At 69.2% G+C, this 57,671-nt stretch carries 42 protein-coding genes and 1 tRNA gene (2 of these 43 running past the window's edge); 15 read left to right on the top strand and 28 right to left on the bottom strand.

What is annotated here, in order from left to right:
• The 20 genes from AC3A6G_RS00485 to AC3A6G_RS00390 all read right to left on the bottom strand — a co-directional run.
• On the bottom strand, positions 1–297 hold the beginning of the coding sequence (locus AC3A6G_RS00485) for a SulP family inorganic anion transporter (protein ID WP_487861558.1). Its footprint begins 1,182 nt before the window's first position; only the first 297 of its 1,479 coding nucleotides appear in the window; it begins with the start codon at positions 295–297; its stop codon lies beyond the left edge, outside the window.
• Between the two features lie 246 nt (positions 298–543).
• Positions 544–1,437 carry a DMT family transporter gene (locus tag AC3A6G_RS00480; protein WP_487861557.1) on the bottom strand — a complete coding sequence of 298 codons (894 nt, stop codon included), beginning with the start codon at positions 1,435–1,437 and terminating at the stop codon, positions 544–546.
• A 111-nt stretch (positions 1,438–1,548) separates the two neighbouring features.
• Positions 1,549–2,244, bottom strand: coding sequence for a glutathione S-transferase family protein (locus AC3A6G_RS00475; protein WP_487872817.1), 696 nt, complete (start codon positions 2,242–2,244; stop codon positions 1,549–1,551).
• Between the two features lie 83 nt (positions 2,245–2,327).
• Entirely contained in the window at positions 2,328–3,884 is a 1,557-nt protein-coding gene (locus tag AC3A6G_RS00470) for a mannose-1-phosphate guanylyltransferase/mannose-6-phosphate isomerase (protein ID WP_487861555.1), read from the bottom strand.
• A gap of 29 nt (positions 3,885–3,913) precedes the next feature.
• Positions 3,914–4,705 (bottom strand): LuxR C-terminal-related transcriptional regulator, encoded by a 792-nt coding sequence (locus AC3A6G_RS00465; RefSeq protein ID WP_487861554.1) that lies wholly within the window; start codon positions 4,703–4,705, stop codon positions 3,914–3,916.
• 45 nt (positions 4,706–4,750) lie between these two features.
• Positions 4,751–6,001: a WcaI family glycosyltransferase gene (locus tag AC3A6G_RS00460; protein ID WP_487861553.1), complete on the bottom strand. Its 1,251-nt coding sequence runs from the start codon at positions 5,999–6,001 to the stop codon at positions 4,751–4,753.
• On the bottom strand, positions 5,998–7,281 hold the full coding sequence (locus tag AC3A6G_RS00455) for a lipopolysaccharide biosynthesis protein (protein ID WP_487861552.1): 1,284 nt from the start codon (positions 7,279–7,281) through the stop codon (positions 5,998–6,000). Before AC3A6G_RS00455 ends, AC3A6G_RS00460 begins: the two co-directional genes overlap by 4 nt.
• Complete coding sequence (locus AC3A6G_RS00450) at positions 7,278–8,213, bottom strand: hypothetical protein (RefSeq protein WP_487861551.1); 936 nt, start codon at positions 8,211–8,213, stop codon at positions 7,278–7,280. The genes AC3A6G_RS00455 and AC3A6G_RS00450 overlap by 4 nt, the downstream gene beginning before the upstream one ends.
• Positions 8,214–8,247: 34 nt before the next feature.
• Entirely contained in the window at positions 8,248–9,231 is a 984-nt protein-coding gene (locus AC3A6G_RS00445) for a hypothetical protein (protein ID WP_487861550.1), read from the bottom strand.
• On the bottom strand, positions 9,228–10,316 hold the full coding sequence (locus tag AC3A6G_RS00440) for a glycosyltransferase (RefSeq protein WP_487861549.1): 1,089 nt from the start codon (positions 10,314–10,316) through the stop codon (positions 9,228–9,230). Before AC3A6G_RS00440 ends, AC3A6G_RS00445 begins: the two co-directional genes overlap by 4 nt.
• 7 nt (positions 10,317–10,323) lie before the next feature.
• Positions 10,324–11,655 carry a hypothetical protein gene (locus tag AC3A6G_RS00435; RefSeq protein WP_487861548.1) on the bottom strand — a complete coding sequence of 444 codons (1,332 nt, stop codon included), beginning with the start codon at positions 11,653–11,655 and terminating at the stop codon, positions 10,324–10,326.
• 37 nt (positions 11,656–11,692) lie between these two features.
• Complete coding sequence (locus AC3A6G_RS00430) at positions 11,693–12,670, bottom strand: GDP-L-fucose synthase family protein (RefSeq protein ID WP_487861547.1); 978 nt, start codon at positions 12,668–12,670, stop codon at positions 11,693–11,695.
• A gap of 66 nt (positions 12,671–12,736) precedes the next feature.
• Positions 12,737–13,399 carry a sugar transferase gene (locus AC3A6G_RS00425; RefSeq protein WP_487861546.1) on the bottom strand — a complete coding sequence of 221 codons (663 nt, stop codon included), beginning with the start codon at positions 13,397–13,399 and terminating at the stop codon, positions 12,737–12,739.
• A complete protein-coding gene (locus tag AC3A6G_RS00420) occupies positions 13,396–15,705 on the bottom strand; it encodes a polysaccharide biosynthesis tyrosine autokinase (RefSeq protein ID WP_487861545.1) in 2,310 nt (769 codons plus the stop codon). Before AC3A6G_RS00420 ends, AC3A6G_RS00425 begins: the two co-directional genes overlap by 4 nt.
• A 53-nt stretch (positions 15,706–15,758) precedes the next feature.
• The gene (locus AC3A6G_RS00415) at positions 15,759–16,964 is read right to left on the bottom strand and encodes a polysaccharide biosynthesis/export family protein (RefSeq protein ID WP_487861544.1); all 1,206 of its coding nucleotides are present in this window, start codon (positions 16,962–16,964) and stop codon (positions 15,759–15,761) included.
• A 28-nt stretch (positions 16,965–16,992) separates the two neighbouring features.
• Positions 16,993–17,931: an alpha/beta hydrolase family protein gene (locus tag AC3A6G_RS00410; protein ID WP_487861543.1), complete on the bottom strand. Its 939-nt coding sequence runs from the start codon at positions 17,929–17,931 to the stop codon at positions 16,993–16,995.
• A complete protein-coding gene (locus tag AC3A6G_RS00405) occupies positions 17,924–18,763 on the bottom strand; it encodes a serine aminopeptidase domain-containing protein (RefSeq protein WP_487861542.1) in 840 nt (279 codons plus the stop codon). Before AC3A6G_RS00405 ends, AC3A6G_RS00410 begins: the two co-directional genes overlap by 8 nt.
• Positions 18,760–19,527, bottom strand: a complete 768-nt coding sequence (locus AC3A6G_RS00400; protein ID WP_487861541.1) for a 4'-phosphopantetheinyl transferase family protein — start codon at positions 19,525–19,527, stop codon at positions 18,760–18,762. The genes AC3A6G_RS00405 and AC3A6G_RS00400 overlap by 4 nt, the downstream gene beginning before the upstream one ends.
• Positions 19,528–19,530: 3 nt before the next feature.
• Positions 19,531–24,519, bottom strand: a complete 4,989-nt coding sequence (locus tag AC3A6G_RS00395; RefSeq protein ID WP_487861540.1) for an amino acid adenylation domain-containing protein — start codon at positions 24,517–24,519, stop codon at positions 19,531–19,533.
• Positions 24,516–31,871 (bottom strand): hybrid non-ribosomal peptide synthetase/type I polyketide synthase, encoded by a 7,356-nt coding sequence (locus AC3A6G_RS00390; protein WP_487864388.1) that lies wholly within the window; start codon positions 31,869–31,871, stop codon positions 24,516–24,518. Before AC3A6G_RS00390 ends, AC3A6G_RS00395 begins: the two co-directional genes overlap by 4 nt.
• Before the next feature lie 650 nt (positions 31,872–32,521).
• Here AC3A6G_RS00390 and AC3A6G_RS00385 point away from each other — a divergent pair.
• Together AC3A6G_RS00385 and AC3A6G_RS00380 are read left to right on the top strand one after the other, a co-directional pair.
• On the top strand, positions 32,522–33,409 hold the full coding sequence (locus AC3A6G_RS00385) for a class I SAM-dependent methyltransferase (RefSeq protein WP_487861538.1): 888 nt from the start codon (positions 32,522–32,524) through the stop codon (positions 33,407–33,409).
• A 51-nt stretch (positions 33,410–33,460) separates the two neighbouring features.
• Positions 33,461–34,228, top strand: coding sequence for a TIGR04325 family methyltransferase (locus AC3A6G_RS00380; RefSeq protein ID WP_487861537.1), 768 nt, complete (start codon positions 33,461–33,463; stop codon positions 34,226–34,228).
• A 27-nt stretch (positions 34,229–34,255) separates the two neighbouring features.
• Here AC3A6G_RS00380 and AC3A6G_RS00375 read toward each other — a convergent pair whose 3' ends face one another.
• Both AC3A6G_RS00375 and AC3A6G_RS00370 read right to left on the bottom strand, forming a co-directional pair.
• The gene (locus tag AC3A6G_RS00375) at positions 34,256–34,675 is read right to left on the bottom strand and encodes a GFA family protein (protein ID WP_487861536.1); all 420 of its coding nucleotides are present in this window, start codon (positions 34,673–34,675) and stop codon (positions 34,256–34,258) included.
• A 211-nt stretch (positions 34,676–34,886) separates the two neighbouring features.
• A tRNA-Gly gene (locus AC3A6G_RS00370) sits at positions 34,887–34,960 on the bottom strand.
• 172 nt (positions 34,961–35,132) lie between these two features.
• Between AC3A6G_RS00370 and AC3A6G_RS00365 the strand changes: the two genes are divergently transcribed.
• Complete coding sequence (locus tag AC3A6G_RS00365) at positions 35,133–35,372, top strand: hypothetical protein (RefSeq protein WP_487861535.1); 240 nt, start codon at positions 35,133–35,135, stop codon at positions 35,370–35,372.
• 11 nt (positions 35,373–35,383) lie between these two features.
• On the opposite strand, the gene AC3A6G_RS00360 is transcribed toward AC3A6G_RS00365, so the two are convergent.
• The 3 genes from AC3A6G_RS00360 to AC3A6G_RS00350 form a co-directional block, all read right to left on the bottom strand.
• On the bottom strand, positions 35,384–35,782 hold the full coding sequence (locus AC3A6G_RS00360) for a hypothetical protein (protein ID WP_487861534.1): 399 nt from the start codon (positions 35,780–35,782) through the stop codon (positions 35,384–35,386).
• A gap of 103 nt (positions 35,783–35,885) precedes the next feature.
• Complete coding sequence (locus AC3A6G_RS00355; protein ID WP_487861533.1) at positions 35,886–36,161, bottom strand: hypothetical protein; 276 nt, start codon at positions 36,159–36,161, stop codon at positions 35,886–35,888.
• 238 nt (positions 36,162–36,399) lie between these two features.
• The gene (locus AC3A6G_RS00350) at positions 36,400–37,293 is read right to left on the bottom strand and encodes an arginase family protein (RefSeq protein WP_487861658.1); all 894 of its coding nucleotides are present in this window, start codon (positions 37,291–37,293) and stop codon (positions 36,400–36,402) included.
• A 245-nt stretch (positions 37,294–37,538) separates the two neighbouring features.
• Between AC3A6G_RS00350 and alaS the strand changes: the two genes are divergently transcribed.
• The 6 genes from alaS (at position 37,539) to AC3A6G_RS00320 (ending at position 46,932) form a co-directional block, all read left to right on the top strand.
• Complete coding sequence (gene alaS, locus AC3A6G_RS00345; protein ID WP_487872816.1) at positions 37,539–40,163, top strand: alanine--tRNA ligase; 2,625 nt, start codon at positions 37,539–37,541, stop codon at positions 40,161–40,163.
• Between the two features lie 30 nt (positions 40,164–40,193).
• Entirely contained in the window at positions 40,194–41,216 is a 1,023-nt protein-coding gene (locus AC3A6G_RS00340) for a 2-dehydropantoate 2-reductase (protein ID WP_487872815.1), read from the top strand.
• 106 nt (positions 41,217–41,322) lie between these two features.
• Complete coding sequence (locus AC3A6G_RS00335) at positions 41,323–41,922, top strand: biliverdin-producing heme oxygenase (protein WP_487861530.1); 600 nt, start codon at positions 41,323–41,325, stop codon at positions 41,920–41,922.
• 145 nt (positions 41,923–42,067) lie between these two features.
• Entirely contained in the window at positions 42,068–44,296 is a 2,229-nt protein-coding gene (locus AC3A6G_RS00330; protein ID WP_487872814.1) for an ATP-binding protein, read from the top strand.
• On the top strand, positions 44,289–44,747 hold the full coding sequence (locus AC3A6G_RS00325) for a response regulator (protein ID WP_487861528.1): 459 nt from the start codon (positions 44,289–44,291) through the stop codon (positions 44,745–44,747). The genes AC3A6G_RS00330 and AC3A6G_RS00325 overlap by 8 nt, the downstream gene beginning before the upstream one ends.
• The gene (locus AC3A6G_RS00320) at positions 44,740–46,932 is read left to right on the top strand and encodes a response regulator (protein WP_487861527.1); all 2,193 of its coding nucleotides are present in this window, start codon (positions 44,740–44,742) and stop codon (positions 46,930–46,932) included. Before AC3A6G_RS00325 ends, AC3A6G_RS00320 begins: the two co-directional genes overlap by 8 nt.
• A 3-nt stretch (positions 46,933–46,935) precedes the next feature.
• On the opposite strand, the gene AC3A6G_RS00315 is transcribed toward AC3A6G_RS00320, so the two are convergent.
• From AC3A6G_RS00315 to AC3A6G_RS00305, 3 genes are all read right to left on the bottom strand, one after another.
• On the bottom strand, positions 46,936–47,781 hold the full coding sequence (locus AC3A6G_RS00315) for a substrate-binding domain-containing protein (protein ID WP_487861526.1): 846 nt from the start codon (positions 47,779–47,781) through the stop codon (positions 46,936–46,938).
• Positions 47,782–47,884: 103 nt separating this feature from the next.
• Complete coding sequence (locus tag AC3A6G_RS00310) at positions 47,885–48,787, bottom strand: response regulator (RefSeq protein WP_487864389.1); 903 nt, start codon at positions 48,785–48,787, stop codon at positions 47,885–47,887.
• Positions 48,762–52,154 (bottom strand): hybrid sensor histidine kinase/response regulator, encoded by a 3,393-nt coding sequence (locus tag AC3A6G_RS00305; protein WP_487861524.1) that lies wholly within the window; start codon positions 52,152–52,154, stop codon positions 48,762–48,764. The genes AC3A6G_RS00310 and AC3A6G_RS00305 overlap by 26 nt, the downstream gene beginning before the upstream one ends.
• Before the next feature lie 245 nt (positions 52,155–52,399).
• Between AC3A6G_RS00305 and urtA the strand changes: the two genes are divergently transcribed.
• The 6 genes from urtA to fmdA all read left to right on the top strand — a co-directional run.
• On the top strand, positions 52,400–53,668 hold the full coding sequence (gene urtA, locus AC3A6G_RS00300; protein WP_487861523.1) for an urea ABC transporter substrate-binding protein: 1,269 nt from the start codon (positions 52,400–52,402) through the stop codon (positions 53,666–53,668).
• Between the two features lie 144 nt (positions 53,669–53,812).
• On the top strand, positions 53,813–54,727 hold the full coding sequence (gene urtB / locus AC3A6G_RS00295; RefSeq protein WP_487861522.1) for an urea ABC transporter permease subunit UrtB: 915 nt from the start codon (positions 53,813–53,815) through the stop codon (positions 54,725–54,727).
• Between the two features lie 28 nt (positions 54,728–54,755).
• A complete protein-coding gene (gene urtC, locus AC3A6G_RS00290; protein WP_487861521.1) occupies positions 54,756–55,946 on the top strand; it encodes an urea ABC transporter permease subunit UrtC in 1,191 nt (396 codons plus the stop codon).
• An 18-nt stretch (positions 55,947–55,964) separates the two neighbouring features.
• Complete coding sequence (gene urtD, locus AC3A6G_RS00285; RefSeq protein ID WP_487861520.1) at positions 55,965–56,708, top strand: urea ABC transporter ATP-binding protein UrtD; 744 nt, start codon at positions 55,965–55,967, stop codon at positions 56,706–56,708.
• Positions 56,709–56,723: 15 nt separating this feature from the next.
• Positions 56,724–57,413, top strand: coding sequence for an urea ABC transporter ATP-binding subunit UrtE (gene urtE / locus AC3A6G_RS00280; RefSeq protein ID WP_487861657.1), 690 nt, complete (start codon positions 56,724–56,726; stop codon positions 57,411–57,413).
• A 26-nt stretch (positions 57,414–57,439) separates the two neighbouring features.
• On the top strand, positions 57,440–57,671 hold the beginning of the coding sequence (gene fmdA, locus AC3A6G_RS00275; protein WP_487861519.1) for a formamidase. 1,001 nt of this gene lie beyond the right edge of the window; 232 of the gene's 1,233 nt are visible here — the first part of the coding sequence; it begins with the start codon at positions 57,440–57,442; its stop codon lies off the right edge, out of view.

Here is a 57,671-nt window from a genome sequence, read left to right as displayed (position 1 = left end):
CAGGCCCGTCAACACGGTGGCCGCAAGGAGGTACTGCAGCCCGTGCTCCTTGACGAGGAGCACCATCACCAGCGCCATGGCGCCGGTGGCGGCGGAGATCATGCCCGGCCGCCCGCCGGCGATGGCGATGACGACGGCCATGCTGAACGAGGCGTACAGACCGACCTGGGGATCGACGCCGGCAATGATCGAGAAGGCGATGGCTTCCGGGATGAGGGCAAGTGCCACGACGAGGCCGGCCAGGAGATCGCCGCGCACGTTGGACAGCCAATCTTTGCGAATGGATGAAAGGAGCATGAAAAAAGAAGGGCCGCGCCGGGCAAGAAGCCGGCGGCCACAGGTATTCAGAAGAGATCAAGCGCAAGCCGAGGCTTGCGAAGAGGCGTGCGCGAATCAGCGCAGCGGAATCGGCGGGACCTCAGGGCGGGGTCACCGTGCAGAAGTAGCCGCGCGGAAGCCCGCTGCCAGGAAAGCCTGGGCGGTGCGTCATGGCGGTGCGGCACTTGTGCATCGCATCATTTTAGACCGCGCCGCAGTCCACCATCAAGCAGCCTGCCGCTCCGGCTTTGCCGACCGCGGCGCTTCGCTTCGCGCGAGCCACAGCCCGCTTGCGACGATCAGCGCCGCGCCGCCCAGCGTCCATGCGTCGGGCGTGGCCCGCCAGAACAGCCAGTCGAGCACCAGCGCCCAGGCCAGGGCGCTGTATTCGAAGGGCGCGATGGCCGCGGCCTGGCCGTGGCGAAACGCCTCGGCAATGCACATCTGGCCCAGGAAGCCGCTGACGGCCAGGCCCCCGAGCACCCACAGCTGCGCGGACTGGATCGGCACCCATTGCGGCGCCGCCAACAGGCTGCCGCCCACGGCCATGCCCGCCGTGGTCCAGAAGACCAGCGCGGCGCTCGATTCGGTGCGGCTGATGAGCCGGCCCAGCATGTTCGACAGCGCATAGCAGACCGCGGCCGCGAGCACTGCGATCGCGCCCATCGACAGGAACGAACTCCGCTCGGGGCGCAGCGCGATCACCACGCCGACGAACCCCAGGCCGATCGCGACCCAGTGCCGCGGCTGGACCGACTCACCGAGCAGCGGCACCGCGATGAGCACCATCAAGAGCGGCGCGATGAAGCTCAGCGTGTAGGCCTGGGCCAGGCCGAGGGTCTTCAAGCCATAGACGAACAGCACCAGCATCGTCATGTTCAACGTGGCGCGCAGCAGGTGCAGGCGCCAGCGCAGCCGCCGGTTGAACACGCCCGCAGCCTCGCGCCGCCAGGCGATGTAGACGCACACCAGCGGCAACGCGGTCAGACCGCGCAGCGCCATCACCTGCACCGGCGGGTAGTGCCCCGAAAGGTTCTTGAGCAGTGCGTCCATGCAGGCGAAGAAGGCGCAGGCCAGCAGCATTGCGGCGATGCCGCGCAGGGTTCCGGTGGGGTGCAAGGTGGGGGGTGTCTCGCGGCAATGGGCCGGGGGAGGGGCCTCGTTCTGGAGAGCGAAGCATAGCTTTTGCGGGGAGATTTCGCCCGCTGACGGAAACCTGGACCCAGCTTCTCAACGCCTCGGTCGCCTGTCCGTGAAGACCGCACGTTGGGCATCGAACGCGCGCCGGTACGCCGGACGCGCCTCGGCGCGAGCGACGTAGGCCTCGAGGCTCGGGTATTCGGCGAGGATGCCGGTTCCTTCCAGCCGGCGCAGCACCAGCACCATCGTCAGGTCTCCGGCGCTGAACGCGCCGTCGAGCCACTCGGCGTCGCCGAGCCGGCGTGAAAGCTGATCCAGCCGGACCCGGACCCGGTCCTCGATGAGCGGCAGGCGCTCCGCGTACCAGTGCTTGTCGGCTTCGGCATAGGGCACCTGCTCACGTTCCACGATCGGCGGTTCGACGGTGTTGAGCGCTGCGAACATCCAGGCAATGGCGCGTGCACGGGCATCGACATTGTCCGGCAGCAGGCCGGCGTGCCGCTGCGCGATGTGGAGGATGATCGCGCCCGACTCGAACAGCACGAGATCGCCTTCTTCGTACGTCGGGATCTGCCCGAACGGATGCAGCGCGAGGTGCGGCGCCTGCTTCATCGCCTCGAACGAAACCAGGCGCACGGCGTAGGGCTGGCCCACTTCCTCGAAGGCCCAGCGCACGCGCATGTCGCGCGCCAGCCCCTGGCCCTCGTCGGGCGACGCTTCGAAGGCGGTGATGACGGGGATGGCCGGAGGGCGTCCGGCTGTCGGAGTGGTGGCGGGTTGGCTCATGCGCGGCTCCATGGCGAAGAGGGGGACAGGCATTCTCCCCCTCAGCGATGCCCGCAACGCTCATGACCTGCCTGATTCGCCACTCAGTGCCGCTCCGCCCCCGCCAGTGGATGCGCAGCCAGTTGCTGCGCCGCCAACTGCAGCAGCACCGGATCGATCACCGGTTCGCTCTTCGCCACCGCCCCCGGCGCACAGCGCCCGTAGGTGTCGTCGAAGCGCACGATGTCGTCCTCGCCGAGGTAGCCGCCGGTCTGTACCTCGATCACCTCGAGCATGGTCATGCCGGGGTTCTCCAGGCGGTGGATGGCGCCGAGCGGCAGGTAGATCGATTCGTTCTCGCGCACCAGGCTGACCTGGCCGTCGCAGGTGGCCTTGGCGGTGCCCTGCACCACGATCCAGTGCTCGGCGCGGTGGTGGTGCATCTGCAACGAGAGCTTGCAGCCCGGCTTCACGGTGATGCGCTTGACCTGGAAGCGCTCGCCCATGTCGAGCCGGTCGTAGGCGCCCCACGGTCGGACGACGCGGCGGTGTTCGGTGGCCTCGGCCTGGCCGTCGAGCGCGAGCATCTTCACCACTTCGCCCACGCGCTCGGCGCAATCGGCACTGGCCACGAGCACGGCGTCGGGGGTGTCGACGATGATGAGGTTCTCGGTGCCGAGCGCCACCACGGGGCGGTGCGGCGCATGGATGAAGGTGTCGCGCGAACCGATAGCGGTGGCCCGGCCGCTCAGGCGGTTGCCGGTGGCGCTGTCGGCCTCGTGCAGCTTGGCCACGGCGTTCCAACTGCCGACGTCGCTCCAGTTGCCGTTGAACTTGACGACGGCGATGTCGCGGTGCTTCTCCATCACGGCGTAGTCGATGCTCTCGCTGCGGCAGGCGGCGAAGGCCTGCGGGTCGAGCCGCTGGAAGCTGCCGTCGACCGAAACGGCGGCGGTCGCGCGCTCGCAGGCCTCGACGATGTCGGGCGCATGCGTGCGCAGTGCACCGAGCAGCGTGCCGGCGCGCGCCAGGAAGATGCCGGCGTTCCACCAATAGCCGCCATGCAGGATGAGCGACTCGGCCACGTCGGCCGAAGGCTTCTCCATGAAGCGCATCACGGCGCGGCCACAGCCATCGGGCAGTTCGGGGCCGGCCTCGATGTAGCCGTAGGCCGTGCTCGCAAAGCTCGGCGCAATGCCGAAGGTGACGATGCGGCCCGCGAGCGCGGCGCCGATGCCGCTGCGCACGGTGTCGGCGAAGAGCGCGCTGTCGGGAATGTGGTGGTCCGACGGCGCGAACAGCAGCAGGTCGTCGTCGTGCTCGGCGAGCAGCGCGGCAGCGGCGATGGCGGCCGCGGTGTTGCGCGCCACGGGCTCGAGGATCTGGCGGCCGGTGATGCCGGCGTTCTCGACGGCCTCGCGCACCAGGTAGCGGTGCTCCTCCGACGCGATGCAGGTGATGTTGCGATTGAGCCGGCCGAGCCGCTCGAGCGTGAGCTGCAACAGGCTCTTGCTGCCGATGAGCGGCGCAAACTGCTTGGGCAGCGCCTTGCGCGACAGCGGCCACAGGCGCGTGCCGTTGCCGCCGCACAGCACGACGGGGTGGATGACGGGATCCCCCGCGTTGTCGCTGAAGTGGAGGATGTCGGTGTTCATGTTCATGGAAATGTTCCTTGGAATGGCGCTCGTTCTCAGAGCTGGCCGGTGTGGGTGGCAAGGCTCACGGCCTGGGCGCGCGAATGCACGTGCAGCTTCTTGTAGATGTTCTTGATGTGGGCGTTGACGGTCTGCCCCGAGATGCCGAGTCGCAGGCTGATCTCCTTCGACACGCAGCCGCGCGCCACGCAGCGCAGCACCTCGCGTTCGCGCGCGGTCAGGGTGACTTCGCGCGTCGGCGTCTCGGGCGCGGGCGGCTCCTCGGTGCCTTGCAGGTTCATGCGCGACAGCAGGCGGCGCGTGAGCTTGGGCGTGATGACGGCGCCGCCGTTCACCACGTGCAGCACAGCCTGCGCGAAGCTCTGGAGCCAGGCGTGCTTGAGCAGGTAGCCGGTGGCGCCGAGCTCGAACGAATGGATCACGTGGGCATCGTCCTCGAGCGCCGAGATAACGATGATCTCGCAGTGCCGGTTGAGCTTGCGCGCTTCGCGGATCAGGTCGAAGCCAGAGCCGTCGCCGAGCCGCAGGTCGACCATGAGCACGTCGAACTGGTGGGTGGCGAGCAGCCGCCGCCCGTCGCGCACGCTGCCGGCCTGGGCTTCGAGCTGGATGCGCAGGTCCGAGAGCAGCTCCTGGGCGATCACGCGGCGCATGAATTCGTCGTCGTCGACCAGCAGCACGCGCACGGGCGCATCTTCCTGGCCCGTGAGGAAGTGCGGCCACAGCGGCTCGGGTGGTGGCACGACGCCACCCGGGTACATGGGCCGGCGCTCCTGCGCTCGGCTACCGTCGGGGCTGTCGGAAGAAAGAGGCACGGTATCGGGCATGTGATTTCCCTGTGGGATGGCGGTTGTACGGGTCGATCAGTCGGATCAGTCGGCGACGCAGCGCAGCAGCTCCTGCTCGAGCCGCAGCAGGATGGCGTTTCGGTCCAGCTCGGTTTCCGCGAACGCGCGCGCGGCGGCGCCCATGGCCTCGCGTTGCGGGCGCGACACCGCGAGCCGTGCAATGGCGTCGGCCAGCGCGTCGGCGTCGCCGGGCGGCACCACGAGGCCGCGGCCCGCGACCACGCGGCTCAGTTCGGTGCCTTCATGCGCGGTGACGATCACGGGCTTGCCGCTCGCGAGCATGCCCGCGAGCTTCGAGGGCATCACGAGGTCGGCGGCATCGGCGCGCTGCGGCAGCACGTGGATGTCGGCCATGCCGAGCAGTTCGTTGAGCCGATCGGCGGGCTGGAGATCGAGAAAATGAACGCGCGCCAGGTCGGCGCAGGCGGCCTTGAGCGGCTCACGGCTCGGCCCGTTGCCGCACAGCACGAAGTGGATGTGTGCCGCCGCCACCAGCCGGTGCGCCGCGTCGGCCAGCAGCTCGATGCCCTGCTTGTTGCCGAGGCTGCCCGCATAGAGCACGACGACGTCGTCGGCTGCGATGCCGAGCGCGGCGCGGTAGCCGTTCGGCGCCGGGACGCCATCGGCCGCCGAAGCGGCGGGCTGCGGAAAGATCGTGCGCACGTCCACCCAGTTGGGCAACAGCACGAGGCGGGTCTCGTCGATGCCCTTGCCGCGCGCCTTGTCGAGCATGGCGGCCGAGATGGTCGACACGCGATGGAAGCGCCCGAGCAGCCAGCGCTCGGCCGACAGCGCCAGGCGCCGCACGCGCGCGCCGCGCACCAGGCCCAGGTCGAAAGCGGCATCGACCTCGTAGTCCTGGATGTGCAGCCACGACTTGATGCCGAGCATGCGCGAGAAGAAAAGCACCGCCGGCGCGCACATGAGCGGCGGCTCCACGACGAAGACGATGTCGGGCTTCCAGCGGATCTGCCCGAACAGCAGCGGCACGCTCGACACCATGAACGACAGCAGATGCGCCAGCCTGGCCAGTGCGCGCGGCCGTGCGGGCACCCAGGTGGGCGCGCGCCACACGGTGATGCCGCCGCACTCGGTCTTGCTGTAGGCCCAGGCCCGATGCCCTTCGAATGGCACCCAGTGCGGAAAGAAGGGCGGCGACGCGATCACGCGCACCTCATGGCCCTTGGCGTGCAGCCACTGGGCCATCTCGCCCGAGTACTTGCCGATGCCGACGAGCTCGGGCGTGAAGTTCATCGAATACAGAAGGATTTTCACGGGGTCGATCTTTCGGGGGAGCCGCGGACCAGCCGCACGAACGGATAGAAGCCGAACTGCCGGCGCATGCGCACTTCATAGAGAACGAAGTCGGTCAGGCAGGCAATGAAGAACACGTAGTGCGGCTTGGTGGGGTAGAGCGGCACCACCACCGCGTACGACGCCAGCCGCAGCAGCACCTCGAGCAAGGCCCAGCGCCCGAGCGCGCCCATCGGCGTCTTCAGCGCGAGCTGCATCTCGTGGTGGATGGTGTAGGTGCGCAGCAGGAAGTAGGGCGCAATGCAGAGGAAGATCTCGAGCGCCTCGCCACCCATCTTCAGGAGCGGCGCGGCCAGCGTGATGACCACGGCGAGCCCGGCAAAGAGCACCGCACCGAGCAGCAGCGACTGCTTCGCGAGCTGCAGCGTCGAAGCCTCGTGGCTGCCACCCTCGACGCCCAGCATGGCGCGCGTGCGGGTGTACAGAAAGGCCTGTACGAACTGCGAGGGCGCCTCGGCCAGCAGGAACGCGATTTTGAACGCGCCCACATAGCCGAGCGGCATGAAGAACGCGACCACCAGCAGGTCGGACTTGCGCAGCAGGAACATCAGCAGCGAATAGCCGGTGGCGCGCGCCTGCGCAGGCAGCGCAAGCGCCGCGGGCCCGGCGGGCGGCCCCTCGGCCCAACCGGTGCGCAGGCTGGCCGCGCCCACGAGCAGCAGCGCCACCAGGTTGACGAGCAGTAGGTGCGATGCGCTGATGCCCACGCCCAGTGCCGCGAGCGCGGCGACGCCGATCAGCAGCACGGTCGCGCGGATGCCGGCTTCGAGGTTCAGCAACCCCGCATAGCCCATGCCCCGGCTGAACGACAGCCGCAGGCTGATGACCGAGAACAGCGCGAGCGTGACGGCCAGCAATGCGAAGGGCGCGCCCATCACCGGCAGGTGCTGCAGCGCGAGGATGCCCGCGACCAGCAGGATGCCCGCCGGCAGCCCGATCGCGAGCGTGCGCCCGATGTCGCCGCTCTGCACACCGGGCGGCACGTGTGCGGCTTCGCGCGAGAACAGCAGCGAGCTGCCGAGCGTGGCCATGACCATCGCCACCTCGAGCACCGACTGGTAGATCGAGTAGGCGCCGAACTCCGCCGGCGGCACATAGGCCGCCATGGCGAACAGCGCGACGAAGCCCGCGAGGTACACGTACAGCCGCGAAGCCAGCGCGCCCAGCCCGCGAAGCCCGGCACCGGGCGCGGCACCGAAGCCGGCCAGTCCGATCGCGCGGTGCAGGAGCGGGCTCGTCATTTCGACACGCGGGCGTCGGCCAGGAGGCCGGCGTCCACAGCGCGCCGCGAGCGCAGACCGAAGACGAAGGCGAAGTTCTTGGCGCGGCGCGCGAAATGCAGCGCATAGGTCAGCAGCGCCACCATGCCGGTGCGGCCTTCGAGCGCATGCGCCATCGCCATCTTGGCGCTGCCCTGAAAGTGCAGCGCCAGCACGTCGATCATTTCGCCAGTGGGCTTGACCACGCGCGGCAGCCCGTCGATGTGCACGATGCGCTTGGCCCCGCCGCGCACCTCGAATTCGTTCGGATGCAGGTTGTGGCCGCCATTGATGTTGTGATCGATCACGCGCCCACCGAACACGCGATTGATGGGCTCGAAGTTTCCGCTTGCCTGCGCCCACAGATGCAGCAGCGTCATGTCCGAGACGCCGCCGCGCACACCGCGCGCGCCGAAGCGCGCCGCGATCGCGCGCAGCTTGCGGCGCCCCGAGGGCGTGGCGTAGGTGTTGAGCACGAAGGCCAGAAAGCGGCGCAGGCCGATGGCCGTCCAGTAGCTCACATGCGGCGAGACCTGGCAGGGGTCCCAGCCGGCCGGTGGGCGCATGTACGAGCCCGAGAAATCGGCCTTGCCAGCCACGCGGCGGATGTGCGCACCGATGCCGCGGAACAGCAGCACGTCGCTGTCGATCAGCACGAACTCGCGGCAGTCGGGGTTGGCGTCGAGAAAATTGGCCAGCAGGAAATAGCGCCGAAAGCAGATCTTCTCGAACTCTGGCGGGTTGCTCGACAAGTGGACGTAGCTGCTGCACAGGCGCTCGTAGGCGGGCCCGGCGTCGGTGCCCGAAAGCACCACAAGCGGCTCTTGCGCCCGCGCGGCGGATTCGCGGCACAGTTGCAGCGTCTTGTTCTGGCGGTCTTCCACCACGACGAAGACCAGGGGCGTGTTGTTCATGTTCATGGAATGGGTCGATCGGAGTTGGCTGGTTTCAGGGCCGGGTGGGTGCGGTCGCGCTGCGCACCAGGGCGACGTGCGCGGGCAACAGGCGCAGTCCGTTGTCGAGCGGCAGGTCGAGCGTGAAGAGGCCACCGCGCGCCCGAGCGTCGGCGATCCAGCCGCGCAGCTGGTCGGCCGAGAAGCGCGGCGCGGTGGTCTGGCCCCACGAGGCGCCCAGCGGCGTGAGCAGGTGGAAGACCAGGTTCGAGGGCCGTTCGGCCAGGGTTGCCGACAGCGACGTCGGCGGGGGCGGCTGCATGAACTCGCCCGCCATCAGGTTCTGGCACGGTGCGGCGCGTGCGCTGAAGCGCGCCGGGCCCTCGCCCGCATTGAAAGCCAGCCAACGGTTCGCGCCGCCGCCGCTCTTTGCCGCGGCGCAGAGCGCGTTCCAGCTTTCGGGCGACATGCCCTGCGTGTTGTAGGTGCCGTCGAACCACCAGCCGCGGGCAAGCGGCCCGTAGTGTTCCGACCAGTAGCGGATCACCGCACTCCAGGCGGCCGTGAAGCGCGCGGGCGGCGGCTGCTGCTCCGACACGTCGCCCAGGCACGCCATCAGGTACGGGTCGGCTTGCGGCGCGCGGAACGGCAAGTAAAGCACCAGCCCGATGCCGCGGCGTTCGAGCGCGCGGCCGATCTCGAGCGGCAGGTCGCGCGGCGGGCGGTGCCGCGCGCTCTCGGGGCAGAGCGCCTCGAGTGCGGCATTGGGGGCGATGAACTGGCCGTTGTTCTGGCCGAGCGTGAGCACCAGGTACGAGGCGCGCATGCCCGCAAGCGCGGCGGCCAGCGCCTCGACGTCGAAGCGCGCGACGTCGGCCACGGTCTGCTTGTCGGGCAGGTAGTGAATCATCACGCCGAAGCCGGGCACGGGTGCCTCCTGCGGCTGGGCGATGGCGAGTGCCGGCGCGGCGCCGAGCAGCGCCGTCGCCGCGAGCCGCCGGACCGCGCGCAGGGCTTGTTTCTTCTTCATCATCTTCATGGCAGCGCTCCCGCGAGCACAGCCGGCTCGCGTTGCTTGAGCGTGAGGTAGCGCCCCGCCACCGCGCCCGGCGTGCAGGCCTCGGCCAGCGACCAGGGCCGCTTCGTCGCCCGGTGTGTGGCCAGGTAGTGGCCGAGCGCATTGAGGTCGCAGGCTTCGTCGTCGACGAGGAACGCGTAGCCGCCGAACAGCTCGCGGTGCACCGGTATGTTCGACAGAACCAACGGCACGCCAAGCGTCGCGGCCTCGGCAGCTGACAGGTTGAAGCCCTCGAAGGTCGACAGCGAGATGAACGCCGCCGCCCCGCCATACAGGCGGATCAGTTCGTCGCGCGAGACCAGGCCGCGGTGCCGGATGCAGGCGCGGAGGGCCGGATCGAGGCCCGCCACCATGCGCTTCACCTCGGCCGCGCCGTTGCCGGTGATGTCGAGGAAATCGACCATGCCTTCGCGCTTCATGCGCGTGAACAACGCCAGCGTGCCGCTGAAGTTCTTGTGCGGGTAGTAGTGATAGGCGGCGATCAGGTAACGCTCGCCGGGCGCGGCCCCGGCCGCGGCATCCGGTGCGGGTGCCTGCACCGCGTCCACGGGATTGAAGATCACCGTGGCATGCCGGCAGCGCGGAAAGTGGCGCTCGAAATCCTCCTGGCTGCTCTGGCTGATGAAGACCACGTGGGCCTGGCTGCGCGCCGCGCGGCGCAGGCTCCAGTCGAGCCACAGCCGCTTGGCGGCGCTGAAATACTGCGGGTACGACTTGTACTGCAGGTCGTGCACGATCACGATCGAATCGCGGTGCCGCCCGAACGGCGAAAACGGAAGGAAGTAGTTCGGGAACAGCGAGAGCATCCGCTCGCCCGTGGCCAGCATGCGCAGGCGGTGGTAGTTGTAGATCAGCGTCTCGAGCAGGAAGCGGCTGAACCCGACGCGCCGCGCCGCGGCAAAGAGCCGCGGATGCCGCTCGCTGACGGGCACGATGCGGTCGCCTTCGGAAAGCTGCATGCCGCGCAGCAGCAGGTCCGACACGTTCAGCACGCCGCCCGCGCCACGGTTCAGGCGGATGGTGTCGTAGAAGAGGTAGCTCGCCATGGCGGTATCAGGCCGTGCCGGCCGGCGCCAGCGTTGCGATGCGGCGATGCCGCCCGGCAGCGGCGCGCGCGCTCAGCACGCCCGCGAGCACCGCGGCGATCACGCCCGAGGCAGCGAACGGACCCCAGCCGAGGATCGGCCCACGCAAGAACGGCACGTACGCCGCGATCAGCACCAGCGCCACCAGGTAGCTGCCCGTCACCGCGACCGGCCGGTCGACGAGCCTGTCGGCCACGCGAGCAGCGGCCGAGATAGCAAGCCCGAGCAGCACCGGCCCCAGCAAACCGAAGTCGAAGTACGCCGTCGTGAAGGGCGGCAGCGAGAGATTGGCCTGCGAGAAGTTGTTCAGGATCGACGGCCAGCCCAGCGGATCGAAGTCGGGGAACATCTTCAGGTCGCGCGGCAGGAAGAACGAGAACGCCGACAGCAGGTAGCGTCCCATGCCGAGGTCGGGCGAGGGCGCGCGCTCGATGATGCCGGCCACGATGAACATCGCGTCGAAGTCGGGGCTGAACGGAAAGGCCGTGAGCGCCTCGTCCCAATAGCTGCCGCGCGAGATGAAATTCAGCACCGGGCCCAGGCCCGCGATGGTGCCGAAGACGAGCACCGGCAGCACCCAGCGCCGCCGCTGGCTGAAGACATGGATGGCGAGCGGCAGCAGCCCGATGAGCAAAATCTGCCGCGGCGTGTTGACGGGGTTGGCCGCCAGCGCCGCCAGCGCGAAGGCCACGCCTGCGGTGCTCCAGGCCCAGACCGTGCGGCGTTGCAGGGCATGCATCGCGAGTGCCACGAAGCACATCGCCACCATGAGCTTCGGCACCGTCGAAAAGACGATGTAGTCGACCGGCTGGTTGATCTCTACGGGGATGATGCCGCGCGCGACGAAGTTGAGGTCGGGCCGGACGAACAGCGCCGCGAACGCCGCGAGCGCGCCGCCCAGCAGCAGCACGATGGGCGTTGCCGAGCGCAGCGGCTGCAGCCCCGCCGCGGGCACCGGTCGCGCCGGTCGTGCGGGCGGGGCCGGCATGCCGAGGCGCGCCGCCTCGATGCCTGCCATGTAGAGCAACAGCAGCAGCAGCGCCTGGCGGTGCGCTTCGGTGCCGAGGAGCCCGGTGTCCCAGAATGCCACGTCGGCGGCGATCTGCAGCGCCGGCGCGAGCGAGAAGTAGGTGAGCACCGTGGTGTAGTGGATCAGCAGGAACATGCTCGCGCCGGGCGCGGCAAGCATCGCGATCTGCACCAGCGCCAGTGCGCAGATGGCCGCATAGCCCCAGGCCGGGTCTGCCCAGCCGCAGACGAAGGCCGCGGCAATGCCGAACCAGAAGCAGAGTGTTCTCATATGAGCCTCTTCGAAACGTGTCGGTGGTGTCCGCGGATCAGGCGTGCGCCACTTCCTCGATGGGGCGCAGCGCGCGCTGGTAGTCGATGTAGGTGCGGCGCAGGCCCTCGGCCAGCGGCACCGTGGCGCGCCAGCCGAGCGAGGCGGCGCACGCCACGTCGAGCAGCTTGCGCGGGGCGCCGTCGGGCTGCGACGTGTCGAAGCGGATGCGGCCGCGGTAGCCCACCACCTCGCCGATCAGCGCCGCGAGATCGGCGATGGTCAGGTCCTCGCCGGTGCCGAGGTTGATGTGCGCGCACGTCGGGGTCGTGTGCTGCGCATAGGTCTCGCGCGAAAGCCCCATCACCGTGATGCAACCCTCGGCCATGTCGTCGACGAAGAGGAACTCGCGTCGTGCCCGGCCCGTGCCCCAGATCAGCACCTCGGGCGCGTTGGTGGTCTTGGCCAGGTGGAAGCGACGGATCAGCGCGGGCACCACATGGCTGTTCTCGATGTGGTAGTTGTCGCCCGGGCCGTAGAGATTGGTGGGCATCACGCTGCGGTAGTCGATGCCGTGCGAGGCGCCGTACTGCCGGTTGTAGCTTTCACACAGCTTGATGCCCGCGATCTTGGCGATCGCATAGGGCTCGTTCGTCGGCTCGAGCTTTCCGCCTAGCAGCGCGTTCTCGTGGATGGGCTGGTCGGCAAGCCTCGGGTAGATGCAGCTCGAGCCGAGGAACAGGAGACGCCTGACGTTCGCAAGGAACGCCTGGTGCGTGACATTGGCGGCGATCAGCAGGTTCTGGTAGATGAACTCCGCCGGGTAGGTCATGTTGGCGTGGATGCCGCCGACCTTCGCCGCCGCGAGGTAGACCTGGTCGATGCGTTCCGTGGCGAAAAACCGCCGCACGGCGTCCTGGTCGAGGAGATCGAGCTCCTCGTGGCTGCGCGTGACGAGCTCATGCCCGAGATCCAGCAGGCGCTTCACGAGCGCCTGTCCCACCATGCCGCGATGACCAGCAACGTAGATACGCATATGCACTTTCGGTTGAGGTTGGTTGAAAGAGGAGACGAATAAAACAAGAAAGGGCGGGATGGCGCGTCAGCGCGACCCCTGCGCGCCGGCCACCACCGCGAAGGTCTTCAGCAGGATCGCGATGTCCTGGCGCACCGACAGCGTCGCGACGTAGTCGGCGTCCATGGCCGCGCGGCGCCGGTAGCTGACCTCGTTGCGCCCGCTGACCTGCCAGAGCCCCGTGATGCCGGGCCGCACCGCGCAGTAGCTGCTCCAGTAGCTGCCGTAGAGCACCTTCTGCGCGAACATGCAGGGCCTGGGGCCGACCATGCTCATGTCGCCCTTGAGCACGTTCCAGAACTGCGGCAGCTCGTCGAGGCTGTACTTGCGCAGGAAGGCGCCGAAGCGCGTGATGCGCGGATCGGGATCGAGCTTCTGGTACTTGTCCCATTGCCGGCGCGCCTCTTGGTTCTCGCGCAGGTGCCGCGCCAGCACCGCGTCGGCATCCGGCGCCATCGAGCGGAACTTGTAGAAGCTGAAGATCCGGCCGTCGCGGCCGTAGCGCGGCTGCTTGTAGATCCCGGGCCGGCCCGAGGTCAGCAGCACGCCGAGCCAGATCAGCGCATAGGCCCACCCGAGCACGAGGAAGAAGGTGCTGGCCAGCACGATGTCCATGCCGCGCTTGGTGGCCAGGAGCAGCCGCGAGCTGCCCGCGGGACGCGCCCGCGCGGTCGAGCGCAGGGTGTTCACGCGGCACCTCCCGAGGTGGCGGGAGGCGGCAGCTCGGGGGCGACGCCCGGATAGGTGTGTGTGCGCTGCCGGTAGGCGCCGTAGCGGTAGGCCAGGCTGCCGTAGTAGCGCCGGCGCGTGTCGAGCGCGTTCAGCACCACGCCCTGGAAGTGTGCGCCGGCGTGGCGCAGCTGCTTGGCAGTTTCGGTCAGGTCGCCGATCTCGTTGTCGCCGGCGCGCGCCACCAGCAGGAGCGTGCCCATGCAGGTGGCCATCTCGGCCGACTCCGACGCGAGCAGCGCAGGCGGCGTGTCGACGATCACCACGTCGTAGTTCGCCGACGCCTTCTCGAGCACGCGCGAGAAGGCATCGCTCGTGAGCAGGCCCGTCGGGTCGGCGGGCAGCGCGCCGGTGGTCATCACGTCCAGGTGCGGCAGGACGCCCTTGTGGACCGCATGGTCGAGATCGAGGCTGCCCTGGATCAGCTCCGACAGGCCGCCCTTGCGCTTGAGCCCGAAGCGTGGTGCGAGGCTGCTGCGCCGCAGGTCGGCGTCGATCAGCAGCACGCGTCGGCCGGTCGACGCTAGCAGCGCCGCGAGGTTGGCCGACACGAAGGTCTTGCCCGCGCCCGGCGTGGGGCTCGAGATCATGATGCGGTTGTTGGGTGCGCGCGGCACCGCGAACTTGAGCGCGGTCCGCAGCCGCCGCAGCCCCTCGAGCGCGGGGTCGTCGGGGTGCTGCAGCGCGAGCAGGTGAACGCCGGCCTTGCCGTGGCGAATGTCGCTGTCGATCTGGCGCTGCCGCGTGCTCAGCGGCACGGTGCTGTAGACGTCGAGGCCGGTGTGCGCCTCGATCTCGGCCGGGCTCGCGATGGTCGTGCGCCACGATCTGCGCAGGAAGGTGGCCGCGGCGCCGGCGAAAAGGCCCGCGAGCAGCGCGAGCGCCATGGTGATCGCGGCCTTGGGCCGGATCTGCTTCTCGGGCAGCAGTGCCTGGTCGAGCACGCGCACGTTGCCGATGCGGCCTTCCTTGGCGAGCCGCATCTGCAGTGCGCTGTTCAGGAGCGACACGTAGAGGTCGGTGTTGACCTTGATGTCGCGCTGCATGCGCAGCGAATCCTGCTGCAACTGCGGCATGCGGCGGATGCGCTGCTCCACCCCGCCGAGCGCACGACGCAGCGTGTTGATCTGCGCGTCGAGGGTCACCACGGTCGGATCTCGGAAGGTGAAGCGCTCGGTCAGCTCATGCCGCTTCTGCGTGGCTTCGAGCAGTCGGGTCTGCAGGTCGGCGTTCTGCGCCAGCGCATTGCGCGCCTCGTCGTCGAGGCTGACCGTGCCGTTCTGGTTGCGGTAGCGGTTGTACGCCTCTTCGGATTCCTCGAGCTGCTGCTTCAGCTTGGGCAGCTCGGTGCCGAGGAAGTTGAGTGCGCGCTGCGCCTGGGCGGTCTTCTGGTCGATGTTGACGCGTACGTAGAGCCGCGCCACCTCGTTGAGGAGGTTGGTGAGCTGTGCCGGGTTGCCGCTCTGCCAGCTCACGTCCATGATCGAGGACTGCTTGCCCCGCTCGACCACGCGCAGGTCCTTCTGCAACTCGAGCAGCGTGAGCTGCGCCGACTCGCGCACCAGCTTGAACTCGGCCCCGGGCTGTGCCGAGATGGAGCCCACGAGAAGGCGCACCCGTCCGAGCGGGGTCTCGGCGTCGAGCGGTGTGCCGACCTTGCCGGCGAGCGGCTCGGCCAGCTTGGGGTGGCGCAGCGTGTAGGCGCCGTCGGCGTCCGCGGTCAGCGCAAAGCGGCTGCCTTCGAGATCGGCCGGCACGTCCATCTGCGCGACCACGATGCGCTCGTTGCCGCTGACATAGCCCGACATGCCCAGGAAGCCCGGCTCCGACAGCGACCTGGCGCGCCGCGCGAGCCACTGGCCGACCACCGGCACGTAGAGCGGCTCGGCCTCGATGTAGAGCTTGGTGTTTTCGATCGCCTGGCCCAGCACCAGCCGCGACTTGAGGATCTCGGCTTCGCCCGCGGTCGGCGTCTTGGCATTGAGCGCGCTGCTCGCAGAATCGCCGACCAGCGTGCCGCCGGAACGCTCGGGGTCCTCGACCTGGATCAGCACGTTCGATTCGTAAACGCGCGGACCGAACATGGTGTAGGCCGCGCCGAGCAGCAGCGCGACCAGCGTGATCTTCGCGATCTTCCAGCGGTTGTCGATCAGGAGGTCGACATGCTCCCGGAGCCGCGAGGGTGGCTGCTCGGCAGCGGCTGCCGCGGCCGCCGTCATCGCCGCATCGGGGGGAACGGGAACCAGGGGTTGCCAGTGCGCATTCATGGAGGTCACCTTTTTGTGTTGCCTTGACGGGGGAAGGGGCGGAGGGTGGCGCTTCAGCGCCGGCTGGCGGTGCCGCCGAGGTTCACGACCTGCGCAGCAGGAAGGATCAGGCTGATCACCCGGTTCCAGCGCACCAGCGGCACGGGGTCGATGTAGACCACGTCGCGCGCGCGCAGCTCGAAACGGTCGGCCAGCGCCAGCGCGATCGGGTTCTTGGCGTCGAGGTGATAGACCTCTGGCACGTCGGAGTTCGAGTTGCGCACCACGTAGATCTGGCCCGGCGAGGCGGTCAGCGCCTCGGGGCCGCCGGCATCGCCGAGCGCCTCGTTGAGGCTCAGGCGCCCGTTGCGCATCAAGAGCGCCGAGGGGTTGCGGATCTCGCCCATGACGTAGACGCGGCTGTCCTCGCGTGTGCCGACGTTCACGATGTCGCCGTTCTGCAGCGGGATGCGGCTCGCGTCGTAGCCGTAGCGTTGCAGCATCGGCAGGTCGATCACCATGGTGCGGTCGCCGCGCTTGAGCGTGACGCGCGAGCGGTCGCCGGTCGGCGTGGTGCTGCCGGCGCGGTTGATCGCCTCGGCCAGCGTCATCGGAATGTCGGTGAAGATCTGCAGGCCCGGCTGGCGGACCTCGCCCTCGACGTAGACGCGCCGGCCGCGGAACGACTGGATGCGCACGCTGACCAGCGGATCCTTCACGTACGGCGCGATGCGCTTCGTGATGAACTCGGCCGCGGTGCGCTCGGTCATGCCCGCGATCCTGGTGCGGCCGATGTAGGGAAAGCTGATCTCCCCCTCGCCGTCGACGATGAAGCCCGGCGCCACGCTCACGCCGGTCGGGTCCGACTGCTGCGAGATCACCGCACCAGCGTTGGGCATCAGCTCGGGGTGGCGGTACACCACGATGCCGATCACGTCGCCTGGGGCGATGGTGTAGCCCGGCGCCTTGCCGAACAGCTGCTGTACGTCGGCCGGCACGGCCTGCGGGTTCAGCGCGGCCTGGGCGCGCACCACGTCGGGCGTGATGGTGACGATCTTCGGCGCCACCAGCTGGCCGCTGCCGTCGCTGCGCGTCGTGGTCCAGCTGCCGCTGTCGGGCGAGCCGAAGCCCGGCGCGCCGCAGCCCGCCAGGGCCAGCGGCAGCAGGAGCACGGCGAGCGGTGCGAGCCGGCGCCGGATGCGCGCCGGCGCGGTTTCCCCGAAGGGGGCGGAGGCGGCGCATGCGCCGTGCGGGGAACGGGCGAGTTCGAGGTGTGCCATGGGGATGTCCTTGCTCCTGGTGTGGGGGTCACTGCGGGACGTAGGCGCCGTGCAGCGCAGGCCCGGCGGCCGGTGAGACAGCTTGCGGCGGCGGCCGGCGCTCGGCCCCGGCGGTACCCGCGCAGGCGCAGGCGCAGACCCAGTCGCCGACCGACTTCAGGAACAGCTGCTGTCCCCTGGCCGTGGCGAAGGTGTGGTCGACCTCGCGCATGAATTCGTACTGCAGCGACTGGGCGAACGGCTCGCGCGCAAACGCGCCGAGCTGGTCACGGTCGTGGTCGCTGACGTGCAGCGAGCCCGAATAGAGCAGCTGCACCGCCACGTGCCGCTCGACCAGGCGGCGCATGTTGGCGCCGAACCAGGCGGCGCTCTCCGCCATCGGCTGCTTCTCGGTGAAGAAGCCCGGCAGCGGCGTGGCAGCATGGCTGCGCAGCACGCGGCGCAGCAGCCAGCGCTTGGCCTTGCCGGGGAATGAGGGATGCACCGGCGCGGCGAGCGCGCGGCGCAGCGTGCGCTCCCAGCGGGCACGGCGTTCGGGAAACGCGAAGCCGTCGAACAGCGTGAGCGCCACCACGCGCGAATCTGTCACGCCCGCGGCCACCGCATGCTCGACGCCCGAGCACATGGCCACGATCGCGAACTGCCGGATGCCGAGCCGGCTTTCGACCAGGTCCATGGCGGCGCGCAGGTCGCCGAGCGCGCGGCCCTGCACGTCGTGCGAGGTGCCCGAGGCGTCGCTGTCGCCGATGCCGCCGAGATCGAAGCGCAGGCTGCTCACGCCGCGCGCCGCCAGCAGGTGGGCGAGCTTGACGTTGATGCGGCGCGGGCCGACCCGGTGGTTGGCGCCCATGTTGAACATCAGGCAGGCCACGTTGGCGGATCCCTGTTGCCGCGGCGTGGTCAGCATCCCCACGAGCGCGTCGTCGGTGCCGAAGCGGATCGGTGTCTGCGACATGGTGTCATTCATGAAGGGCTCCCTGAAGACGGTTGAGCGCATCGGCCGGAACCATCGCGCTGTTGGGGTACGGGTCGGACGTCCAGTCGAGGCGGTGCTGCAGGTAGGCGAGCCGAACCGGCATGTGGCGCGACTGCTGCTCGGCCGCCCAGCGCGCGGTGGGTTCGTCGTCGGGACCGGTGAGCACCAGCGTCTCGTGCAGCGCCGTGAGCGGCAGCGAGGCCGGCGCCAGCGTCTCGAGCTGCGCGCGCAGGGCGGGCGAGAACACGGTGCCGAGCGCCTCCTCGGGCATGGCGTCGGGCTCGCGCGAGAGGCCGCGGCGCCAGGCCAGGTCGGGAATGCAGAAGGTGGCGTCGATCGCGGCCACGTGCTGCTCGCGCAGGTGGCGCGCATAGCGCTGGCCGTCGATCACCGGCTCCCAGAGCACCAGCCGAGAGGGGTCGCTGCGGCCGCTGCGCGCGGCCAGCACCGCGAGCGTGGCACCGAGCCGCGCCCCGATCCAGACGATGCGCGCATGCGGGTTGCGCTGCCGCAGTTCCTCGTGCGCGGTGCACAGGTCGCGGCGCCAGCCGTCGAGGTCGCCGTCAGCCTCGTCGCCTGGCGAATCGCCTGCACCGTGGAAGTCGAAGCGCAGCGTGGCCGTGCCGGTGCGCGCCAGCCGCTCGGCCAGCACCTTGAAGAAGCGGTGGGTGCGCAGGCCTTCCTGGCCGAAGGGCGGGCACAGCAGTGCCGCGCTGCGCAGCGTGAGGTGCGCTTCACGCGTCTCGCGCACCTCGGCGGCCGGGTGGTACACGCCGAACAACTGGCGCGAGGCCGGGCCGAACATGAACGGCAAGGCGCTCATTGGGTCAGCTCCCCGTGGCGCCGGGCACCGGGCGCGGCCCGGTGCCGCATGAAGGCGTCCACCGCAGAAGCGGCCGGCTGGCTTGCACGCACGCGGGTCTGCCGCCATTCCGCGATCGAGCCGACGCTGTCGATGCGCAGCGGCGCAGGCTGCAGCACCAGCCACAGGATGCGGCCGGCCACCGGCACCTCGACGCTGCGGCAGTCGGCTTCGATGCCGACCTCGAAGCGATCGGGCGGCACGATCAGCCCGAGGCCGATGGCCTTGAGGCAGGCCTCCTTGCGCGTCCAGCAGACCAGGAACGCATGCTCGCGCTCGGCCTGGGGCAGCGCCGCGAGGGCGGCATGCTCGGACGGCGTGAAGTGGCGCTCGGCCATTTCGAGCGCGTCGGGCACCGGGCGCAGCACCTCGACATCGGCGCCCAGCGGTCCGCGCCGGCCGATGGTTATCAGGCCCAAAGCATGGCTGTGGCTCAGCGAGAAATGCACGCGCGGCCCGTCCGCGAGCGACGGCTTGCCGAAGGCGCTGCGCGTGAAGCACAGCGCCTCGGGGCGCTGGCCGGTCTGCTCGGCCAACGCGCGCCTCAGCGCCGCGTGGGCGGTCACGAAACGCCGGCGATCGGCCGGAAAGCGGAACTGCGCGGCGCGGGCGCGCTCCTCGTCGCACAGCACCAGCTCGGCGTCGCCGCTGGCGCGGTCGTCGAGTTCGAGGTACCGGCAGACCGGCGCCTCGACCGCGGAAAGGGAAAAGTCAGCGTAGCCCATGGTTCACTCCCTGCGCAGCCAGCCGCCGAATGCGCGGCTCAGCAAGCCTTCGCTGCGCGCGGCGCTCTTGAGTTGTGCGAGCGGCACGCGCAGCGTCTCGGCGCTGTCGGCTTCGTCGAGTCCCGCATGCGCCGTGGCCGCGATCTGGCCCAGGTTCTCGAACAGGTAGCGGCGCGAGGCCACGTGGTAGCCGAGCGTGCGCTCGGCCTGCTCGATGGCGCGCAGCACCAGCAGCGAGTCGCCGCCGAGATCGAAGAAGTTGTCGGTGGGCCGGATGTCGTTCACGTCGATGCCGATCACCGAGGCCCAGATCTGCGCGAGCTTGGCGTGCTCGGGGTTCAGCAGGATCTCCTCGACCTTGGTACCGGGCGCGGCGCCCTCGGACACCAGCGTCTTCGTCGGTTCGGCAGCCGCGAGCCGGCGCAGGTACAGCGCGCTGGGCGAGCCTTCTTCGGCCGCCAACGTGGCGAGCGTCGCCGCGGGCTGTTCGACCACGCGGTGCAGCACCTCGAGGTAGCGGTCGCGCAGCTGCGCACCGGTCTCGCGCAGGTAGATGTCTGCGTTGTAGATCAGCGCGCCCTCGAGCCCGTGCGGCTTGTCCATGAGCCACACGCCGATGTCGTCGGTGGCACCGCGCTGCATAAGGTGCAGCTGCCGGGTCTGCAGGCTGCCGAGCCGGCGTGCGCGGTCGCGTGCATCCTGGAACGAGAACATTGCCTGGTAGGGGCCGACCGAGCGGATGCGGCTGGCGAGCACGGGCTCGGCCATGAGGCGCTCGAAGGGCACCTGCTGGTAGTTCATCAGCGCCAGCAGCTCGCCCTTCACGTAGCGCATGAACTCGGGCAATGAAGCCGCTGCATCGACCGTGAGCGACACCGGCAGCACGTTGTTGAAGAAGCCCATCACATCCTCGGTCTCGGGCTGCTGGCGGCCGCGCACCGGGTTGGCGATGACGACGGTCTCCGAGCCGATGACGCGGCTCATGGTGAGCGCGTAGATGCCGAACGTCAGCATGCTGAGCGTCACGTCCATGTCGCGCGCTATCTTGCGCAGCTGCTGCGTGACCGCGAGGTCGACGCGGATCCACTGTGCACCGCCCTGGCCGCTCTTGCCCGCGCGGCGCGGCATGTCGGTGCGCGGCAGGCGCGGCATCGGTGCCTTGGCGAAGCGATCGAGCCAGAAGTCGAGCTGCGGCTGGAAGGCCGGCTCCTTCATCCAGCCGGCGAGCCACTCGGCATAGTCGCCGTGCGTGGTGGCGAGCGCGGGCAGGGTGTGCGTGCGCCCGCGTTCGGCCGCGTCGTAGATCGCCGACAACTCGCGCTGCAGCAGGTCGAAGGACCAGCCGTCCCAGACCAGGTGGTGCGGCACGAACAGGAACACGTGCTCGTGCTCGTCGAGCTGGAACACCGCCGCATGCATCATCGGCGCGCGGTGGATGTCGATCGGCTCGTCGGCGATCTCCTGCATGAGCTCGGCGAGTTCGGCCTCGCGCTGGTCGGCCGGCAGCTTGCGCAGGTCGATCACGGGCAGCGTGAAGTCGACCGATTCGGCGATCAGCTGCACCGGCCGGCCGGTGTCCGGATCGGTGCCCATGCGCGTGCGCAGCGCGGGCTGGCGGCGGATGATCTCCTTGAAGGCGGCGTCGAAGCGCGCGGCATCGAAGTTGCCGGTCAGGCGCTGTGCCGAGGGCGCGTTGTAGAGCGAGCGGCCCGGGTGCAGGTCTTCCATGAAGAGGATGCGCTCCTGCGCCGCCGTCAGCGGCGCCGTGGCGCGCTCGGGCCGGCAGGGCAGTGGCGCCTGGGTGCCGGCACCGGCGCGCTGCAGCCCGGCGATCACCACGGCCAGCCGTTCGGCCGTGGGCGCCTCGAACAGCGCGCGCAGCGGCAGCGTGACCTGGAACTCGCGGCCCAGCAGCGTCGTCAGGCGCGACGCCAGCAGCGAATGGCCGCCCATGGTGAAGAAGTCGTCCTGCATGTCGAGGCCGGGCAGGCTCAGCACCTTCTCCATCGTCTCGAGCACCTTGCGCTCGCAGTCGTTGCGCGGGCCGGCGCCGCGCCGCACCTCTTCGCGCGCAGCCGCCTGCGGCGCCGGCAGCGCCACGCGGTCGACCTTGCCGTTGGGCAGCGTGGGCAGCGACTTGAGCGCCACCACGTGCTGCGGCAGCATGAAGGCCGGCAGGTTTTCACGCAGGTTCAGCATCAGCGCGTCGAGGCCGAAGTCGACGCCCGGCGTGAGCGCCAGGTAGGCCACCAGCCGCACATCGCCGGGGCTGTCCTCGCGCGCCACCACCACCGCGCGCGAGACGCCCGGCACCTCGACGCAGCGCGCCTCGATCTCGCCCGGCTCGATGCGGTAGCCGCGCACCTTGAGCTGGAAGTCGAGCCGGCCGAGGTGTTCGATCAGCCCGTCGTTGCGCCAGCGGCCGCGGTCGCCGCTGCGGTACACCGTCTTGGCATGGCCGAGGATGCGCACGTTCACGAAGCGTTCGGCCGTGAGTTCGGGGCGCTCGATGTAGCCATGAGCCAGGCCGTCGCCCGCGATGCAGATCTCGCCCGGCACGCCGATCGGGCAGGGCTGCATCGCTTCGTCGAGGATCCAGATTTCGGTGTTGTCCACCGGAAGGCCGATCGAGACGCCGCGCGCCGCGACCACCTCGGGATCCACGCGCCAGGCGGTGGAGTAGACCGTGGTCTCGGTCGGGCCGTAGCCGTTCCAGAGCTCGTCGATCCGCTCGCAGAGCGCGAGCGCAAAACTCGGCCGCAGGGCCTCGCCGCCCATCCAGCCGCGGAAGCCGGGCGCGCCGGGCCACTGCGCATCGACCAGCAGCTGCCACATGCCGGGCGTCGCCTGCAGGAAGGTGATGCCTTCGTCCTGCAGCAACCTGGACAGGCGCACGCCGTCCATCGCGAGCTCGCGCTGCACCATCACGATCTCGGCGCCAGCCGCGAGCGGCAGCAGCAGGTCGGGCACCGCCATGTCGAACGACAGCGTGGTCACCGCCGCGATGCGGTCGGCGCTCGACAAGGCCGAGCGGCGATGCATCCACTGCAGCAGCACGGCGACCGACAAGTGCCGGGCGCTCACGCCCTTGGGCAGGCCGGTGGAACCCGAGGTGTAGATCACGTAGACGCCATCGTCGGGGCCGGCGTCCTGGTCGCTGGGTTCGAGCGGCGCGCCGGATTCCTGCTGCCAGGCGTCGTCGCGGTCGAACTCGAACACCGGGGCGCCCGAACCGCGCGGTGCCATGGGCAGGTCAGACGTGGTCAGCAGCAAGCAGAGGCCTGCGTCCTGCGCATAGTGGTCGAGCCGCGCCTGCGGAAAGGCGGGATCGAGCGGCACGTAGGCAGCACCGGCCTTGAGCACGGCCACCAGAGCGATCATCATCTCGAGGCTGCGCTCGACGCACAGGCCCACGCGCCGGCCGCGGCCGACGCCGCGCGCACGCAGCGCGCGGGCGAGCCGGTTCGACTGCGCATCGAGTTCGGCATAGCTGCAGACGCGCGCACCGTCGCGCACGGCCGGGCTGTGGGGCTGCTGCGGCACGCGCGCGAGAAAGCCCGCGAGCGCATGCGGTGGAAGTGCCAGTTCGACGGGCAAGGGCTGCAGCGCGAGCAGCGCCTGGGTCGCTTCGGGCGACAGCACATCGAGCCGGCCGATGGTTTCGGCGGGGTTGCACACGGCCGAGCGCAGCAGGCACTCGTACATGTCGAGCCAGCGCGCGATGCTGGCATCGTCGAACAGGTCGGCGTTGTACTGAGCCTCGACCATCAGCCCGCCGTCGATCGGGCGCAGGTTGAGGAACAGCTCGAAGTTCTCGTAGCGGCGCGCGATGGTGTCCTGCACGACCTCGAGATCCTGGAAGGCCTGGGTGCCGCCCGCCACGTCGGGGTCGACGTTGAAGGCCACGCTCACCAGCGGCAAGCGGCTGGCATCGCGCTGCAGCGACAGCTTGCCGAGCAGCGCGCCATAGGTGAGCGCCTGGTGGTCGAAGGCGTCGAGCACGGTGGTGCTGCAGTCGCCCACGAGCGCATCGAAGCGCAACTGCCCGTGGGCGCTGAGCCTGAGCGGCAGCAGGTTGACGCAGTGGCCCACCAGCCCCGGCATATCGCGTGCCACCTGGCCCGAGGCCGGGATGCCGATCACGAGGTCGTCTTGCGCGGTGAGGCGGTACAGCGTCGCCGCGAAGCCGCCGAGCAGGCCGGCGAACAGGCTCGCACCGGCCTTCGCGCTCATCGAGCGCACGCCCGCGACCAGCTTGCGGTCGAGCAGGCGTTCGGCGCGCCGCGACGCAAAGGTGCGCACGGCGGGACGCGGGCGGTCGACCGGCAGTTCGAGCACCGGCAGCGTGCTGCCAGAGAAGCGCTCGAGCCAGTAGTCCACGTGCGGCTGCATGTCGGGGTGCGCGGCCTCGGCGGCTTCACGGGCGGCGAAATCGGAATAGCTCGGCGCGGCCTTGAGCGGCGGGCCGTTGCCAGTCTGCTCGGCATAGAGCTGGCCGAGCTGCTCGGCGATGACCATCCACGACCAGCCGTCGCAGACGACGTGGTGCGCCGACATGACGAGCTCATGCTCGGTCTCGCCGAGCCGGTACAGCGCGGCGCGGAACAGCGGACCTTGCTCGAGCAGGAAGGGCGTGCAGACGGCTTCCTCGTGTGCGGCCTGCAGCGCTTCGGTGCGGGCCTCGGGCGGCAGGCCGCTCAGGTCGTGCCGGACGAGCCAGGTCTCGCCGCGCTGGCCCACGAGCATGCAGCTGCCGTCGGGCGAGATGGTGGCGCGCAGCGATTGATGGCGCTCGACCAGGCGTTCGATCGCGCAGGCCATGGCGTCGCCGTCGAGCGCGCCGCGAAGGCGCAGCAGCACCGATTCGTTGTAGGCGAGCGAGGCTTCGGTGCTCATGGTGGCACCGAGCCAGACTTCGCGCTGCGATTCCGTCGTGGGAATCACGCATTCGACGAAGCTGCTGGCGGCGGTGGGACGGAGAACGGCATTCATGCTGCGGCCTTTCCATGGAGGAGGGAGTTGCTGCCGGCGCCGGCGGCGTCGGGCACATACCAGAAGGGCTGACCATCGACGTCGCGGGCCAGGACGGAACCGTCTTCGTCTTGCGCCTTGCGGTAGTCGAAGCCCGTCACGACGCTGGCGCGGCGCGGCAGGAAGCCGGACTCCTGCATCTCGGCCACCGATTCCTTGAAGGCGCGCTGGATCAGCGCGATGTCCTCGGCGCTGTGCGCGCTGGTGAGGAAGCACGGGAAGTTGTCGAGGATGTGCACGCCGCGGCTGCGCATCATGGCGAAGAGCAGGTCCTGCAGCGGATGCTCCTCGAGCCAGCTCACGCGCCAGAGCGACGCGAAATGCCGCAGCGCGATGGGCGCGCCCACCTCGGCGCACCAGGCGGTGAGCTCGTCGGCCATGGCGGCGGTGTTGGTGGTCAGCGCGGATTGCAGCGCGGGGCCGCATTCCTTCAGGTGCAGCAGCGCGGCCTTGGAGGCGGCGAGTGCGAGCGGGTGCCGCACGAAGGTGCCGGCGAAGTAGGTCACGCCCACGCCGGGGATCGAGTCGTCGCCGTACGCCCAGGCCCCGCCGTCGAGCGCGTCCATGAAGCTGCGCTTGCCCGCGATCACGCCCACCGGCATGCCGCCGCCGATGACCTTGCCGTAGGTCGCAAGGTCGGCGCGCACGCCGAACAGTTCCTGCGCGCCACCCAGGCCAACGCGAAAGCCGGTGATGACCTCGTCGAAGATCAGGCAGGCGCCGTGCTGCGCGGTGATGGCGCGCACCTGCTGCAGGAACTCGCGTGGCTGGAAGTCGGGCCGGCGGCTCTGCACCGGCTCGACCAGCACCGCGGCAAGGTCGTCGGCGTTCTCGCGGATGAAGGCCAGCGCCTCGTCGGAGCCGTAGTCGAGCACGCGGACGTCGCCGAACATGCCGCTCATCACGCCGGGTGCGGCCGACAGACCCTTGTGGCCCTTGCCGGCGCGCACCAGCACTTCGTCGAAGGTGCCGTGGTACGAGCCGGTGAACACGACCACGCTGCTGCGCCCGGTGACGGTGCGCGCGATGCGCAGCGCCGCCATCACCGCCTCGGAGCCGGTGTTGCAGAGCGCGGCGCGGTCATTGCCCGTGAGTTCGCAGACGAGCGCCGTGACCTCGGCCGCAAGCGGATGCTGCGGCCCGATCTCGTAGCCGGCGTCGAGCTGGCGGCGCACCGCCTCGAGCACGAAGTCGGGCTGCCAGCCGAACATGTTCATGCCGAAGCCGTTGAGCACGTCGACGTATTCGTTGCCGTCGATGTCCCAGAGCTTCGAGCCCTTGGAGCGCTCGACCACGATCTGGTAGGTGATCTCCTTGGTCATCGGGCGGAAGCCGTTGACCACGCGCGGATCGGCCATGTGGGGGCGGTGGGTCTCGGTGAACGCCTTGCTCTTCTGCGTGCGCGCCACGTAGCGCCGCACGAAGGCCGCGAGCCGCGCCTTCTGGCGGCCGCTCGGCTCGGCGGTGCGCTGCGTGTGGATGCGCGCGATGGCGCCGAAGGCCTTGGCGACGTCGTAGCGCTGCGCTTCCTTCGGGGGCGCGGACGGGGCTTCGTCGGCGGCGGCTGGCGCGTGCGCTTGCGCGGCTTCGACCGGCATGGCCGCGGCGGCCACGGCCGACACCGCACCTGCGCCCGACAGCAGCGCGAGCTGCTGGCGCATCAGTTCCATCTGCTGCGCGACCAGTTGCGCGATCGGCGAGCCGGCCGCCAGGTCGATCGCCTGGGCTGGCGGCGTGGCCGGCGGCAGGGGCGCGGCGAGCGCAGAGGCCGCGGCCGGGGCGGGGGCAGCCACCACGGGCACGGCCTCGACCGGCAGGCTCTGGCGCAGGAACGCGGCGAGCGTGTCGAAGCTGCGGTAGTTCTCCATGAGCTGGCGAAAACTCACGCCGACCTTGAAGTGCTTCTTGATCTGCGTCGCGACCTGGGTCAGCGTCAGCGAGTCGAGGCCGAGTTCACCAAAGGCAGCCTGGCCTTCGGCCTGGGCCATGTCGACGCCCGAGATGTCTTCGAACAGCGCGCGCAGGCGCGCATCGATGGATGCGGCGAGCGCCTGCGAGGGCGCTGAGGCAGGGGTGATGGGTGGCGGGGACGCAGCAGCGGTCACGTTCGGCTCCTGGAACAAGGTGGGTGGGGCGGAGGAAAAGAGGGGGGAGGCAAGCGCAGGCGGTGCAGCGGCCGGCGCGGCCACCGCATTCGCTGCGGTGGTTGCGATGTCGACCCAGAAACGCTTGCGTTCGAAGGGATAGGTGGGAAGGCGCACGCGCTGTGCGCCGGCGCGCACGGCGAGCCGCGACACTTCGAGCTCGGTGCCGCAGGTCCACAGCCGCGCCAGCGCGAGCCGCAGCGTGCGGCACTCGTCGGCCGGCTCGCCGTGCAGCAGCGACATCGCCTCGCGGGCGCCGTGCTGGCGCGCCAGCGTGGCGAGCGTGTTGCGCGGGCCGACCTCGATGAAGAGCGGCCGCGCCGCATCGGCCATGGCGCTCTGCACCGCGGGCGAGAACTGCACGGTGCCGCGCAGGTGGCGTGCCCAGTAGGCGGGGCTGGTGGCCTCGGCGTCTTCGAGGCGGCGGCCCGTGAGCGTCGAGTAGATCGGGAGCGTGGGCGGTTGCAGCGCCACGTCGCGCACCAGCGCCTCGAACGGGGCCACGGCGGCGTCCATCATCGATGAATGGAAGGCGTGAGAGGTTTGCAGCAGGCGGCTCCCGATGTCTTCTTCCTGCAGCGAGAGGCGCAGCGTCTCGATGGCCTCGGAAGGCCCGGCCGCGACGCAGGCCGTCGGTCCGTTGACCGCCGCGAGCGAAAGCACGGGGCCGAGCCGGCGCGTGAGTTCGGCGGCGCCCAGGCGCACCGAGAGCATCGCGCCCGGGGGCTGCGCCTGCATCAGCGCGCCGCGGCGGGCCACGAGCCGTGCCGCATCTTCGAGCCGCATCACGCCGGCGATCACGGCGGCGACGAACTCGCCCACGCTGTGGCCGATCAACGCATGCGGCCGTGCGCCCAGCGAGAGCAGGCGGCGCGCCAGCGCGTACTCGATGGCGAAGAGGGCGGGCTGCGTGACCGACGTCGGCCGCAGCGCATCGGCATCGCCGCAGAAGATGCGCTCGCGCAGGTCGACGTCGAGCACGCCGGCGAAGGCCTTCAGGCAGGTGTCGAAGGCGGCGGCGAACACCGGGTCGTTCGCATGCAGCACGCGGCCCATGCCGACGTACTGCGCGCCCTGGCCCGGGAACAGCAGCACCGGCTGCGGCGCGCGCGCGTCAACCCGGCCGCTGGCCCGCCAGGGGCTGCCGTCGGCGCGCAGCGCGGCGATGGCCTCGGTCGTGTCGTGCGCGACGACTGCACGGCGAAAGGCATGGGCCTTGCGGCCGACGCCGAGCGTGTAGGCCACGTCGGCCAGCGGCAAGCCGGGCGTGGCCTCGAGGTGCGCCGCGAGCTGCTCGGTGGCCACGGCGAGCGCGGCTTCCGAGCGCGCCGAGAGCGGCAGAACCTGGGCACCGCGCGCGGCGCCCGAGGCGGGGCGCGGGGGTGCTTCCTCGACGACGACGTGCGCATTGGTGCCGCCCACGCCGAAGGCGCTGACGCCGGCGCGCCGCGGCTGGCCCGCCGTGCGCGGCCAGCGCTGCAGGCTCGGCGTGACGTGGAACGGCGTGCGCGCGAAGTCGATGGCCGGGTTGGGTTCGCTGTAGTGCGCGGTCGGCGGTATCAGCTCGTGGTGCAGCGCGAGCGCGGTCTTGATCAGGCCGGCGGCGCCCGCGGCCGTGACCATGTGGCCGACGTTGCTCTTGAGCGAGCCGAGCGTGCAGTAGCCGAGCGCATCGGTGTGCTCGGCATAGGCGCAGGTGAGCGCCTCGACCTCGACCGGGTCGCCCATCGGCGTGGCGGTGCCGTGCGCCTCGACGTACGAGATGCTGCGCGCGTCGACCTCGGCCGCCGCGAGCGCGGCGCGGATCACCGCCGCCTGCCCGTCGACGCTGGGCGCGGTGAAGCTGGCCTTGGCGCCGCCGTCGTTGTTGACGCAGGCGCTGCGCAGCACCGCATAGACCGTGTCGCCGTCGGCTTGCGCATCGGCCAGGCGCTTGAGCAGCACCACCGCGGCGCCGTCGCTGAAGACGGTGCCCTGCGCCTTCGCGTCGAAGCTGCGCGTGTGGCCGTCGGGCGAGAGCATCGAGCCCTCGTTGTAGAGGTAGCCGCTGCGCGGCGGGCAGGTGACCGACGCGCCGCCCGCGAGCGCCATGTAGCACTGGCCGGTGCGCAGCGCCTGGAAGGCCTGCGCCACCGCCACCAGCGAGGTGGAGCACGCGGTGTGGATGCTGACCGCCGGGCCGGTGAGGTTGAGCCGGTTGGCGACCCGCGTGGTGATGTAGTCCTTCTCGTTGGCCAGCATCACCTGGAACTCGCCGACCGCCTCGACCAGGTCGGGCCGGGTGGCGACGTGGCGCTGGAAGTAGCTGGCGTTGTACATGCCCGCGTACACACCCACCGGGCCGGGCGCGTCGTCGGGCACATAGCCTGCGCGCTCGAGGCATTCCCAGCAGATCTCGAGGAACACGCGCTGCTGCGGGTCCATCAGCGCGGCTTCCTTCGGGCCGATGCCGAAGAAGGCGGCGTCGAAGTTCTCGATGCCCTCGATCACGCCGCGCGCCCGCACATAGGCCGGGTCGCGCCGCAGCGCCTCGCTCACGCCCGCATCGAGCGTCTCGTCGTCGAAGAAGCTGATGGTGTCGCGGCCCGCGACGAGGTTGTCCCAGAACTGCTCGACGTCCGCCGCACCGGGAAAGCGGCCGGCGGTGCCGATGAGTGCGATGGCGTCGGTCATCCCGGCGGGGGCTGCGGCCGGGGCTGGCGTGGCGGGTACCAGGGCCTGCGCCTCGGCCGCTGGAGCCTCGAGCTCGGCCGCGATCGCGCCCGGCGTGGGATGGCGGAAGAAAAGGTTGGTCGACAGCCTGAGCCCGCCTTCGCGCTGCAGCTCGGCCAACACCTGCAGCACCCGCACCGAGTCGCCGCCGAGGTCGAAGAAGTTGTCGTTGCGGCCGACCTTGTCGATGTGCAGGGCATGCGCGAAGGCATCGCACACGCGCTGCTCGGCGGCGCTGCGCGCTTCTTCGAAGGGCTGCGCGAGTTCGGGCCGCTCGACCGCGGGTTCGGGCAGCGCCTTGCGGTCCAGCTTGCCGTTGGGCGTGACCGGCAGCTGCGCGAGCCAGACCTGGGCCGAGGGCAGCAGCGCCGCCGGCAGGCGTGCAGCGAGGTGGGCTCGCAGTGCCTCCCACGACAGCCGCTGCGAGCGCGCGACCAGGTAGGCCACGAGGCGCAGCTGACCTTGGGCATCGGGCCGCGCGACGACCGCGCAGCTCTGGATGGCGGGATGCGAGAGGATCGCCGTCTCGACCTCACCGAGCTCGATGCGGTGGCCGTGGATCTTGACCTGCCCGTCGCGCCGGCCGATGAATTCGAGCGTGCCGTCGGGCAGCCAGCGCGCGAGGTCGCCGGTGCGGTAGAGGCGCTCGCCGGGCGCGCCGAATGGGTCGGGCACGAAGCGCTCCTGCGTCAGCGCGGGCTGCCCGAGGTAGCCGCGCGCCAGGCCGTGGCCGCCGATGCAGAGCTCGCCCACGAAGCCGGCCGGTAGCAGCGCCATCGACGGGCTCAGCACGCGCAGCACCGTGTCGGTGATCGGGCGGCCGAGCGGCACCGAGCGAAGGTCGCTCGGCAGCGCCGCCGGAATGCGGTGCGTGGCCGCGAAGGTGGTGCATTCGGTGGGCCCGTAGCCGTTGCTGAGCACCAGGCCCGGGAGCGCCGCGAGCGCGCGCCGCACATGCGGCACCGACAGCGCTTCGCCGCCCGTGAGCAGGTGCGAGAGGCCCGCGAGATGCGCCGGGTCTTCGTCGATCACCGCGTTGAAGAGCGCCGCCGTCAGCCAGGCGGTGTGGATGCCGTGTGCCGCGATGGTCTGCGCGAGGCCGGCACCCGTGGGCACGCGCTCGCCGTGCACCACGCAGCAGCCGCCGTTGAGCAGCGGGCCCCAGATCTCGAAGGTGGCCGCATCGAAGGCGAGCGGCGCGGCATGCAGAACCGCGCGGCCCGGCGCCAGCTCGGCATAGTCCGCACCGACGACCAGGCGCAGGATAGCGCGGTGGCCGATCTCGGTGCCCTTGGGCGTGCCGGTGGAGCCCGAGGTGTACATGACGTAGGCGATCGATTCGCCGTCGATCGCGGGCGTCTTCCACGGGGCGAGGCCTTCGGCGGCGTCGGTGCCCTCGCTGCCGTCGAAGGTCAGCACGGCGTTGGTGGCGGGCACCAGGTGGCGCCAGTCCGGCGCTCCGATCAGCACCAGCCGCGCGCCGGCCTCGTCGAGCATGTGCGCGATGCGTTCGAGCGGGAAGTCCGGCGAGACCGGCACGTAGGCCGCGCCGGCCTTGAGGATGCCGAGCTGCGCCACCACCGCCGCGATCGAGCGGTCGAGCAGCAGCCCGACGCTGTCGCCCGCCTGCACGCCCAGGTGCTGCAGGCGATGTGCGAGCCGGTCCGAGCGCCGGGCGAGTTCGGCATAGCTCATGCGCTCGTCGCCCTGCGCCAGCGCCACCGCGTCTGGCGTGGCCGCGGCCTGGCGCGCGAAACGGGTCGCCACGGTGAGGCGCGGATCGAGCGGCGCGGGGGCGGTGTTCCAGGTGCGCAACTGCTGCTCGCGGTCGGCGGGAGGCAGGGTATCGATGTCGCCAAGGGGCGCGTCGGGACGCGCGAGCAATTTGTCGGCGGTGTGTGCGATGGCGGCGAGCAATTGCGTGGCCGATGCCGCGTCGAGCAGGCCTGCGGCCGCATCGAGGCGAAGGCATGGCGGCTCGGCCTCGGCGTCGAGCCAGAGCGAGAGCGGTACCTGGGCACAGGATTGGTCGGGGCGGCCACGAACCCAGAGCGCGGTGGGCGGCGAGGCTGGCGCGCTTGCCACGCCCGGCTCGCGCCGCTGCCGATCGATTGCAGCGAGCCAGCTGCCCGCGGGCTGGGCTGGATCGAACGCCGCCTCGGCGGTGGCGAGGCCTGCGGCCGCTTCCGCGCCCGGGAGCATTTCGTGCAGCACCGGCCGCTCTGCGCCGAGCCAGCGTGCCTGCAGCAGCAGCCAGGCCGCGGCAAGGGGCGTATCGAGCGTGTGTCCGGCGGCTACACGCTGTTGCAATCCCGGATGTGCGCCATCTCCCGCGAGCGCCAATGCGCTTTCGACGCGGTCCTCTGAAAGCTTCCTATTGAGGGGGGAAACGAAGAGGTCACCCAATGAAAGCGGGTGGATTTCGATTTGAGCCCGGGAAGCATTCTGGAGTTTCATGAAGAAGGCCTGGATCGGAAAATGGGTACCAATAACGCGGTCAGGAAAGCGCTATTGATGAGCGGGAAGGGCGGGTAGTACGTTTGGTCATATTTGGGTTGGCGATCCTATGGGTTTTGCCCCGCGGGGTGGGTGCGCATGTTCGCCAAGTTACAGTGTCGAATCGAACGTTACAAAGGAGTACTACCGGATATCGCCTGAACGGGGTAGCCATCGCCAACCTCACGCACTGCGGTACCTGAAAAAAAAGGGGGTCCCAACGGATCGCCTGGGTCCAATGTAGAAATCACAGGCTGTTCCTGCATGGGCGCTGCGCCCCCTTTTGAGGGGAGACAAGCGTCCCGCCGATTGCGCTGGTACCCATGACAAAGAGCCTGCCTCGGCCACGCGGAACTGGCGTACAACGCGCGCGCGTCGGGGTGAGCCGTGGCGTGCTCCGGCGGGCTGCACGGCCTGGCTCCTGTGCGCAGTGGCTCTGGCGCGACACCGGCAAGGACGAGAACTTTGGGTCTAGGGGGTTCTGGGTAGGACGCCGCTGTTTTTAATTTGACGGGCTTGTAACCGGATCAAAAATCACCCGCTAAAACTTCGAAGGCATGTAATTCTTGCGAAATTGTTGCCATTGCCGTCCCTCTTTCGAAGGAATCAAAATGTTTGGCGAAATCCTATTGCCTGATGTGAGACTGAAGCACTTCGGAACGTACTTCGAATGGGGGTCAACCCGACAGAGCGAGGCGATACATGCCAATGCCACGTATTTTGGGAACCTGGAATGGGCCCAGGAGTACCTGGATTTCTGCCACCGCGACGCACATTTCAGGAGCCGATGGCTCGCAGCGGCGGGCGACTGGACCGACAAGGTCGTGATCGATCTCGGCTGTGGGCCGGGCAATATTTTTGCGACGCTGGGTGGAAAACCACGCCTGCTGGTCGGTGTCGACGTGGCGCCCGGCTCATTGGAATTGGCGTCCAAATTGGGCTATACCGCGGTGCTCGCCGATGCCGCGCACACGCCATTTCGCTCGCAAGTGGCCGATATCGTGGCCATCAATGCGTCGCTGCACCACTGCGACGACATGGCCGCCGTGCTGCGCGAAGCCGCGCGGCTCGTCAAGCCGAATGGCGTGCTCGTGACCGATCACGATCCGCAGCTCAGCGCATGGGATTACAAGGGTCTGGCGAAGCTGATGTGGGATGCGCGGCTGTGGGTTTACCGCGCCACGCGGCACGGCTTTCACAAGACCGGCAGCCAGCAGTCGTGGGGGCTGCGCACCGAGGTGCATCACCAGCCCGGCGACGGCGTCACGCACGAGTTCTTCCGCTCCACGCTCGAGCCGCTCGATTTCGACGTGCGCGTCTATGCACACAACCACCAGGTCGGCGCCGAGGCGCTGAGTGGCGTGGTTGGCCCGGCGCAATTGAAGTACCGCATCGGCAATGTGCTGTCGGGACGCCAGCCTTCAGCGGCGACCAGTGCGCTGTCGCTGATGTGCGTGGCCACGCGGCGCGGTGAGGCGCAGGCGCCATCGCCCGGGTGAACCGCAATGAGCCAATGAACGAATAAACAGACCGCCGAAGGAGAAAACAAGATGCTCGCCAACCTGCAGCCGATGACCCCCAGCGCCTACCGGCGCAAGTTCCTGGACAACCAGGACGAGAACCTCTTCATGGGCTCGTTCGATAGCTTTGCCGATGCCGAGGCCGGTGCGCCCGAGTCGAAGCCGGTGGGCTACGACAACGCCGAGGCCGCCTGGGAGGTGTACAGCCACCAGATCTACTTCTGGGACTATCCCGGCCTGTTCTGGCTCTCGCGTTCGGTCGATGCGGGCATGCGGCGCGTGTTTGATCTGGGCGGCCACGTCGGCATCAAGTACTACGCCTTCAAGCGCGTGCTGCCGTACCCCGGCGGCCTGCACTGGACCGTGTGCGACGTGCCAGGCGTGGTGCAGACCGGCCGCGAGCTCGCAGTGCGGCGCGAGGCCACCGCGCAACTGGACTTCACCACCGACTACCGCGAGGCGAGCGGCTGCGACGTGCTGTACGTGTCGGGCAGCCTGCAGTACCTGCCGATCGGCATCGGCGAGATCCTCGGCGCGCTCGAGAGCAAGCCGAAGCGCATCGTGATGAACACCACCGCGGTCCATCCCGAGCGCACGATCTACACGCTCAACAGCATCGGCTTCGCGGTGTGCCCGTACCGCATCCAGCACGACGAGGAACTCTGGGCCGAACTGCGCCAGGCGGGCTACAAGCGCCGCGACGCCTGGCGCAACGAGGGCAAGCCCATCGAGGTGCCTTTCGTCGAGGGTGGCGACAAGCCGTACTACGCGGGCTGTTGCTTCGACCTGGCGGGTTGAAGCCCGCCAGCGCCGTAGCGGGGCGGCTCAGGCAGTCGGCTGCGGCATGCGTTCGATCTTCGGCAGCGCCGGATCGAGAAAATCCCATGCGTGCCCGCGCACCGCGTAGGTGACCACCTGCGGCCGATAGCGCGAGGGATCGTCGAGGCTCGCCGCATGCACGGCGATGTTGCCCGGCATGGCCGCGAAGGTCACATACACGGGCGAGCCGCAGGTCGGGCAGAACGCGCGCGTCTTCACGTTGCCGCTGTCGGCCACCGCATCCCACAGCGTCGCTTCGCCGCTGAGGCTGGCGCTTGCGCGGTCGAACGAGAGGTACGAGTTGTGGCCGCTGCCGCTCATGTGCTGGCAGTCGAGGCACTGGCAGTCGTTCTGAAAGATCGGCTCGCCGGTGATCTCGTAGCGGATCGCGCCGCAGGCGCAGCCGCCGGTGTAGGGGGAGGGCATGGCTTGTTTCCTTTTCAGCTCGTTCATTGCGTCGATGTCCGGCGCGTTGATCGCCGGGCGGTAATGCGCAATCTAGTTGGAGCGAGGCGCAAAGGGGGAGTAACAAGACCGTCGCGAATGGGGCGACGTCAGGCGCGAGTGGATGCGGGCGGTGGAGGATCGAATGGCGCGCGGGCGCTGATCCGGTTCAGTCGCCAGCGGGCGGACTGAATGGAGCGGGTGAAGGGAATCGAACCCTCGTATGAAGCTTGGGAAGCTGCCGTTCTACCATTGAACTACACCCGCAGCAGGCGCGGATTCTAACGTGTCTCCTCGGACATACCGACCGCCCTCGCCGCATTCGGACCCCGCGGCCAAGGCTGCTTCTGTTCGAGAACTCGTGAAAAATTGCGCGGTACGGCCAAGACTGTTAACAAAGCGGCCCCGGCGCAGCGAGCAGATTGCGTATCGTCTGGCGATGCCGTCCGACTACCTGCAAAAAATCCAGCGCGCCGAATTTCCGCTGCGGATCCAGGACCCCGCAGATATCGCTTGCGTCGCCGAGTTGCTTTCTGCAGGCCTCATCGATGGTTCCCTCGAGCATTCGCCCGCCGCTGGCGGCATGCCTCCGAGGCTCGCCGTCGTGCGGCGGATCACGCCCCTGGGCTGGTTCGATCTGATGCGTGCGCCGTGCACACCAAGCGCTGAGCGTTGCTGAGCCGTCGGCCCTCAAACCGGCCCATGCACAGCCCGCCAATGCCGTCCCGCCGGCCCATGCGCCGTCTCCCCATAGGCGTCGCCCATCGTCGCGCACAACTCGGCCACGCCGTGCGCGAAGTCGATGTGCGCCTGGTCGAGCGGCTCGCCGGCGTGGATGATGCCGAGCTCGGCCGCCAGCGCGGTGAAGTCGGCCTCGAAGTTGCGTGCGAGCTGCTCGGGTTCGGGCGTGTTCTCGAAGTGCAGGCGGGCCACCTCGGCCGGCGAGCGGTCGCCCACCACGCGCACGAGCGTCAGGCCCTGGTCGATCAGGAACTCGTGGTCGGCGCGCCCGCCAGCCAGGCGCGTCCATTCGGCGGCGAACATCGACGCCCATTCCAGGCTGGCGTTGCGCGGGATGAAGTCAGGCATGGCAGTTCCCAATATATAGTCCAAAAGTATACGTAAATTGACCGGTGTCCGGTGGGTATTCCAGGGGAGAAAGCGCAGCAGAGAACGGCATGGCGGGTGCGCGTCAGCGAAGGAACACATGCGTCATGAGCTGCCTGATCGGGTACTGGACCACTGTCTGCACGCGGGCTGGAAGTTCGAGCGGGCGCATCAGCATCTTGAGCGTCGCGCCCGCGCTCAGGTGGGTGCGGATGCTGCGGTTCATGCGCCGGCTGAGCCGCTCGATGTAGGCGGCGTCGCCCGCACGCTCGGGCGCCCGCGCGCGCGCCGCATGGCGCACGGCACAGTCGGCGTCCTCGCTCTTGAGCTCGAGGGTGCGGCGGCCGATGGTGCGCAGCACGCGGAGCCGGCCGAGCCCTTCCTGCGCGCGGTAGCGGCGGAAGAAGCGGTCGAAATGCTTGTAGTGGCTGACCTCGTCGCCCGCGATCCGGTTCGCAAGATCGCGCAGCGGGAGAAGTCCAGGTCCTCGACCTGCCAGTGTGCCGCCTCATGACCCGCCATGCACGCTCCTTGATCGACTCGATGTCAGCCGGGAATGGATAGGACGAAGCCGGGCGCGTTTGGTTCCGCCGCTGTGTTCAGGGCGCTGCCGTGCCAAGCGCAGCGGCCAGCACGTCGGCGAGGCCGCGGCCGGCGCTGCCGTCCGCATCGAGGCGCGGGTTGTAGATGGTGATCTCGATGCCGGCGGCCTTGCCGCTCGCCAGGGCAACCCGAAGCGCGGTCTCCAGCTCCTTCCAGGACAACCCGCCCGGCACGCGGAAATCGACGGCCGGCATGATCGCGTCTTCGAGGCAATCGGCGTCGAGATGGATGAAGAAGCCGTCCAGTTCCTCTCGCGTCAGGTGCGCGACCGCTTCGCGTGCAGCAGCCTCGATGCCCATCGCACGCACGGCGGGAAGGTCTATCGCCTTGAGCGCCTCGGGGAGTGGCTGGCTTCCGTACGCTGCCTGGTCCTCGTGATCGCGGTACGCGAAGGCCACGGCGTCTTCGGGACGGACCAGAGGACCGCGGCCTTCGAGGCCGGTCAGTTGCGGCGGGCCGTGGCCGGTGACGAGCGCAAGGTCCATCGAGGCGCCTTCGCCATTCGGTTCCGCCTCGGGCTGGAAGAAGTCGGCGTTGCCGTCGATGAAGAAAAGCCCATATCGGCCGCGCCGCCGAAACGCGAGCATCGAGCCCAGCAGGATCGTGCAATCGCCGCCCAGCACGACCGGGAATTCGCCCGCGTCGAGCACCGCTTTCACCGCGTCGGCGAGCACGGGCGACCATGCCGCGATGGCTGGGGCATTGAGGATGCCGGTCTCTTGGTCGGGCACAGGGTGCTTCGGTGGCACCGCCAGCCGCCCGGCGCGGCGCGCACCGATGCGCCTTGCAAGGTCGTGCCCCAGGAGCCGGTCGGGCAGGCGTTCCACGCCGTTCGTCGCCAGCCCCAGCGTGGAAGGGGCTTCGAGAATCGCAAAGGAAAGGATCGGCATGAGCACCTCCGTTGGCGGCTGCCTTGCGGAACAAGTCACTGCAACCATTCTGTGACCATCCGGCCCAGGGCGAAACGCTTCGACCTGTCGTCCGCGAGGCTGCTCTGCGCGCGCCTGCCGGGGACAGTGGCCAAACCTATAATCGCCGGTCCAGCAAATCAAGCAGCCGGGCCGGTTCGCCGCAGTGGGTTCGACACGGGGTCGCCATCGCCGCGCCGCCCCGACGGAAGACGACGAACCCAAAGATGAGCCAGCCCACAATCACGGTCGCGGACATCCGCAAGACCTTTCTCGATTTCTTCGCCTCCAAGGGCCACACGGTGGTGCCTTCGAGCTCGCTGGTGCCGGGCAACGACCCGACGCTCATGTTCACGAACTCGGGCATGGTTCAGTTCAAGGACGTGTTCCTCGGCGAAGACAAGCGCCCCTACGTGCGCGCGGCCTCGGTCCAGGCCTGCCTGCGCGCCGGCGGCAAGCACAACGACCTCGAGAACGTGGGCTACACCGCGCGCCACCACACCTTCTTCGAGATGCTGGGCAACTGGAGCTTCGGCGACTACTTCAAGCGCGATTCGCTCAAGTGGGCGTTCGAGCTGCTGACGCAGGTCTACAAGCTGCCGGCCGAAAAGCTCTGGGCCACGGTCTACATCGAGGACGACGAGGCCTACGACATCTGGACCAAGGAAATCGGCCTGCCGCCCGAGCGCGTGGTGCGCATCGGCGACAACAAGGGCGGACGCTACATGTCCGACAACTTCTGGATGATGGCCGACACCGGCCCGTGCGGCCCGTGCTCCGAGATCTTCTACGACCACGGCCCCGAGATTCCCGGCGGCCCGCCCGGCAGCCCGGATGAAGACGGCGACCGCTACATCGAGATCTGGAACAACGTGTTCATGCAGTTCGACATGCAGCCCGACGGCTCCGTGAAGAAGCTGCCCGCGCCCTGCGTCGACACCGGCATGGGCCTTGAGCGCCTGGCCGCGATCCTGCAGCACGTGCACAGCAACTACGAGATCGACATCTTCGATGCGCTCATCAAGGCGGCCGCACGCGAGACCGGCGAGCAAGACCTCGCCAACAACTCGCTCAGGGTGATTGCCGACCACATCCGCGCCACATCGTTCCTGGTGGCCGACGGCGTGATCCCGTCGAACGAGGGCCGCGGCTACGTGCAGCGCCGCATCATCCGGCGCGCGATCCGCCACGGCTACAAGCTCGGGCAGAAGAAGCCGTTCTTCCACAAGCTGGTGGCCGACCTGGCCAGGCTCATGGGCGACGCGTACCCCAAGCTCGTGGCCGACGAGAAGCGCATCACCGACACGCTCAAGGCCGAGGAAGAGCGCTTCTTCGAGACGCTTGCCAACGGCATGGAGATCCTCGACGCGGCGCTCGCTGGCGATGCGAAGACGCTGCCGGGCGAGGTGGCCTTCAAGCTGCACGACACCTACGGCTTTCCGCTCGACCTGTCGGCCGACGTGTGCCGCGAGCGCGGCGTGAGCGTGGACGAGGCCGGCTTCAACGCGGCCATGGAAAAGCAGAAGGCCGCAGGCCGCGCCGCAGGCAAGTTCAAGATGGACCGCAACGTCGAATACGGCGGCGCCGGCAACGTCTTCACGGGCTACCAAAGCCTGGAAGAAAACGCCAAGGTCGTGGCGCTGTACTTCGAAGGCGCCCCGGTGCAGGAACTGAAAGAGGGCCAGGCCGGCATCGTGGTGCTCGACACCACGCCGTTCTATTCGGAAAGCGGCGGCCAGGTCGGCGACCAGGGCGTGCTCGTGGCCGAGGGCGTGCAGTTCGGCGTGGACGACACGCAGAAGATCAAGGCCGACGTGTTCGGCCACCACGGCACGCAGACGCAGGGCACGCTCAAGGTCGGCGACGCGGTGCGGGCCACGGTCGACACCGCGCGCCGCGCCGCCACCATGCGCAACCACTCGGTCACGCACCTGATGCACAAGGCGCTGCGCGAGGTGCTGGGCACGCACGTGCAGCAGAAGGGCTCGCTGGTCGATGCCGACAAGACCCGGTTCGACTTCGCGCACAACGCGGCCGTCACGCACGCGCAGATCCTCGAGATCGAGCAGCGCGTCAACGCCGAGATCCTGGCCAACACCGAGACCCAGGCGCGCGTGATGGACATGGAAGCGGCGCAGAAGACCGGCGCGATGATGCTGTTCGGCGAGAAGTACGGCGAGACCGTGCGCGTGCTCGACATCGGCTCGAGCCGCGAGCTCTGCGGCGGCACGCACGTGGGCCGCACGGGCGACATCGGCCTGTTCAAGATCGTGAGCGAAGGCGGCGTGGCCGCCGGCGTGCGCCGCATCGAGGCGATCACCGGCGCCAACGCGCTCGCCTACACGCAGTCGCTCGAGGCCACGGTGCAGAGCGTGGCCGCCACGCTCAAGTCGCCGCCGGCCGAGCTGCAGGGCCGGCTCGCGCAGGTGCTCGAGCAGGTGAGGGCGCTCGAACGCGAAGTGGGCGCGCTCAAGGGCAAGCTCGCTTCGTCGAAGGGCGACGAGCTCGTGGCGCAGGCGGTCGACGTCAACGGCATCAAGGTGCTGGCCGCCAAGCTCGACGGCGCCGACGCCAAGACGCTGCGCGACACCATGGACAAGCTCAAGGACAAGCTCAAGACCGCCGCGATCGTGCTGGCCGCCGTCGACGGCGACAAGGTGCAGATCGCGGCCGGCGTCACGGCCGACAGCACCGGCAAGGTCAAGGCCGGCGAGCTGGTCAACTTCGTGGCCCAGCAGGTCGGCGGCAAGGGCGGCGGCAAGGCCGACATGGCCATGGCCGGCGGCACGAATGCAGCGGGGCTTGCAGCCGCGCTGCAATCGGTGCAGGCCTGGGTCGCCGAACGCACCTGAGGCCGCAGCAGCAGCAGCAACAAGCACTTCATGCAAGGCGGCCCCGTCCCAGGTGAAGTGCTCGTGATGGGCGCCGGCACGATCGGCTGCTTCATCGGCGGCAGCCTTGCGGCGGCGGGGGTGCCGGTCACCTTCGTCGGCCGTCCGCGCGTGCTCGACCAGCTTGCCGCGCATGGCCTCACGCTGACCGATGTCGATGGCGGCGCGCCGCGGCGGCTGCCGGCCGCATCGCTGCGGTTATGCGGGCAGGTGCCCGTGGGCGCACGGCCGGCGCTGGTGCTGCTGTGCGTGAAAAGCGGCGCCACGGCCGCGGCCGCCGGGGAGCTCGCGTTCTCGCTGCCCGCGGGAACCACCGTGTTCTCGCTGCAGAACGGCATCTCGAACTGCGCCGAGGCATCGCTGGTCGGCCCCTCGCTCAACGTGCGCGCCGGCATGGTGCCCTACAACGTGGCCGAGATCGGCCCCGGCGCGTTCCACCGCGGCACGCCAGGCCGGCTGGCGGCCGAGGACGACGCGACGCTGCGGCCCTGGCTGCCGGTGTTCGAGCGCGCCGGCGTGCCGCTCGATCTGGTGGCCGACCTGCTGCCGGTGCAGTGGGGCAAGCTCATGCTCAACCTCAACAACCCGGTCAATGCACTCTCGGGACTGCCGCTGCGCGAGGAGCTGATGCTGCGCGGCTACCGCCGCTGCTTCGCGTCGCTGATCGACGAGGCGCTCGGCGTGCTCGGCGCCGCGGGCATCGCGCCCGCGCAGGTGGCGGCCGTGCCGGCCGAGCGGCTGCCGATGTTGCTGCGCCTGCCCGACTGGGTGTTCCGCATCGTTGCGGCCCGCATGCTGCGCATCGACGCCAAGGCGCGCTCGAGCATGGCCGACGACCTCGCGCTGGGCCGCCGCACCGAGATCGATGCGCTCAGCGGCGAGGTGGTGCGGCTCGCACTGGCGCAGGGCCTGAGCGCGCCGCGCAATGCGCGCATGGTCGCGCTGCTCGAAGCCTGGCCGCAGCAGCCGAAACGCTGGAGCGCGCGCCAGTTGCAGGACGCACTGGGTTTGTAGGCTCTCCGCGTGTTGGCCAGATTTCCTACTAATGCAGAGGAAGCGTGCCCACTCTGCTCAACATTGATTCGCGTAGGCTCGGCACCACCTCCGTTGCCTTCGCCTCATGACGACCAACCCGCCCGCCCTTGCCGACGTGCTGCGCCCGCTGCGCGACGCCACCCACGAACTGCACGAGACGCTCGACAGCCAGCTGCCGATCGCACGCGAGGAGGCCACGCTCGCCGACTATGCGGCGCATCTGCGCGCGCTGCGTCCCTGGCTGCAGGCGGTGCGCGAGGCGCTCGCAGCGCCCGGCATCGCAGGCCTCGACCGCGTGGCCGCGCGCACCGACCAGCGGCTCGCGGTCCTGGCGCTCGATCTCGACGACATCGGCGGCACGTATGTTACGCACGGCGGGCCCGATGACCGCGCCGCGCTGGCGCAGGAGGCCGCACGCGAACCCGCCTTCGCCTGGGGCCTGGCCTATGTGCTCGAAGGCTCGCAGCTCGGCGGCGCGGCCATGCACAAGCGGCTCGCACCGCGGTTCGCGCCGCATCCGATGCGCTACTTCCAGCCGGTCGATGCAGCCTGCGGCCTGGCGGCGCAATGGAAGGACTTCGTGGCCCAGCTCGGTGCCGCGTTGGTCGATCAGTCCGCGGCCGATGCCGCGCGCCGTGGCGCCGTGGCCGGCTTCCGAAGCCTCATGCCGCGCTTCGGCCTGTAGGAAACGGCCGACGAGCCCGACGAGAACGCCAAGGCATGATCCCAGCGGCTCCCATTTCCCCTCAGACCTCGTGCGGCGCGGCTCGCGCCCATTGACACCCATCGTGCCCCAGCCTCTCGCATCCGCATCCGTTCCTTCCCATGCCTTGCGGCCTCCCGAGGTCGATCTCTCGTCCTGCGAGCTCGAGCCGATCCGGGTGCCCGGTTCGGTCCAGCCGCACGGCCGCATGCTGGTGCTGGCGCCCGGCGACTTGCGCCTGCTCGCCTGGAGCGACAACTGGCCCGAAGGCCAGGCCGAGGCAGCCTGCGACACCGTGCGCGCCCTCGCATTGCCCGCGCTGGAGCCGGGCGCCATGCCGGTGTCGCTCGGCGCGCTGACGCTGGCGGGCGGGCGTTTCGACGTGGCAGTGCACTGCAGCGAGCGCCATGTCTTCGTCGAGTTCGAAGCCGCGCGCCCCGCGGCCGGCAACGATGCGCCGATCTACACGCTCGGCCGCGTGTTCCTGCCGAAGCTGCAAGAGGCCGCGACGCTGGAGCAGCTCACGCAGCTGGCCGCGGCCGAGATGAAGCGGCTGACCAGCTTCGGACGCTGCCTGATCTACCGCTTCGATGCCGAGGGCCACGGCGAGGTGCTGGCCGAGGAGGCCGAGCCGGGCTACGACAGCTATGCCGGCCACCGCTTTCCGGCCACCGACATTCCGCAGCAGGCGCGCGCGCTCTATCTCGTCAACCGCTTCCGGCTGATCGCGGATGCGAACTACACACCGGTGCCGCTGCGCGCCGCCGACCCCACGCTCACCGCGGCCGACCTCGACATGTCGCAGGCGCAGCTGCGCAGCGTGTCGCCGATCCACCTCGAGTACATGCGCAACATGGGCACGCTGGCGTCCATGTCGGTGTCGATCGTGATCGACGGCCGGCTCTGGGGCCTGATCTCGTGCCACGACCACCAGCCGCGCTTTCTCGACACCGGGACGCGGCTGGCATGCGAACACCTGGGCCAGCTGCTATCGCTGCAGATCCAGTCGAAGGAAAGCAACATCGCAGTGGCGGAGCGGCTCGAACTGCGCCAGACCACGCTGCAGATCGTCTCGCACCTGGCCGACAGCGATGCCACGCTGCAGCGGCTGGTCGCCGAGTCGTCGCTCATGCTTCGCCTGGCGCGTGCCACTGGCGCGGCCGTGGTGCTGGACGACGAGGTCTGGAGCGTGGGCGACGTGCCGGCGCGCGCGCAGGTGCTGGCGCTGGCCGATTGGGTCGCGGGGCTCGGCGTGGAGGTCTACGACAACAGCGCGCTGTCGGCGCACTTTGCGCCGGCAGCCGAGTTCCGCGAGTTCGCGGCGGGCGTGCTCGCGATCTCGATCTCGCAGGTGCATCGGCACCTGATCCTGTGGTTCCGGCCCGAGCTGGTGCAGACGGTCCAGTGGGCCGGCGATCCGAAGAAGCCGCAGCAGCGCGCCGGCAGCGGCCGCATCCACCCCCGGCTGAGCTTCTCGAGCTGGATCGAGGAGGTGCGCGGCCGCTCGGCGCCCTGGTCGCCGGCCGAGGTGGGCGCCGCGGTCGAGCTGCGGCAGGCGCTGATCGGCGTGGTGCTGCGCCGGGCCGAGGAGCTGGCCGCCGTGGCCACCGAGCTGGGGCGCGTCAACAAGGAACTCGAGGCCTTCTCATACACCGTGTCGCACGACCTGCGTGCGCCCATGCGGCACATCGCGGGCTATGTCGACCTGGTTGCGCAGACCGAGGGCAAGCAGCTCAGCGAGCGCGCCCACCGCTATCTCGGGCACGTCAAGGACGCGGCCGCGTTCGCGGGGCAGATGGTCGATGCGCTGCTCGACTTCTCGCGCATGGGCCGCGCGGCGCTCAAGCGGCGAACGGTCGACACCGGCTCGCTGGTCGAGGGGCTGGTGCGCGAGCTGGCGCGCCTGGAGCCGGCACGGCGCATCGAATGGAATGTCGACCCCGCGCTGCCCGTGCTGCATGCCGACCCGCTGCTGCTGCAGGTGGCGGTGCGCAACTTGCTCGCCAATGCCGTCAAGTACTCGCGCACGCGCGATCCGCAGCGCATCGCGGTGCGCGCGATCCGCGGCGATCTGGGCAGCGGCCTCGAGGTCGAGGACAACGGCGTGGGCTTCCAGATGAAATACGTCGACAAGCTGTTCGGCGTGTTCCAGCGGCTGCACCAGGCCGAGGATTTCGAGGGCACGGGCATCGGCCTGGCCAATGTGAAGCGAATCGTCGAACGCCACGGGGGCAGGGTCTGGGCCAAGGGAACGTTGAACGAAGGCGCGACCTTCGGCTTCGTCCTGTCCGATGCGGAGCCAGGCAACGACAACGCGGCCGGCACGCCGCCTGACAACGGAGAAGGACATGCTTAAGCCGATCCTGCTCGTCGAGGACGACAAGCGAGACCTGGAACTCACCCTCATCGCGCTCGATCGCAGCCAGCTCGCGAACGACGTGGTGGTGCTGCGCGACGGCGCGCAGGCGCTCGACTACCTGCGCCGCGAAGGCGACCACGCCGAGCGCAGCGAGGGCAACCCGGCGGTGATCCTGCTCGACCTCAAGCTGCCCAAGGTGACCGGGCTCGAAGTGCTGCAGGCGGTGCGCGCCGACGCGGCGCTGCGCAGCATCCCGGTGGTGATGCTCACCTCCTCGCAAGAGGAGACCGACGTGCTGCGCAGCTACGAACTCGGCGTGAATGCCTATGTGGTCAAGCCCGTGGCCTTCGATCAGTTCGTCTCGGCGATCGCCGAACTCGGCATCTTCTGGGCCGTGCTCAACGAGCCGCCGCCCGGCTCGCTGAAGGCCGCGCGCCGACATGAATGAGCGCGAGGTCGCAAGCGGCGAGGGCGGGCCGATCGACGTGCTCATCGTCGAGGATTCGCGCTTCGACGTCGAGCTGCTGACCGAGGCGCTCGCCCAGGCGCTGCCCGCCGCGCGCACGCATGTCGTGCGCGACGAGCAGGGGCTGGCCGCGGCGCTGTCCGAGGGCCGCTACGCGCTCATCCTGTCCGACTACGAACTGCCGGGCTTCTCGGGCGAGGAGGCGCTGGACATCGCGCGCCGCCTGGCGCCCGAGACGCCGGTGATCTTCGTCTCGGGCGTGATCGGCGAGGACAACGCGGTCGAACTGCTGCGCCGCGGCGCGGTCGACTACGTAAGCAAGGGGCGGCTCGCGCGCCTGCCGCTGGTGCTCGACCGCGCACTGAAGGAAGCGGCCGACCGCCGTGCCAAGCGCCTGGCCGAGTTCCGGCTGCAGGTGGCGAACCAGGCCTTCCGCGAGGCCGAGTCGCGAAGGCTCGCGCTCATGGAGCTCGGCGACCGCATCCGCGACATCGACGACCCGGGCGAGATCGCCTACCTCGCATCGGCCATGCTGGGCCAGCGCCTGGGCGTGGACCGTGCCGGCTACGGCCTGGTCGACAAGGCGGCCGAGACGATCCAGATCGACCGCGACTGGACCGCCCCCGGCGTGGCCAGTCTCGCGGGACTGCTGCGCTTTCGCGACTACGGCTCCTACATCGAGGACCTGCTGCGCGGCGTGACGGTGGCCTTCGCCGACGCGCGCACCGACCCGCGCACGTGCGACAACGCCGACGCACTCGACGCGATCACCGCGCGCGCCGTGGTCAATATGCCGCTCACCGAGCGCGGCGGGCTGGTCGGGCTGCTGTACCTCAACCACGGCCAGGTGCGCGAATGGACGCCCGACGAGCTCGACTTCATGCGCGAGACCGGCGACCGCGTGCGTTCGGCCATCGCGCGGCGCGAGGCGCAGATGGAGCTGAAAGCCTTTGCCGAGTCGCTCGAGCGGCAGGTCGAGGAACGTGCAGCCGAGCTCGAGACCGCGCGCGAGCAGCTGCGCCAGAGCCAGAAGCTCGAGGCCGTGGGCCAGCTCACGGGCGGGCTCGCGCACGACTTCAACAACCTGCTCGCAGCCATCAGCGGCAGCCTCGAACTGATGCGCCGGCGCGGGCTCGACGGCCAGCGCGCCGAGATGGAGCGCTACATCGGGGTGGCGCAGGGCGCCGTCAAGCGCGCGGCCGCGCTCACGCACCGGCTGCTCGCGTTTTCGCGGCGCCAGACGCTGGAGCCGAAGCCGCTCAACGCCAACCGGCTGGTGTCCGACATGGAGGAGCTGCTGCGCCGCACGCTCGGCCCGCAGATCGCGCTCGAAGTGGTGGCGGCCGTGGGCCTGTGGAACGTGCATGCCGACCCGAGCCAGCTCGAGAACGCGCTGCTCAACCTGTGCATCAACGCGCGCGACGCCATGCCCGAGGGCGGCAAGCTCGTGATCGAGACGGCCAACCGCTGGGTCGACCTGCGCACGGCGCAGGAGCGCGACATGCCGATGGGGCAGTACGTGTCGCTCACCGTCAGCGACAACGGCGTGGGCATGGCGCCCGAAGTGGTGGCGCGGGCCTTCGACCCTTTCTTCACGACCAAGCCGATCGGCATGGGCACCGGGCTCGGGCTGTCGATGATCTATGGCTTCGCGAAGCAGTCGGGCGGCCAGGTGCGCATCTATTCCGAGGTCGGCAAGGGCACCTCGGTGAGCCTCTACCTGCCGCGCCACGATGCGCAGGAAGAAGCCGCCAGCGAACCGGCCGAGGCCACGCTCGCGCCGCGTGCCGACCAGGGCGACACCGTGCTCGTGGTCGACGACGAGCCCGCGCTGCGGATGATCATCGTCGAGGTGATGCGCGGCCTGGGCTACGCCACGCTCGAGGCCGGCGACGGCGCGGGCGCGCTGCGCATCCTGCAGACGCCGCGCCAGCGCATCGACCTGCTCGTGACCGACGTGGGCCTGCCCGGCGGCATGAACGGGCGGCAGGTGGCCGACGCGGCACGCAGCGCACGGCCCGGCCTCAAGGTGCTGTTCATCACCGGCTATGCCGAGAACGCGGTGCTGAGCCACGGCCACCTCGAACGCGGCATGCACGTGATGACCAAGCCCTTCGAGATGGACGTGCTCGCACGCCGCGTGAAGGCGCTGATCGAGGCGGGTTAGGGCTTATCGCTGCGCGGCGATCGGCTCGAGCCCGGTCTTCGCGATGACGGGCGCCGCCGCGGGCGCCTGCAGGTAGCGGATCAGCTGGCGCGCGGCCTCGGGTTGCGCCGCGGCCGTGGCGATGCCGGCCGAGAACACCGTGACGCGTTGCACTTCCGCGGGCAGCGGCCCGATGTAGTCGATGCCGGCGATCGGCAGCAGCTCGCTCACCTGCTGCAGCCCGAGCACCGCATCGCCGCGCGCCACCACCGTGCCCACGCGCTCGCTGAGGATGCGCTTGCTCTTGGGCTTGACCTCGGCCTCGATGCCGAGCTTCTTGAGCAGCTCGGTCTCGTAGTAGGTGCCGCTCGCGCTTGCCGAATAGGCGATCGACGGCGCGGCCAGCAGCGTGCGCTTGAGCGCCTCGACCGAGCCGATGTCGGGCTTGGGCGCACCCTTGCGCACCGCGAAGCCGATCGACGAGCGCACCAGGTCGACCTGGCTGCCGGGCACCACCTTGCCCGCCGCCACCAGCGCGTCGAGCGCGGGCCGCGCGAGGATCACCACGTCGGCGGGCTCGTTGCGCGCGAGCCGGCTCGGGATCGAATCGCTGGCATTGCCCATGGAGGCGCCGTAGGCCGTCTTCACCGTGCGGCCGCTTGCACGTTCGAAGCCCGGGCGCAGTTCGTTGTAGGCCGCCGTGAAGCCGCCCGAGGTCATCACGTGCAGGTCGGCGCCGGCCGTCGGCGGCGCGCTGCCGAAGCTGCCGCAGCCGGCCAGCACGGCGGCCGCGGCAAACAGGGCGGCGCGGCGGGTGAGGCGATTGATCCCGGTGACGGGGGCCGGGTCGGGGCGGGTGCGAAACGTCATGGCGTATGTCTCCAAGGTGTTGTGCTCGGCCCATCTTAGGAAGCGAGGCTGTCAATCACCCCTCACCGGCCTCGGGGTATTCACCGAGGTTGTTGCCAATCGGTCAGGCGAGGTGTCCGCTTGCAAGCGCCGCGGCGGCCGCGCGGGTTTCCACCCCGAGCTTCTCGAAGATGTGCTCGAGGTGCTTGTTGACCGTTCTCGGGCTGGTGCCGAGGATCTCGCCGATGTCGCGGTTGGTCTTGCCCTTGGCGAGCCACGACAGCACCTCGGTCTCGCGTGGCGTGAGGGCTGCTTCGGCCAGGCGCGTGGCCGGGCCTTCGCGCTGGATGGCGAACAGCAGCATGGTCTCGCCGAGCGCCGCCGCGCCCAGGTTGCGCACCGACAGGCGCATGGCCGTGGCGGTACCGATGGCGATCGAGGCTCCCGGCGCCAACGCGGGCTCGACCGACGCAGGCAGGCGGCCCGGCGCCACCGGGTCTTCGAGCGCATGCAGCCACAGCGCGGCCTGCGGCGAGCGCCAGGCGATGCGCCCGCGCGTGTCGACGAACACCACGCCCATGCCCGCCACGTCGACCGCGTCGCGCGCCATGCGCGTGATGCGGGCGTTGCGCGTGTGTGTGTGCAGGCGCGCCAGCACTTCCTGCGCGCGGATCGGCTTCACCACGTAGTCGACGCCGCCGCACTCGAAGCCTTCGACGACGTGCGCGGTTTCCGACAGCCCCGTCATGAACAGCACCGGAATGTGCGCGAGCGCCGCATTGGCCTTGATGCGCCGGCAGGTCTCGAAACCCGAGAGGCCGGGCATGAGGCCGTCGAGCAAGATCGCGTCGGGAACCACCAGCTCGAGCCGCTGCAGGGCGGACTCGCCGTCGGCGGCCACCAGCACGGTGTAGCCGCTGGCCTCGAGCGTGTCGCACAGCATGCCCAGGCTGCTGGGGGCGTCGTCGACCACCAGCACGACGGGGCGTTCGGACAAGGTGTCAGGAGGAGGCGAGGGTGTCTGCATCTTCTGCCAGTGCGTTGCGGAGCGTGTCGAGTTCAAAGCGCGTGACCATGCCGCGCAGCCAGGTGCAGGTGGCGGCCGCATCGGGCGAGGCCGCGGCCAGCCGATCGAGCGCGGTGTGCAGGCCGCGCACATGGCCCATCTGCACCAGGCGCATCAAATCGGCGCGGTCGTCTTCGCCGAACACGAGCAGGGGCGGGCGTGCCGGCGCCGTGTCGGGGTCGGCCGACGGCGGCATGGCATCGCCCGTCGCCAGCCATTCGAGGCCGAGGTGCCGCTCCAGCGTGGCGATGAGTTCCGACTCGATCACCGGCTTGCCCACGAAAGCCTGGCAGCCCGCGGCGCGCAGCCGGTCGGCCTGGTTCTCGAACATGTTCGCCGAGACGATGATGATCGGCAGCTCGGTGAAGCCCGAGGCTCGCACCGAGCGCGCGGTCTGCCAGCCGTCCATGTCGTCCATCGTCAGGTCGAGCAGGATGGCCGAGGGCAGCTCTTCGCGCAGGCTGTCGAGGCACTCGGTGCCGCTGGCCGCCTCGCGCACCGTGAAGCCCAGCGGCGCGAGCATGCCGGCGAGCATCTGGCGCTGCACCGGCTGGTCGTCCACCACCAGCAGCGTGCGGCGCTCGCCCAGGTAGCCCGACACCGGCAGGCGCGAGCCGGCCTGCGGGCCGGGGTCAGAAACCTCACGCAGGTACACGCGCACGCTGAAGGTGCTGCCCGCCGACGAGGTGGCCGCCAGCTTGAGCTCGCCGCCCATGAGCGAAGTGAGCAGCCCGGTGATCGTCAGGCCCAGCCCGGTACCCGGCTCGCCCCGCCGGCGCCCCGCGGCGCCGCGCTCGAAGGGCAGGAAGATGCGCTGGTGGTCTTGCGGCGCCACGCCGATGCCGGTGTCGACCACGTCGAAGCGCAGCACCTCGCGCCGCGCATCGACATGCAGCGTGACGGTGCCGCTGTCGGTGAAGCGAACGGCGTTGGTCAGCAGGTTGATGAGAATCTGCCTCAACCACTTCACGTCGGCATGCACCCACGGCGGCAGCCGCCCGGAATGCGTGTAGACGAACGCGAGGCCCTTGGCCTCGGCCTGCGGCCGCACCATCTGCACCACCTGGTCGAGAAAGGCCGGCAGCGCGAGCGCCGAGGGCTCCAGTTGCAGCCGCCCTGCCTCGATGCGTGCCAGATCGAGCAGGCCGTCGATGAGGCCCAGCATGTGCTCGCCGCTGCGGTGGATGGTCTGCACCGCCTCGCGCGGCGGCAAGGCCGCCTCGCCGCCCTTGAGCAGGATCTGCGAGTAACCCAGGATGCTGTTGAGCGGCGTGCGCAGCTCGTGCGTCATGCCCGCCACGTAGCGCGTCTTGGCCTGGTTGGCGGCCTCGGCGGCTTCCTTGGCGGTCTGCAGCGCCGCATCGGTGCGGCGGTGCGCTTCGATTTCGAGCGCGAGCAGGTTGTTGTGGCGGTTCGATTCCTCTTGCGCCATCTGCCGGCTCTCGCTGCCCAGCACCACCCACCACGCGGCCACGGCGGCGATCACCGAGAGCAGCGCGAAGACCTTGAGAAAGGCCGTCGCCATCGCCGGATCGACGGTGCCGGCGATGGCCTCCTGTGCGTAGACCACGCCCACCACCGTGGCGAGCAGCGCAACCAGCGAGGTGGCGACCAGCAGGTAGTGCGCGACGCGAAAGTTGAGCCGCGCCGACAGCGCCGGCGGCAGCAGCGCCTGCAGCCAGCCGCTCATCTGCTCGGCCGCGCGCGAGTCGGTCTTGCAGCGATCGTGGCAGCGCGACTCCAAGGTGCAGCACAGCGAGCAGATCGGCGCGCTGTAGGCCGGGCAATGGGCCATGTCTTCCGACTCGAAGCTGTTGTCGCACACCGAGCACTTCACGCTCTGGCCCGGCGTCCAGCGATCGATGTCGGTACGCGCCAGGTAGTAGCGCCCGCGTGTCTTCCAGGCCAGCAGCGGCGACACGGCCATCGCCGTGGCGAGTGCGATGAACGGCGAGAAGGCCCGCGCCCACTGGCCGAGCGCGCCCGAGTAGGCCAGCATCGCCAGCGCCGCAGCCACCAGCATCGCGACGAGGCCGACTGGGTTGATGTCGTACAGGTGCGCGCGCTTGAACTCGATGGTCTTCGGGCTCCAGCCCAGCGGCTTGTTGATGACCAGGTCGGCCACCAGTGCGCCGACCCAGGCGATGGCGATGTTGCTGTAGAAGCCCAGCACGTGCTCCAGCGCGGCGAACACGCCCAGCGCCATCAGCAGGATCGCGATGGCCACGTTGAACACCAGCCACACCACGCGCCCCGGATGGCTGTGCGTGAGGCGCGCGAAGAAGTTCGACCACGCCAGCGAGCCCGCATAGGCATTGGTGAGGTTGATCTTCATCTGCGAGACGACGACGAACAGCACCGTGATGCCCAGCACCCAGGCCGGGTCGCGCAGCACGTACGAAAAGCCCGTGAGGTACATCTGCGTCGGCTCGATCGCATGCTTGGCCGCAATCTCGTGCTGCAGCGCGAGGAACGCCAGGAACGCGCCGCCCATCATCTTCAGCATGCCCGGCACGATCCAGCCCGGCCCGGCGATCAGCACCGCGGCCCACCAGCGCCCGCGGTTGGCGGCGGTCTTCTCGGGCAGAAAGCGCAGGTAGTCGACCTGCTCGCCGATCTGCACCACGAGCGAGAAAGCCACCGTGGCCGCCGCGCCGAACATCAGCGGATCGAAGTCGCTGCTGTCGGAGGTGCGGCCTACGAGCCCGGTGAAGTCGGCATACAGCTCGGGCTTCTTCACCAACACCGCGATGAAGGGGCAGACGAACAGAACGATCCAGATCGGCTGCGTCCACAGCTGCAGTCCCGAGATGAGCGTGATGCCGCGCGCCACCAGCGGAATGATCACGATCGAGGAAACGAGGTACAGCAGCCACAGCGGCCAGTCGAGGTACATCTGCAGCGCCAGCGAGAGGATGGCGGCCTCGAGCGCGAAGAAGATGAAGGTGAAGCTCGCGTAGATCAGCGAGGTGAGCGTGGAGCCCAGGTAGCCGAAGCCCGCGCCGCGTGTGAGCAGGTCCATGTCGACGCCATGGCGTGCGGCGTAGTAGGAGATGGGCAGACCCGTGAGAAAGGTGATGAGCCCCACCACCAGGATCGCCCACAGTGCGTTCGAAAAACCGTAGCTCAACGCGATGGCGCCGCCGATGGCCTCCAGCGCCAGGAACGAGGTGGCGCCGAAGGCCGCATTGGCGACGCGGAACTCCGACCACTTGCGGAAGCTGCGCGGCGTGTAGCGCAGCGCGTAGTCCTCCAGCGTTTCGTTCGCGACCCAGGCGTTGTAGTCGCGGCGGATGCGGAAGATCTTCTGTCCGGAGACGGATGTCATGGCGGGTTCTCGCGGCGGCGGCAACGGTGGCATGCGGCAGGTACAGCAAGAAGCGCTCCCTGCGGTCTCCTGCGTTGTCTGGCTCGGGAGTCTGCGGGTGGGGCGGGGCACCGCCGCTACGTTGAATGACGTATTCGCGCAGAGGCAAGTGATTTCTAAAGTACCAGCCATGGTGCTAGCGGCACCGTCCGATGCACTTCGATGGTGCGCGGCTCTCCCTTCTTTCAACCTGCCTGGAGTTCCTGATGTCGCGTGATTCCGACCCTTCCTCTCTCGATGCCATGGCACTGCGCCGCCGTCGCTTGTTGCAGGGCGCCGCCGCGCTGCCCGTGATGGGCCTGAGCGGCCTGAGCTTCGGCCAGGGGCAGTTCCCCACGGCCAAGGTCAACACCACCAAGCTCGCGGTGACCGACACGGAAGTGACGGTGGGCCAGCTGCATTCGTCCACCGGCACGATGGCGATCTCCGAAACCGGATCGATCCAGGCCGAGCAGCTTGCGATCGACCAGATCAACGCGATGGGCGGCATCCTGGGCCGCAAGATCAAGGTCATCAAGGAAGACGGTGCCTCCGACTGGCCCACCTTCGCCGAGAAGTCGAAGAAGCTGCTGGTCAACGACAAGGTCGCGGCCGTGTTCGGCTGCTGGACCAGCGCCTCGCGCAAGGCGGTGCTGCCGGTGTTCGAGAAGGAGAACGGCCTCTTGTACTACCCGACCTTCTACGAGGGCCTGGAGCAGAGCAAGAACGTGATCTACACGGGCCAGGAAGCCACGCAGCAGATCATCTGGGGCCTGGACTGGGGCGCCAAGGAGAAGAAGGCCAAGACCTTCTTCCTGGTCGGCTCCGACTACATCTGGCCGCGCACCTCGATGAAGATCGCGCGCAAGCACATCGAGAACTTCCAGAAGGGCTCCGTCAAGGGCGAGGAGTACTACCCGCTGGGTCACACCAACTTCAACTCGCTGATCAACAAGATCAAGGTCGCCAAGCCCGACTGCATCTTCGCGGCGGTGGTGGGCGGCTCGAACGTCGCGTTCTACAAGCAGCTCAAGGCCGCGGGCATCACGGGCGACAAGCAGTTCCTGTTGACGCTGGCCGTGACCGAGGACGAAATGACCGGCGTGGGTGGCGAGAACTTCGCGGGCTTCTATTCGTCGATGAAGTACTTTCAGTCGCTCGACAACGAGAACAACAAGAAGTTCGTCGCGGCCTTCAAGGCCAAGTATGGAAAGGACGCGGTGATCGGCGACGTCACCCAGGCGGGCTACCTCGGCCCGTGGCTGTGGAAGGCGGCGGTCGAGAAGGCCGGCAGCTTCGACGTCGACAAGGTGGTCGCGGGTTCGCCGGGCATCGAGCTGAAATCCGCGCCCGAGGGCTACGTGAAGCTCGACGCGAACCACCACCTGTGGAGCAAGGCGCGCATCGGGCAAGGGCTGCCGGACGGCTCGTTCAAGGTGGTTGCCGAGTCGGCCGAGCTGATCAGGCCCGATCCGTTCCCGAAGGGCTACCAGTAAGTCTTTGCCTTTCTCCCTTCCCCTTGGGGGGAGGGCAGGGGTGGGGGCAAGCGGCGCCACCACTGGTCACGCTCTGTCTGCCCCCATCCCAACCTTCCCCCAGAGGGGGAAGGAGCCAATACCTCAACACCGGAACACCGTGCCATGACGCTGTCGGACATGTGGAACATCGGCCTGATGCAGGGCTTCGCGGGGCTGAGCCTCTTCGCGGTGCTGCTGCTCATGGGTCTCGGGCTCGCGATCATCTTCGGCCAGATGGGCGTCATCAACATGGCGCATGGCGAGTTCATGACCATCGGCGCCTATTCGGTCTTTTTGGCCGCGCAGCTGACCGAGCGGCTCTCGCCGGCCTTCATGCCGTACTACTTCCCGATCGCGATCGGGCTGGCCTTCGTGTTCGCCTTCATCGCCGGATGGCTGGTGGAGTGGGCGCTGATCCGGCACCTGTACAAGCGGCCGCTCGACACGCTGCTGGCCACCTGGGGCGTGAGCCTGGGGTTGCAGCAGATCTTCCGCACCTTCATCGGGCCGAAGGAGGTGAGCCCGACGCTGCCCGACTGGCTGATGGGTTCGTGGACGCCGCACGAGGGGCTCGACATTCCGATCAACGGCCTGTTCGTGCTGGCGCTCACCGGGCTGGTCACGGGCGGCGTGCTGCTCGCGCTGCACCGGAGCCGCTGGGGCCTGCGCGTGCGCGCGACGGTGGCCAACCGCACGATGGCCAACGCCACCGGCATCGACACCCGCCGGACCGACCGCCTGACCTTCGCGATCGGCTGCGGCGTGGCCGGCGTGGCCGGCGCGGCCTTCACCACCATCGGCTCGACCGGGCCGACCTCGGGGTCGCTCTACATCGTCGATGCCTTCCTGGTCGTCACCTTCGGCGGTGCCGCCAGCTTGCTGGGCACGGTCGTCTCGGCCTTCGGCATTGCGCAGACGCAGTCGATCTCGGAGTTCTTCATGACCGGCTCGATGGCCAAGGTGCTGACGCTGTCGCTGATCGTGCTCATCCTGATGATGCGGCCGCAAGGGCTCTTCGCCGTCAAGGTCCGTCGCTGATCCCCGCTTCTTCCCGGAGAACCTCTCGATGAATATCCTCAAGGCCTCGGTCCGGCGCTACCAGCTCGGCAGCCTCCTGCTGCTGGTGCTGCTGCTCGCGGTGGTGCTGCCGCTCACGCTCGACATCTTCCGGCTCAACCTCGTGGGCAAGTACCTGACCTACGCCTTCGTCGCGGTTGGCCTGGTGATGGTGTGGGGCTACGGCGGCGTGCTGAGCCTGGGGCAGGGCGTGTTCTTCGGCATCGGCGGCTATGCGATGGCGATGTTCCTCAAGCTCGAAGCCTCCGACCCCGTCACGACCAAGATCCAGTCGACGCCGGGCATTCCCGACTTCATGGACTGGAACCAGATCACCGAGCTGCCTTTGCTGTGGCTGCCATTCAAGAGTCTGCCGCTGAGCCTGGCGCTGGTGGTGCTGGCGCCGATGGCGCTGGCCTGGCTCGTGAGCTTCGCGATGTTCAAGCGGCGCGTGGGCGGCGTGTACTTCGCGATCATCACGCAGGCGGTGGCGCTGATCCTCACCGTGCTCATCATCGGCCAGCAGGGCTACACCGGCGGCGTGAACGGCATGACGGACCTGAAGACGCTGCTGGGGTGGGACACGCGCACCGACAGCGCGAAATACATCCTCTACTACGTCTGCGTCGGGCTGCTGGTGGCGAGCATCGTGCTGTGCCGCTGGATCCAGACCAGCAAGCTTGGCACGCTGCTGCTCGCGATGCGCGACAAGGAAGACCGCGTGCGTTTCTCGGGCTACGACGTGTCGAACTTCAAGGTCTTCACCTTCTGCCTGGCGGCGGGGTTGTCGGGCATCGGCGGCGCGCTGTTCGCGCTGCAGGTAGGCTTCATGTCGCCGAGTTTCGTGGGCATCGTGCCCTCGATCGAGATGGTGATCTTCTGCGCCGTGGGCGGCCGCATGAGCCTGGTGGGCGCGGTATACGGCGCGCTGCTGGTGAATGCCGGCAAGACGCTGTTCTCCGAAAGTTTCCCGGACCTTTGGCTCTTCCTGATGGCGGGGCTCTTCATCGGCGTGACCATGGCGTTCCCGATGGGGCTTGCGGGGCTGTGGGACGAGAAGATCCGGCCGTGGTGGAAGGAGCGCCGCCAGGCGCTGCGCGATGCTGCGGTGAAGCCGCCTGCCGCCGTGCCTGCCGCCACCACGCCGACCGCCACGCCCGACCCGCAGCTGCCCGACGGCGTCGGCAGCCAGCGCGCCTGAACCCCGGAGCACCGCACCATGAGCAATACCGACTTCGCCCTCGCGGTGGAAGACCTGAGCGTGTCCTTCGACGGCTTCAAGGCCATCGACGACCTGACGCTCTACATAGATCGCAACGAGCTGCGCGTGATCATCGGCCCGAACGGCGCCGGCAAGACGACGCTGCTCGACCTGATCTGTGGCAAGACGCGCGCGAGCGCGGGCAGCATCAAGTTCAAGAACACCGAGCTCACCAGGATGGCGGAGCACAAGCGAGTGCGGCTGGGCATCGGGCGCAAGTTCCAGACGCCTTCGATCTACGAGAACCTCAGCGTGTTCCAGAACCTGGAGGTGTCGTTTCCGAAAGGCCGCTCGGTGTTCGGCGCACTGGCTTTCAAGTGCGACGACGAGGTGAAGTCGAAGGTGCAGGCGGTGGCCGAAGACATCGGTCTGGCCGACAAGCTGCGCACCGAGGCGGGCCTCTTGAGCCATGGTCAGAAGCAGTGGCTCGAGATCGGCATGCTGCTGATGCAGGAGCCCGAACTGCTGATGCTCGACGAGCCGATCGCCGGCATGAGCGCGCGGGAGCGCGAGCTCACGGCCGACCTGCTCAAGCGCATCTGCCAGAACCGCGCCGTGATCGTCATCGAGCACGACATGGCCTTCGTGAAGCAGATCGCGCACAAGGTCACCGTCATGCACCAGGGAAAGATCCTCGCCGAAGGGCCGATGGAGAAGGTGCAGGCCGACCCGAAAGTCATCGACGTCTACCTGGGGCACTGAACCATGAGCACCATCATGCTGAAGGTCGAAGACCTGCACGTCGCCTACGGGCAGAGCGAGGCGCTGCACGGCCTCTCGTTCGAAGGCCATGCGAACGAAACCATCGCCATCATGGGCCGCAACGGAATGGGCAAGACCACGTTGTTCAAGAGCCTCATGGGCATCCTGCCGCTGAAGAGCGGGCGCATCGAAGTGGCGGGGCAGGACGTGTCGCGCGACGAGAGCTTCAGGCGCGTGGCCAAGGGCATCGCCTACGTGCCGCAGGGGCGGATGATCTTCCCGACGCTGACGGTCGAAGAGAACATCCAGACCGGTCTGGAGAACTCGAAGACCCGGCGCATCCCCGATGAAATCTACGCGCTGTTCCCCGTGCTGTGGGACATGAAGCGCCGCAAGGGTGGCAACCTTTCCGGCGGCCAGCAGCAGCAGCTTGCCATTGCGCGCGCGCTGGTCACCGATCCCAAGGTGCTGCTGCTCGACGAGCCCACCGAAGGCATCCAGCCTTCGATCATCAAGGACATCGCGAAGGCGCTCAACGAGATCCGCAAGCTGCGCGGCATCACGATCGTCGTCTCCGAGCAGGTGCTGAGCTTTGCCATGGACGTGGCCGACCGCCTGTTCGTCATCGAGGGCGGCCGCCTCGTGCACGAGACCGCGCGCGACAAGACCGACGTCGACCGCATCAAGGCCTATCTCTCCGTTTAACCACCACCAACCAGGAGCCACTGCACATGACGGACACGCTGATCAAGGTCGACCTGACCAAGCCGCCCACCGAAAACGAGATGATCCACAACCGCTGGCATCCCGACATCCCGATGGCATGCTGGGTGAATCCGGGCGATGACTTCATCCTGGAGACCTTCGACTGGACCGGCGGCTTCATCAAGAACAACGACAGCGCCGACGACGTGCGCGACATCGACCTGAGCACGGTGCACTACCTCTCGGGCCCGGTGGGCG

This window comes from Variovorax sp. Soil_C_26 (genome assembly GCF_057657075.1).
Note: the sequence above shows the minus strand (reverse complement) of the source record. Positions and strands in the feature narration are given on the sequence as shown.

Excerpts from the sequence above, each read along its gene's own strand:
- AC3A6G_RS00475 (WP_487872817.1), bottom strand. The coding sequence starts at position 2,244 with ATGAGCCAACCCGCCACCACTCCGACAGCCGGACGCCCTCCGGCCATC.
- AC3A6G_RS00470 (WP_487861555.1), bottom strand. The coding sequence starts at position 3,884 with ATGAACATGAACACCGACATCCTCCACTTCAGCGACAACGCGGGGGAT.
- AC3A6G_RS00465 (WP_487861554.1), bottom strand. The coding sequence starts at position 4,705 with ATGCCCGATACCGTGCCTCTTTCTTCCGACAGCCCCGACGGTAGCCGA.
- AC3A6G_RS00455 (WP_487861552.1), bottom strand. The coding sequence starts at position 7,281 with ATGACGAGCCCGCTCCTGCACCGCGCGATCGGACTGGCCGGCTTCGGT.
- AC3A6G_RS00450 (WP_487861551.1), bottom strand. The coding sequence starts at position 8,213 with ATGAACAACACGCCCCTGGTCTTCGTCGTGGTGGAAGACCGCCAGAAC.
- AC3A6G_RS00445 (WP_487861550.1), bottom strand. The coding sequence starts at position 9,231 with ATGAAGATGATGAAGAAGAAACAAGCCCTGCGCGCGGTCCGGCGGCTC.
- AC3A6G_RS00440 (WP_487861549.1), bottom strand. The coding sequence starts at position 10,316 with ATGGCGAGCTACCTCTTCTACGACACCATCCGCCTGAACCGTGGCGCG.
- AC3A6G_RS00435 (WP_487861548.1), bottom strand. The coding sequence starts at position 11,655 with ATGAGAACACTCTGCTTCTGGTTCGGCATTGCCGCGGCCTTCGTCTGC.
- AC3A6G_RS00430 (WP_487861547.1), bottom strand. The coding sequence starts at position 12,670 with ATGCGTATCTACGTTGCTGGTCATCGCGGCATGGTGGGACAGGCGCTC.
- AC3A6G_RS00420 (WP_487861545.1), bottom strand. The coding sequence starts at position 15,705 with ATGAATGCGCACTGGCAACCCCTGGTTCCCGTTCCCCCCGATGCGGCG.
- AC3A6G_RS00415 (WP_487861544.1), bottom strand. The coding sequence starts at position 16,964 with ATGGCACACCTCGAACTCGCCCGTTCCCCGCACGGCGCATGCGCCGCC.
- AC3A6G_RS00410 (WP_487861543.1), bottom strand. The coding sequence starts at position 17,931 with ATGAATGACACCATGTCGCAGACACCGATCCGCTTCGGCACCGACGAC.
- AC3A6G_RS00405 (WP_487861542.1), bottom strand. The coding sequence starts at position 18,763 with ATGAGCGCCTTGCCGTTCATGTTCGGCCCGGCCTCGCGCCAGTTGTTC.
- AC3A6G_RS00400 (WP_487861541.1), bottom strand. The coding sequence starts at position 19,527 with ATGGGCTACGCTGACTTTTCCCTTTCCGCGGTCGAGGCGCCGGTCTGC.
- AC3A6G_RS00395 (WP_487861540.1), bottom strand. The coding sequence starts at position 24,519 with ATGAATGCCGTTCTCCGTCCCACCGCCGCCAGCAGCTTCGTCGAATGC.
- AC3A6G_RS00390 (WP_487864388.1), bottom strand. The coding sequence starts at position 31,871 with ATGAAACTCCAGAATGCTTCCCGGGCTCAAATCGAAATCCACCCGCTT.
- AC3A6G_RS00385 (WP_487861538.1), top strand. The coding sequence starts at position 32,522 with ATGTTTGGCGAAATCCTATTGCCTGATGTGAGACTGAAGCACTTCGGA.
- AC3A6G_RS00380 (WP_487861537.1), top strand. The coding sequence starts at position 33,461 with ATGCTCGCCAACCTGCAGCCGATGACCCCCAGCGCCTACCGGCGCAAG.
- AC3A6G_RS00375 (WP_487861536.1), bottom strand. The coding sequence starts at position 34,675 with ATGCCCTCCCCCTACACCGGCGGCTGCGCCTGCGGCGCGATCCGCTAC.
- AC3A6G_RS00365 (WP_487861535.1), top strand. The coding sequence starts at position 35,133 with ATGCCGTCCGACTACCTGCAAAAAATCCAGCGCGCCGAATTTCCGCTG.
- AC3A6G_RS00360 (WP_487861534.1), bottom strand. The coding sequence starts at position 35,782 with ATGCCTGACTTCATCCCGCGCAACGCCAGCCTGGAATGGGCGTCGATG.
- AC3A6G_RS00350 (WP_487861658.1), bottom strand. The coding sequence starts at position 37,293 with ATGCCGATCCTTTCCTTTGCGATTCTCGAAGCCCCTTCCACGCTGGGG.
- alaS (WP_487872816.1), top strand. The coding sequence starts at position 37,539 with ATGAGCCAGCCCACAATCACGGTCGCGGACATCCGCAAGACCTTTCTC.
- AC3A6G_RS00340 (WP_487872815.1), top strand. The coding sequence starts at position 40,194 with ATGCAAGGCGGCCCCGTCCCAGGTGAAGTGCTCGTGATGGGCGCCGGC.
- AC3A6G_RS00335 (WP_487861530.1), top strand. The coding sequence starts at position 41,323 with ATGACGACCAACCCGCCCGCCCTTGCCGACGTGCTGCGCCCGCTGCGC.
- AC3A6G_RS00325 (WP_487861528.1), top strand. The coding sequence starts at position 44,289 with ATGCTTAAGCCGATCCTGCTCGTCGAGGACGACAAGCGAGACCTGGAA.
- AC3A6G_RS00320 (WP_487861527.1), top strand. The coding sequence starts at position 44,740 with ATGAATGAGCGCGAGGTCGCAAGCGGCGAGGGCGGGCCGATCGACGTG.
- AC3A6G_RS00315 (WP_487861526.1), bottom strand. The coding sequence starts at position 47,781 with ATGACGTTTCGCACCCGCCCCGACCCGGCCCCCGTCACCGGGATCAAT.
- AC3A6G_RS00310 (WP_487864389.1), bottom strand. The coding sequence starts at position 48,787 with ATGCAGACACCCTCGCCTCCTCCTGACACCTTGTCCGAACGCCCCGTC.
- AC3A6G_RS00305 (WP_487861524.1), bottom strand. The coding sequence starts at position 52,154 with ATGACATCCGTCTCCGGACAGAAGATCTTCCGCATCCGCCGCGACTAC.
- urtA (WP_487861523.1), top strand. The coding sequence starts at position 52,400 with ATGTCGCGTGATTCCGACCCTTCCTCTCTCGATGCCATGGCACTGCGC.
- urtB (WP_487861522.1), top strand. The coding sequence starts at position 53,813 with ATGACGCTGTCGGACATGTGGAACATCGGCCTGATGCAGGGCTTCGCG.
- urtC (WP_487861521.1), top strand. The coding sequence starts at position 54,756 with ATGAATATCCTCAAGGCCTCGGTCCGGCGCTACCAGCTCGGCAGCCTC.
- urtD (WP_487861520.1), top strand. The coding sequence starts at position 55,965 with ATGAGCAATACCGACTTCGCCCTCGCGGTGGAAGACCTGAGCGTGTCC.
- urtE (WP_487861657.1), top strand. The coding sequence starts at position 56,724 with ATGCTGAAGGTCGAAGACCTGCACGTCGCCTACGGGCAGAGCGAGGCG.